The sequence below is a fragment of the Bifidobacterium sp. POST2/T3 (B1) genome, from assembly GCF_058197115.1.
In genome coordinates, this window is record NZ_JBVPQK010000001.1 from 1 (window position 1) to 52,693 (window position 52,693).

At 55.8% G+C, this 52,693-nt stretch carries 37 protein-coding genes and 1 other RNA gene; 15 read left to right on the forward strand and 23 right to left on the reverse strand.

Going from position 1 to position 52,693, the window contains the following annotated elements:
* Positions 1–225 precede the first annotated feature (225 nt).
* The 7 genes from AC0AP0_RS00005 (at position 226) to AC0AP0_RS00035 (ending at position 9,273) form a co-directional block, all read left to right on the forward strand.
* A complete protein-coding gene (locus AC0AP0_RS00005; protein WP_490428781.1) occupies positions 226–1,776 on the forward strand; it encodes an aminopeptidase P family protein in 1,551 nt (516 codons plus the stop codon).
* A gap of 3 nt (positions 1,777–1,779) precedes the next feature.
* Positions 1,780–2,322 (forward strand): NUDIX hydrolase, encoded by a 543-nt coding sequence (locus AC0AP0_RS00010; protein WP_490428755.1) that lies wholly within the window; start codon positions 1,780–1,782, stop codon positions 2,320–2,322.
* Between the two features lie 205 nt (positions 2,323–2,527).
* Positions 2,528–3,289 (forward strand): LytR/AlgR family response regulator transcription factor, encoded by a 762-nt coding sequence (locus AC0AP0_RS00015; protein WP_490428756.1) that lies wholly within the window; start codon positions 2,528–2,530, stop codon positions 3,287–3,289.
* Positions 3,290–3,294: 5 nt separating this feature from the next.
* Positions 3,295–4,551 (forward strand): ATP-binding protein, encoded by a 1,257-nt coding sequence (locus AC0AP0_RS00020; protein WP_490428757.1) that lies wholly within the window; start codon positions 3,295–3,297, stop codon positions 4,549–4,551.
* Between the two features lie 107 nt (positions 4,552–4,658).
* Positions 4,659–7,592: a glycoside hydrolase family 3 protein gene (locus AC0AP0_RS00025; protein ID WP_490428758.1), complete on the forward strand. Its 2,934-nt coding sequence runs from the start codon at positions 4,659–4,661 to the stop codon at positions 7,590–7,592.
* Between the two features lies 1 nt (position 7,593).
* A complete protein-coding gene (locus AC0AP0_RS00030) occupies positions 7,594–7,968 on the forward strand; it encodes a hypothetical protein (RefSeq protein WP_490428759.1) in 375 nt (124 codons plus the stop codon).
* Between the two features lie 279 nt (positions 7,969–8,247).
* Positions 8,248–9,273: an alpha/beta hydrolase gene (locus AC0AP0_RS00035; RefSeq protein ID WP_490428760.1), complete on the forward strand. Its 1,026-nt coding sequence runs from the start codon at positions 8,248–8,250 to the stop codon at positions 9,271–9,273.
* 29 nt (positions 9,274–9,302) lie between these two features.
* Here AC0AP0_RS00035 and AC0AP0_RS00040 read toward each other — a convergent pair whose 3' ends face one another.
* Positions 9,303–10,538 carry an ROK family protein gene (locus AC0AP0_RS00040; protein ID WP_490428761.1) on the reverse strand — a complete coding sequence of 412 codons (1,236 nt, stop codon included), beginning with the start codon at positions 10,536–10,538 and terminating at the stop codon, positions 9,303–9,305.
* A gap of 192 nt (positions 10,539–10,730) precedes the next feature.
* On the opposite strand from AC0AP0_RS00040, the gene AC0AP0_RS00045 reads away from it, so the two are divergent.
* Positions 10,731–12,272, forward strand: coding sequence for a xylulokinase (locus tag AC0AP0_RS00045; RefSeq protein WP_490428762.1), 1,542 nt, complete (start codon positions 10,731–10,733; stop codon positions 12,270–12,272).
* A gap of 19 nt (positions 12,273–12,291) precedes the next feature.
* On the opposite strand, the gene AC0AP0_RS00050 is transcribed toward AC0AP0_RS00045, so the two are convergent.
* The 20 genes from AC0AP0_RS00050 to AC0AP0_RS00145 form a co-directional block, all read right to left on the reverse strand.
* The gene (locus AC0AP0_RS00050) at positions 12,292–15,549 is read right to left on the reverse strand and encodes a glycoside hydrolase family 2 TIM barrel-domain containing protein (protein WP_490428782.1); all 3,258 of its coding nucleotides are present in this window, start codon (positions 15,547–15,549) and stop codon (positions 12,292–12,294) included.
* 121 nt (positions 15,550–15,670) lie between these two features.
* Positions 15,671–16,747, reverse strand: coding sequence for a LacI family DNA-binding transcriptional regulator (locus AC0AP0_RS00055; RefSeq protein ID WP_490428783.1), 1,077 nt, complete (start codon positions 16,745–16,747; stop codon positions 15,671–15,673).
* A gap of 369 nt (positions 16,748–17,116) precedes the next feature.
* Positions 17,117–18,409: a glycoside hydrolase 5 family protein gene (locus tag AC0AP0_RS00060; RefSeq protein WP_490428763.1), complete on the reverse strand. Its 1,293-nt coding sequence runs from the start codon at positions 18,407–18,409 to the stop codon at positions 17,117–17,119.
* Positions 18,410–18,416: 7 nt separating this feature from the next.
* On the reverse strand, positions 18,417–19,256 hold the full coding sequence (locus AC0AP0_RS00065; RefSeq protein ID WP_110412630.1) for a carbohydrate ABC transporter permease: 840 nt from the start codon (positions 19,254–19,256) through the stop codon (positions 18,417–18,419).
* A complete protein-coding gene (locus AC0AP0_RS00070; protein ID WP_110412629.1) occupies positions 19,253–20,224 on the reverse strand; it encodes a carbohydrate ABC transporter permease in 972 nt (323 codons plus the stop codon). Before AC0AP0_RS00070 ends, AC0AP0_RS00065 begins: the two co-directional genes overlap by 4 nt.
* A gap of 2 nt (positions 20,225–20,226) precedes the next feature.
* Positions 20,227–21,528, reverse strand: a complete 1,302-nt coding sequence (locus AC0AP0_RS00075) for an ABC transporter substrate-binding protein (RefSeq protein WP_254477013.1) — start codon at positions 21,526–21,528, stop codon at positions 20,227–20,229.
* 100 nt (positions 21,529–21,628) lie between these two features.
* The gene (locus AC0AP0_RS00080; protein WP_110412627.1) at positions 21,629–24,778 is read right to left on the reverse strand and encodes an alpha-mannosidase; all 3,150 of its coding nucleotides are present in this window, start codon (positions 24,776–24,778) and stop codon (positions 21,629–21,631) included.
* A 494-nt stretch (positions 24,779–25,272) separates the two neighbouring features.
* Positions 25,273–26,250, reverse strand: coding sequence for an EndoS/ChiA family endoglycosidase (locus AC0AP0_RS00085; protein ID WP_490428764.1), 978 nt, complete (start codon positions 26,248–26,250; stop codon positions 25,273–25,275).
* 88 nt (positions 26,251–26,338) lie between these two features.
* Positions 26,339–27,202, reverse strand: a complete 864-nt coding sequence (locus AC0AP0_RS00090; protein WP_490428766.1) for a carbohydrate ABC transporter permease — start codon at positions 27,200–27,202, stop codon at positions 26,339–26,341.
* The gene (locus AC0AP0_RS00095) at positions 27,189–28,010 is read right to left on the reverse strand and encodes a carbohydrate ABC transporter permease (protein WP_490428767.1); all 822 of its coding nucleotides are present in this window, start codon (positions 28,008–28,010) and stop codon (positions 27,189–27,191) included. Before AC0AP0_RS00095 ends, AC0AP0_RS00090 begins: the two co-directional genes overlap by 14 nt.
* A 113-nt stretch (positions 28,011–28,123) precedes the next feature.
* The gene (locus tag AC0AP0_RS00100; protein ID WP_254477008.1) at positions 28,124–29,332 is read right to left on the reverse strand and encodes an extracellular solute-binding protein; all 1,209 of its coding nucleotides are present in this window, start codon (positions 29,330–29,332) and stop codon (positions 28,124–28,126) included.
* Positions 29,333–29,474: 142 nt separating this feature from the next.
* Positions 29,475–30,401, reverse strand: a complete 927-nt coding sequence (locus AC0AP0_RS00105; protein ID WP_490428768.1) for an EndoS/ChiA family endoglycosidase — start codon at positions 30,399–30,401, stop codon at positions 29,475–29,477.
* A 335-nt stretch (positions 30,402–30,736) separates the two neighbouring features.
* Positions 30,737–32,080 (reverse strand): xylose isomerase, encoded by a 1,344-nt coding sequence (gene xylA, locus AC0AP0_RS00110; protein WP_490428769.1) that lies wholly within the window; start codon positions 32,078–32,080, stop codon positions 30,737–30,739.
* A gap of 127 nt (positions 32,081–32,207) precedes the next feature.
* Entirely contained in the window at positions 32,208–32,795 is a 588-nt protein-coding gene (locus AC0AP0_RS00115; RefSeq protein WP_490428770.1) for a hypothetical protein, read from the reverse strand.
* Positions 32,788–35,271: a glycoside hydrolase family 2 TIM barrel-domain containing protein gene (locus AC0AP0_RS00120; protein WP_490428771.1), complete on the reverse strand. Its 2,484-nt coding sequence runs from the start codon at positions 35,269–35,271 to the stop codon at positions 32,788–32,790. Before AC0AP0_RS00120 ends, AC0AP0_RS00115 begins: the two co-directional genes overlap by 8 nt.
* 135 nt (positions 35,272–35,406) lie before the next feature.
* A complete protein-coding gene (locus tag AC0AP0_RS00125) occupies positions 35,407–35,868 on the reverse strand; it encodes a hypothetical protein (RefSeq protein ID WP_445342476.1) in 462 nt (153 codons plus the stop codon).
* Positions 35,865–38,975, reverse strand: a complete 3,111-nt coding sequence (locus tag AC0AP0_RS00130; RefSeq protein WP_490428772.1) for a glycoside hydrolase family 3 C-terminal domain-containing protein — start codon at positions 38,973–38,975, stop codon at positions 35,865–35,867. The genes AC0AP0_RS00125 and AC0AP0_RS00130 overlap by 4 nt, the downstream gene beginning before the upstream one ends.
* A 180-nt stretch (positions 38,976–39,155) precedes the next feature.
* Entirely contained in the window at positions 39,156–40,454 is a 1,299-nt protein-coding gene (locus AC0AP0_RS00135) for an ATP-binding protein (RefSeq protein WP_490428773.1), read from the reverse strand.
* Entirely contained in the window at positions 40,451–41,191 is a 741-nt protein-coding gene (locus tag AC0AP0_RS00140; RefSeq protein WP_490428774.1) for a LytR/AlgR family response regulator transcription factor, read from the reverse strand. Before AC0AP0_RS00140 ends, AC0AP0_RS00135 begins: the two co-directional genes overlap by 4 nt.
* A gap of 72 nt (positions 41,192–41,263) precedes the next feature.
* Complete coding sequence (locus AC0AP0_RS00145) at positions 41,264–43,276, reverse strand: beta-N-acetylhexosaminidase (RefSeq protein ID WP_490428775.1); 2,013 nt, start codon at positions 43,274–43,276, stop codon at positions 41,264–41,266.
* Between the two features lie 381 nt (positions 43,277–43,657).
* Between AC0AP0_RS00145 and AC0AP0_RS00150 the strand changes: the two genes are divergently transcribed.
* Entirely contained in the window at positions 43,658–44,935 is a 1,278-nt protein-coding gene (locus AC0AP0_RS00150) for an ROK family transcriptional regulator (protein ID WP_445342473.1), read from the forward strand.
* Positions 44,925–45,824, forward strand: a complete 900-nt coding sequence (locus tag AC0AP0_RS00155; protein WP_445342472.1) for a carbohydrate kinase family protein — start codon at positions 44,925–44,927, stop codon at positions 45,822–45,824. Before AC0AP0_RS00150 ends, AC0AP0_RS00155 begins: the two co-directional genes overlap by 11 nt.
* A 106-nt stretch (positions 45,825–45,930) precedes the next feature.
* Here the strand turns inward: AC0AP0_RS00155 and AC0AP0_RS00160 are convergent, their stop codons facing one another.
* Positions 45,931–47,409, reverse strand: coding sequence for a DASS family sodium-coupled anion symporter (locus tag AC0AP0_RS00160; protein ID WP_490428776.1), 1,479 nt, complete (start codon positions 47,407–47,409; stop codon positions 45,931–45,933).
* Between the two features lie 298 nt (positions 47,410–47,707).
* Here AC0AP0_RS00160 and AC0AP0_RS00165 point away from each other — a divergent pair, with 298 nt between their 5' ends.
* From AC0AP0_RS00165 to AC0AP0_RS00185, 5 genes are all read left to right on the forward strand, one after another.
* Positions 47,708–49,330: an NAD-dependent malic enzyme gene (locus AC0AP0_RS00165; protein WP_490428777.1), complete on the forward strand. Its 1,623-nt coding sequence runs from the start codon at positions 47,708–47,710 to the stop codon at positions 49,328–49,330.
* Positions 49,331–49,572: 242 nt separating this feature from the next.
* Entirely contained in the window at positions 49,573–50,517 is a 945-nt protein-coding gene (locus AC0AP0_RS00170; RefSeq protein WP_490428778.1) for a LysR family transcriptional regulator, read from the forward strand.
* A 113-nt stretch (positions 50,518–50,630) separates the two neighbouring features.
* Positions 50,631–51,029: a transfer-messenger RNA gene (gene ssrA / locus AC0AP0_RS00175) on the forward strand.
* A 241-nt stretch (positions 51,030–51,270) separates the two neighbouring features.
* Positions 51,271–51,525: a type II toxin-antitoxin system RelB/DinJ family antitoxin gene (locus tag AC0AP0_RS00180; RefSeq protein WP_445342468.1), complete on the forward strand. Its 255-nt coding sequence runs from the start codon at positions 51,271–51,273 to the stop codon at positions 51,523–51,525.
* 10 nt (positions 51,526–51,535) lie between these two features.
* Positions 51,536–51,796, forward strand: a complete 261-nt coding sequence (locus tag AC0AP0_RS00185) for a type II toxin-antitoxin system RelE/ParE family toxin (RefSeq protein ID WP_445342467.1) — start codon at positions 51,536–51,538, stop codon at positions 51,794–51,796.
* A gap of 321 nt (positions 51,797–52,117) precedes the next feature.
* Here AC0AP0_RS00185 and AC0AP0_RS00190 read toward each other — a convergent pair.
* On the reverse strand, positions 52,118–52,693 hold a 576-nt coding region (locus tag AC0AP0_RS00190), incomplete at its 5' end, for an FtsX-like permease family protein (protein WP_490428779.1).

Genomic DNA, 52,693 nt, shown 5'->3' on the forward strand with positions numbered 1-52,693 from the left:
TGGGGTGTTCGAATGACATATTCTGCCTGCGCCTCCTGCTGGCTGTGGATGCTTCCCGCCTATTCTATGCGCGACCGGCCCCGATTGAAGGCCGAAACAGCCGACTGTCACATCGGCCGAACGCACTACCATGGAACCAACATAGTAAGAACCGGAATTTCAAGGAGGCTGGACGTGACCGCATCCGCTCAGGAGCATCTACAAGGAGACACCGATCCCAAGAACGTGGATCTGGATGAGCAGAACATGGAGGACCGGGTCAACAACCGCACCCTGCGCCCCAACTCCCCCGCCTTCCAGAAGTTCATGACCACCGGCTGGCAGGCCCAGGAGCCCCAGATCAAGCCTCTGGAGTCCAGCAAATACACCGAGCGCCGCCTGCGTGAGCTGGGCCGACGTTTCCCCGGTGAACGTCTGGTCATCCCCGCAGGATCCTACAAGACCCGAAACAACGACAACGACTACGCCTTCCGCCCAGACACCACCTTCGCCTACTACACGGGCCTGGGCGAGGACTACGAACCCGGAGCCATCCTGGTCCTGGACCCGGTGGATCCCGACAGTCCCGAGGCCGCCAAGGGCCTGACCCATACACCTGAGCTCTTCGTCCATCCCCGGGCCGATCAGTCCACCCGCGATTACTACCGCTCCGCCCAGTACGGGGAGTACTGGGTGGGTCCCCGGGCCGGCCTGCGGGAGCTGGCCATCATGACCGGCATCCCCACCAAGGACATCGCCTCCTTCCCTGATGCCATCGCCAAGGATCTGGGGCCGGACCAGGGGGCGGTCAAGATGCGGGTAATCCGCACCGCCGACCAGGAGGTCCTGAACCAGGTGGAGGCCGCCCGCAAGGCCAACGGCATCGGTGGCCCGGACCGCAACGAGGAAGCCGATGACAAGCTCGAAGAGTTCACCTCCGAGGCCCGCATGATCAAGGACGACTATGAGGTCAGCGAGATGCGCAAGGCCATCGACGCCACCAAGGCCGGGTTCGACCGTATCCTGACCCACCTGCCCCAGGTAGTGGGCAAGCCCCGTTCCGAGCGGATGCTGGAGGGCGTCTTCAACGCCAATGCCCGCGAGAAGGGCAACGACGTGGGTTACGGGTCCATCATCGCCTCGGGCAAGCACGCCCCCATCCTGCACTGGATGCGCAACGACGGGACCGTTCAGAAGGGTGACCTGCTCCTGATCGACGCCGGCGTGGAGGTCAACAGCCTCTACACGGCCGACATCACCCGCACCTTCCCCGTAAGCGGCACCTTCAGCCCCCTGCAGAAGCGAATCTACCAGACCGTGCTCAAGGCCCAGCAGGCCGGCTTCGAAGCCGCCAAGCCAGGCGCCACCTACTCGGACATCCATCATGCCGTCATGCGTGTGCTGGCTGAAACCCTGCACGAGTGGGGCATCCTCAAGGTCAGCGTGGAGGAGTCCCTCTCCCCCCAGGGCCAGCAACACCGCCGCTGGCACGCCTGCGGATGCGCCCACCACCTGGGTCTGGACGTGCACGACTGCGCGGAGGCCAGGTACGAGTCCTACCAGGGTGCCCCCATCACCCCTGGGATGATCTTCACCATCGAGCCCGGGCTCTACTTCAAGGAGAACGACCTGCTGGTGCCCCCGGAGTTCCGCGGCATCGGCGTCCGCGTGGAGGACGACGTGCTCATGACCGAGCAGGGGCCCCAGTGGCTGTCTGCAGGCATCCCCAAGACCGTGGAAGAGGTGGAGGCCTGGATGGCGCAGCGGGCTGCGCTGGCCGACCCGGACCGGGACTGACATATGCCCACTCCTGACTTCGTGCTCAGACTGCGCCGATCCATAGGCCATGACCTGCTCTGGCTGAACGGTGTGACGGCTTTCGTCACTGACGACCAGGGCCGAGTCCTGCTGGGCCGGCGCTCCGACACCGGCCAGTGGGCTCTGGTCTATGGGATCAACGAACCTGGCGAGGATCCGGCCGACACCGTGGTCCGCGAAGTTAAGGAGGAAACCGGGGTGGATGTGATCGTCACAGACCTGGCTGCGGTCACATCCTCCCAGGAGATAGTCACCTATGCCAACGGGGATAAGACCATGTACATGGATCATCTGTTCATCTGTTGGCCCGACCCCAGCGGTAATGCCGACCCCTATGTGGGTGACGAGGAGAGCCTGTCAGTCGGCTGGTTCGACCCCGGTCGACCCCCAGCCCCGCTGGCCCAAACCACTGTGGAACGCATGGCCCGAGCTCGAACCTATCTGAAACGCCTGCAAGGCGGAGATGCCCACGCCCTCTTCAAGGTCGGCGGCAGGGAGTTGCCTGCATTATCAGAAAAGCGCTAACCCACATTTAATGGCTGAGTGACCTTTCAGACAACTGCTGAACCGGCTCGTAGTTAGAAATTAGCAACCACTTTTTCCAATTGAGTGGCCCGCTCCTACTTTGCATTATTACCAGGGGTTGCCCCTTAGTCGTTAGAGAAGACTCTAATCACCTTTCCTGCATTGCATTCTGGCGAAAGCAACAGGGACAAAGCCTGCACTAAGCATGCCTTCTACACTCTTCACCAAACGTCCAGTGCCGCTAATCACGTATCATAAAAACATGTTTCGCGTCGCTGTAGTAGAAGATGACCAAAATTTTGCAACACGTATGAAAAACTATTTGCGTCGTTATGCTAGTACTCAGCATCTAGCCTTTTCGTACGACTTTTATTCTGATGGACTCAGCTTTCTCGATGAATTTGCTGGACAGTATCAGCTGGTTTTCATGGATATCGTCATGCCTGGAGCCAACGGTTTGGAGACGGCTGCGAAAATGCGTAGGAAAGATCAGGATCTCTGTCTTATCTTCATTACAACTCAGCCACAATTTGCCTTACACGGATACGAGGTTTCAGCCTTCGACTTCATTGTTAAGCCGTTGCATTACAACTTGTTTGAAATCAAGATGAACAAAGCCATGCGATCCATTCATCCGGATGAAAGCATCGTAATAAACCAGCCGGGGGATGATTTTCGACGACTTTCCATTCGAGATATTTTCTATGTCGAAAGTCAAAAGCATTACCTTATTTTTCATACTTCACAAGGTGAATACAGAATGCGCGGTCGCATGTCAGATGTGAATGAACGTTTGCTTGTCCAAGGATTCGTGAATATCAGAAAATCGATTCTGGTAAACATGGCTTACATCACCCGCGTTGATAATGACACTGTTGGTTTGGATGGGACTTGCCTGCCCGTTGCGCATTCCCATAAGCAAGAGTTTCGTCAGCAATTAGCTGTTTATTTGGCTGGAAAGGCGTAGAATACTTGAATTCTTATCTGGCCATCACCGTTGCTCACGGATATATTCCACAAATCCTCCTAGCTGAAACGCTCTTCACTTATCGCTTGAGCAAACGCACGCATTTTTACAGACGATTGATTATCGGGTTGATCGTCGTTCTTCCATTGATGGTCGTCGTCCCCAACTGGATAAACAACCACTGGTCAGGTCTTTTCTCGCTGACGGTATTTCTTTTGTCTCTAATTTTATGGTGGGCTTGTCTTCTCCAAAGCTTCAAGGATATTTTGTTCTGTTGTGTTAGTGCGCAACTGGTGCAAAATCTGTCGTATAACCTCGAACAAGCACTATATCAGCCTTTTGCCCAGCATTTCAACGCTGTTGGGAGCCTGGCTCTCTCAATCACTTGTACCTGTTTGACATACGGTCTGACCTATCTAGTCATAGCAAAACGCTCTGGGCCGCACCCTACAGCCGAAATTAACGATACATACGTCTATTCCTTCGCCTTGATCACAGCCGTGTTTGTGTATCTCATGCAATATCAATATCAAATCACTGGAATCGGAAACTATTGGGTATCTCATCTGCCCTTGATGCTGTGCTGCGTAGCAGGTCTCTGCGTGCAATACGGTTTTGTCGCCCTGAAAACTGCAAGCGGAGAGCGAATTGCACTGGAACGCCTTATGAGGCAGGAAGCCAAACAATATGAACTGACCAAGCAGAATATTGATCTAATCAATATGAAGGCACACGATCTCAAACATCAACTCTTGCGCATACAGGAAGGATTGGGAGAAGATAAGGATGACCTGTCTGAAATTAGTTCGATTCTTGACAGTTACGACAACAGTCCCCATACCGGCAACAAGGAATTGGACCTGATTCTGAGCCAAAAGGAAATGCTGTGCAGACAGGATGAAATTGTCTTTTCTATCATGGTTCAGCCTGATTCCCTTTCTCGGCTCGATCCTGGTGATATAGCGTCAATATTCGGCAACCTTCTTGATAATGCGATTGAATACGAACGTAAAGTAAGTGATCATACTCAAAGATACATAGGTCTTAAAATTCGCACCATCGATGGCTTAATAGGAGTTCGAGTGGAAAACTACTGTCGAAGCAAGCCAATCATGAGCAATGGCCTGCCTGTCAGCACAAAGGACGACAGGAAAAACCACGGATTTGGCCTGAGAAGCGTTGCATACACTACGAACAAATACAAGGGCACTTTGCATTTGGGCATGGAGGGCGATCTTTTCGTTGCCAGCCTCCTTCTATGATTCCTTGCCCGAAAGCGGCCGATATTTGCCAAATGATTTTCCTCAGATTATGTATGTCATAGTCTGGCCGTGGTTCAGCCTAGTGGAACCGTGAGGAGAATACCGAAATGAGCAAACACAGCGCCGAACGAGCTGTGCGTGTTGCCACGGCGGCAACGAGCATTGTACTTGCCCTTTCTTTAGGAGCAGTATCTGGTGCCAGGACATACAGCTCTTATGTGACCACCGTACTTGGTGGGAGCCCTTTCACAATAAAGGATACAGAAAAAGCCAATAAAATTTACGAAGCCAGAGGCAATGGAATGCCCCTCTCCAAATGGAAGACCAAAGCAGACTCGCTTGTACAGACGGTTGCCGGTGAAGGCATCGTGTTACTGAAAAATGATGCGAACACGCTACCACTGGCAAAGGGCTCGAAGGTTACTCTGTTTGGCAGATCATCCACCGATTTGGTCCTGGGTGGTACTGGAGCTGGAGGCATAGATCCCGACAGAGCCGTCGACCTCAACAAGGCTTTGACCGCAGAAGGGTTCAAAGTCAACAAAACCATGTGGAACTTTTATCAATCCTACAAGGGTAAGCCTGGTTATATTCGTTCCAATGGAACATACATGGGCACACTACCCAAGGATGTGCATATAGCCGAACCACCCGTCAGCGAATACACAGCAGCCGTTCACCAATCATACGATACCTTCGCAGACGCAGCCATCGTAGTGTTCTCACGCGTAGGCGGTGAAGGCTCTGACATGCCAACTGGTAAATTCGGCGACGGAAACCGATACCTTGCCCTTCAGGACAGTGAAAAGCAAGTGCTCAAGGAAATCCATGACAGCGGAAAATTCGGGAAAGTCATCGCGCTTATCAACACATCCAATGCCATGGAACTCAGTTGGATGGATCAAAACCAATACGGCATCAATGCATCCTTGTGGGCAGGCGGACTCGGACAAAGCGGAGCCAGAGCAATAGCCAGGATATTGGATGGCACAGTTAATCCTTCAGGCCGCCTGGTTGACACCTATGCGTCAAATTCGTTCTCGGCACCTGCCATGCAAAATTTCGGAGACTTCACCTTCACCAACGGCCAAGCTATCAACAAACGTATTGGTCCTGCCAACAAAGGCGAGAAATATCTGGTTTATCGCGAAGGAATTTATACAGGATATCGTTATTATGAAACTCGATATGCTGACAGTGTCCTCGACCCGGAAGGGACAAAGGCCAATTCGTCCTCTGGCGCCTTTGCAGACAAAACTTGGAATTACGATCGTGAAGTAGTGTTCCCGTTCGGATATGGTCTCAGTTATGGCAATAGTGAAGGTCATCCTTTCCAGCAACAACTTGTTTCCTCTTCTGCAGACGAGCGGGGAGCGACTTTCGAAGTCAAAGTGACCAACACAGGCAATGTTTCCGGCAAGGACGTCGTACAACTGTATGCACAGCAGCCGTATCAACGTGGGGGCATCGAAAAATCGGCAATTCAACTTGTTGGCTTTGACAAGACACCGGTTCTTCAACCTGGGCAAAGTACTTTGGTCACTATCAAAGTGAAAGCACGCGATTATTCCTCCTACGATGCGCATACTTTGAAAACATATGTTCTCGATCAAGGTGATTTCTACTTTGCTATTGGCAACAATGCGCACCAAGCACTGAACAACATCCTTGCTAGCCGTGGAGCGAATCCCGCAAGAATGGATGAGCATGGTGATCCAGGATGCGTACATCTGTGGCACAACGAAAAGCCTATCAAGCTGGACAAAGCCTACTCAGGCAAAGTCATCGGCAACATATTCCAATCAGCCGGGCTGGAGCATTATGGAAAGCGAACAGGGTATCTGACACGCAGCGATTGGACAACATTCCCGAAACCATACAACAAGCTCAAAGCCACCGATGCGATGATTCATGATATAGATGCCGCTGGCGGATATCAAGCCGGAGACAAGGATACATCATCGATCACCACTAAGGCCAAAAATGGCTTAACCTTCGCTCAAATGCATAAGGCTCGGTTCAATGATCCAAGATGGGAAAAACTACTTGATCAAATGAGCGTGGATGATTTGGTGACTTTGGTAACACGTTCTGGACAGATCGCAATTCCATCAATTTCATTCCCTGCTCAATTCATGAAAGACGGGCCTCAAGGCAACAACGTCAGACCATATGTAGAGGATGGAAGCAAGGCAACTGGATATTGTGGTGAGGTTACTGATGCTTCTACATTTAACCGTTCTCTGATACATCAGGAAAACGAAGCAAAGGCAGAGGATTGGATAAGAACAGACACAGCAGGTGCTTATGCTCCTGCGATGAATATCCATCGCACACCGTATTCTGGGCGCAACTTCGAGTATTACTCAGAGGATGGCTACTTGTCAGGCGAATTTGCCTATGAAGCAGTCACGGGATTGCAAAAACACGGTGTTGTGGCCTTTGCCAAGCACTTCGCCATGAATGATCAGGAAACCAACCGGCAAGGCGTATGCACATTTGCTGATGAGCAAACCATCAGAGAGATCTACCTCAAAGCTTTTGAACGACCATTCACTGATGGCCACGTTAAAGCCACAATGGGCTCGTTTAACCGCATTGGATGCATATGGACCGGAGCGCACCAAAAGCTGATCAAAAACCTGGTCAGGGGTGAATGGGGATCTATGGCGATTGTAGATACTGATATGGCTATTAACCCAATCCTGCAGAATGCCGGCGCCGGGTTGGAAGCAGGCAACACCATGTGGGCGACCTCAGCATCCACCTTCCACGACCAGATTGTCAAGCAAGCAGCACACGATAAGAAAATGCTGTCCAATTTGCGCCAGTCCGGACATATCATTCTTTACACCTTTGTCAACAGCAATGGCGTCAATGGTCTGTCCACAGCTTCAAGGGTGGTAAAAGTGACTCCGCCATGGCTGAAATTGGCTTATACGGTAGTTGGGTTGCTATGCGTGATCGATCTTGCACTCTTCATAACCCTGATTCGAAAGAGCAGAAATTCCGCTCATATCACTATTGAAAGCGACAATTGAAATGAATAAGGCGATAACCAATTTTGTTTGCATAGCAACAGCAGCAATCGCTCTTATCACATCACTGGTCTATATAACCTCCAAGGCCCAAGGCCACGTTATTGCGATAATGCTGTTCCTTGTACTCGGGGCACTGCTTGAAATACTCTTACTGTTCAACCCGGGCTGGAAGTTTGTGGAGTATATCCCCTTCTTAAGTCTACTTGTAGCCGGATTATTATTTACCAAGTCAGGAGCTGATGAACTTTATGCGATCTTCTCAAAGATGAACATGGAGGGACTCAGCACCTCCTGGATTGTATCAGCCGTGCTCATTGTGGTGACTCTGATCCTAGCTGGTGCTACCACGGTTATTTACCCATACAGAAACAAGTGAAACCTGGCTATGTTCGTTCATATCCGTTCCCTTTTGAATACTCCGGTAGACTGCATCAATGTCGTTGGGACAGGCGCAATTACAATAATCTCGGTACTCGATGTTCTGAGATATGCAACATACGGATCGTTATTGCCTGTATTGACAATCGCATTCGTCGACCTGTGCTCCATACTCCTATGCGTTCTGACCGTAATGACGCATTGTTCACCAATACTGATCCTAGTGGTTGGAATAAACCTTGCACTTGGAGATTTTATGAACAATCGGGGAACGGCTATGGACAACATAGCTTTCTTCGTTATCGCAGGTATTGCATTTCTAGCAGCTTGTATGGGCAGTTTAGCTATGGCAAAAGGCCATACCAAGATTGATTTGGTTGCCTGCCGGAAAATCCTGGCTGTATTGATTGTGCTTTGTGTAACAGCGGCCACCTTATGGCAGACATGCATGACCCTGGCCAGGGACAAAACTCAAGCCGGGCCAAGTATATGGTCGGTCCCAAGTGAGTTCGAATCAACGTCCAATCACCCTGGCACTGTCCGGCCCCTTGGGTATCGAACCCATGCCTACAGCAGCGACGGACGCGAAGTTCAGAAAACAGCCTACGTTTACCTTCCCTTCAAATACGATCGGCACAAGAGCTACGACATCCTTTATCTCATGCATGGAACAGGAGATAGCGCTAGTTACTGGCTTAAGAAGCATCCCGAAAATGTTCACATGGTTGATCAATTGATCGATCATCGAATCATCAAGCCAATGATTATCGTTACCCCTTCTTTTTATGTTCAAAATGATGCAAAAGACCATCTGGATACCTTGACGTATTCTTTCGCAAAAGAGCTCCGCAGAGATCTTATGCCTGCGGTCGAGTCCCGCTATTCCACTTATGCAAAAAAAATCGATGACCAAGGATTCCAAGCAAGCCGTAATCACCGAGCGTTCGCTGGCCTGTCGCGAGGAGCAGTCACCACCTACCATTCAGCAATAGAGCAAAATCTAGATTATTATTCCTGGTTCGGCACATTTAGCGGCAGCCGAACCAGTGCACATGAGTTCAAAACAACTGCCTGTGCTTACCCGTTTAGCACATATCCAATCCATTACCTATATGCATCAAGCGGTAGTTTTGATTTCGCTTTGGCAGGACAACTTAATGACTACCGTAACCTGCTCAAGGTTGACAACAGACTGGAGCCAGGCAAAAATACCCGATTCGATGTATTTCCTATGCGATACCATTCCTCTGGCAATTGGCATTTGGCCCTATACAACTTTTTGCAGTGTATTTTTCACAATTAAGCCGATTAAGAGAGATATATACAGATCGGTCATGCCGACAAAAAGTCCAATGGATTGTCAATGAACCTGCGCAAGCCCACCTGGGCCGCTCCCCTCAGAGCCGGATAATCAGCCACCAAGGGCATCAACACACGAATATTGACCGCATCCCGTCCAAGAGAAAGCTCATTCAAACGTTGTTCAAGACGATCAGACAATTCAGAGCCAAAATTAGACCAGAACCCTCCTAGAATCACGGTATCGACATCAACTATGTTAATTACAGTAACAATCACAGAGATCATGGCATCCAATCCACGATCTATGGCATCAACTGCGTTGGCATCGCCCTGCTGCCAACGCTTGTAAAGTTCATCCATCGATTCAGACTTCACGGCATCATCCCCGGAAGCTATGCAAGCTGCCTCAACGAGAGCTCGCCGCCCTGCATAGGTTTCCAGGCATCCTCTACGCCCACAACGACAAGTAGGACCATTTAAATCCACAGAAACATGGCCAAGCTCGCCGGCGAAACCGTGATCTCCCGTCTCTACAGAGCCACGACGGACCACCGCACCTCCAATGCCGATATCCGTGGATAAATAGATAAATGAATCTGTAGGGGCAAGTGTGCACTCATGCGAACTTGTCAATCTTTGCGTTGCCTGTCCTGGAATCTGCGATAATGCGGCAAGTCTTGCCTCGTTGCCCGCTCTTGGTTTTAATCGTCTGACCACAGAAAACTGAGTCAGATCCAAGCGTTCCCATCCGAGATTCCTCGCCATGAGCAAGGTATTATCATCGGTTACCAACCCTGGCAAAGCCAGACCAGAACCCACCAGGCGATAGTGCTTATGATTCAGAGTCTTCTCAATAGGTCTAGACAAATCATCGAGTTCATCGAAAATATCCTTAGGATTAGTTCTTCGCATATCGTTGTGAATCCATTTGGCATCGATAACCCTGCCATCCAGATCCAAAGCCATGCACCCGAAACCGTCAGTGTTGATCTGCAGACCTAAACCAGCCCATCTGCCATGAGCCACGGAAAGCGGTGTGCTTGGCCGTCCATGGGTCGTCTGAGAAATATCAGGTTCACCTTCACGAACAACATGATTATTGAGCAGTATGTTTGCCAGGAGCGACATGGTGGCCTTGGTCAGCCCGGTGGCCTTGGCCAGGTCCGCCCTGCTGAGCGAGGTAGGCGACCGCAGAATGGTGTCGATGATGACCGAGAGGTTGTGGTTCCTCAAATCATCCTGATTGATAGAGCGCAGGGCAGTCACGGTTCAACAACCTTTCATGAACGAACATAGGCCCGCTGAATCCTGGGCCTCTTCAACATCTTACGTTCGAATCGGACGGCAGGTCAGCGATTGGAGGGCCCGGACCAAGGTCATTTAGTTTATCGATTTAATAATTGAGATACTATGGTGAAGTACTCCAATGACCGGAGCCCAGAAAGCAAGGAGGCTGACATGAATGAGATCCTGGTGGCGGGAGTGGACACATCGACCCAGTCCTGCAAGGTAAGGGTCACCGAGGCCCGGACCGGTCGGCTGGTCCGTTTCGGCAAAGCTCCTCACCCGGCAGGCACCAGCGTTGATCCCATGGCCTGGTGGAAAGCCTTTCAAGAGGCTTCAGCACAGGCGGGAGGTCTGAACGACGTTTCAGCCATCAGCGTGGGTGGCCAGCAGCACGGCATGGTATTGCTAGACCGTCAAGGGCAAGTGATCAGAGATGCCCTGCTCTGGAACGACACCCGTTCGGCTCCTGATGCCGACGAGCTCATCATCCGGCTAGCCAAGTCAAAGACCGGAGAGGCTGGAAGCGCTCAGGCGGAAAACGACGGGGCAAGCAAGAACCCGGACTCGGACCGGAACCTGGCCATGCGCGGCAAACAAGCCTGGGTGCGGGCTGTAGGCTCCTCCCCAGTAGCCTCGTTGACCATAACCAAAGTGGCCTGGGTCAGCCGGGTTGAGCCGGATAATGCCAGGGCCATCGCGGCCATATGTCTCCCCCACGACTGGCTAAGCTGGGCCATCGCCGGTCATGGCCCAGCAGCCAACCCGGGGACCGAACCCGGGCTGGAGGATCTCTTCACCGATCGCTCAGATGCTTCCGGCACCGGCTACTACGACCCCGCCGCCGACCGCTACCGGCGTGACCTTCTGGACATGGCCCTGCCTGAAGACATGGCCGAGCGGGTGATCCTACCTAAGGTTCTTGGCCCCCACCAGGTCGGAGCCAAGGCCGACCCCCGCATCGCCGGCAGGGATGTACCCGGCGGCTGCATCATCGCACCGGGTGGCGGCGACAACGCTATGACGGCACTAGGACTGGCCATGCAGGTGGGCGACGTCTCCATCTCCCTGGGAACCTCTGGTGTCGCTGCAGCGGTCAGCCCGGTTCCAGCATATGATATGAGCGCCTCGGTGACAGGATTTGCGGATGCGACCGGCCACTGGCTGCCCCTGGCCTGCACCATCAACGCATCACGCATCCTGGACGCGGGTCTGGCCGCCCTGGGCACGGATTATGACGGTCTTGCTGAGCTGGCGGAGAAGTCCACGCCGGGTGCCGAAGGAATCACTCTGATTCCCTATTTCGACGGCGAGCGCACCCCCAACCGCCCTGATGCCCACGCCAGACTGGAGGGGCTGACCCTGGCCAACACCACGCGCCCCAACCTGGCCAGAGCATTCGTAGAAGGACTGCTCTGCTCCCAGCGCGACTGTCTGGAACTGCTGAAACGGCTTGGCACCACGGTCTCCAGAATTCTCCTGGTCGGCGGCGGCGCCAAGTCTCCAGCAGTCAGAGCCTATGCCCCAGGAATCCTAGGGATGGATGTCCAGCTGCCGCGGCCGGACGAGTATGTGGCCATCGGTGCGGCCCGCCAGGCAGCCTGGGCTCTGACTGGAGAAGAGGAGCCCCCCGTCTGGTCGGTGAACATCGACACCACGCTGACGGGAGACCCGTGCGAGCAGGTCTACCAGCAGTATCTGTGCTGGCGGGGATGAAAGGCCCCGCAAGCCTGGGTCACTTGGAACGGACTCGCAGGTGCAGTCCGAAGACCAGATCGGTTTCATTCAAGCGGTAAGCGGGATCCAGCTCAGGTCCGCAGCTGTTGGAGCCTACGCCGCTTGTGGCATAGTCCAGGCAGAGCACGGTCGAGCCGCACTCCTCCAGCTCGTGGTCGTGCCCTTTGGCGGTCAGCTCCTCCTGCGTGTAGGGGGAGCAGTTGAAGCTGATGGGTCCATCCCCCGCTGCCTGCAGCAGGGAGCAGTCATCCTCCACCAGGACGTAGTCGCAGCCATAATGGGAGCCGTTCTCCTGGGGACGCAGGTAGTGCTCGACCATGCCTGACGCAGTGTCACGGAAGACTCCGTAGTGGCTGGCACGGTGCATGTCCCGGTAGCTCTCGTAGGGCCCATAGCCGCAGTAGGTGACCCGATGCAGGCTCTTGGGCAGGAAGAGTCGCAGGCCGAACCTGGGCAAATAGGGGAACTCAGGATCCCGATGCAGCTCCATCTTCAGATCCAGCCCACCCTGGTCGCTCAGGGCCCATGTGGCAAGGATACTGCCCATGGGCTGGATGGAGGGTGCCACCAGAGACAGTGCAGCCTTGATGGTTGTCAATCCCCTGTCCTGATCGGTCTGCAGCTGACAGGACAGGGCCCTGGTACTAGCCCGGTCATACTCGGCTTTACGCCATTCCTCCTTAATGATGGCATCGTTGTCGATAGGCGCCCGCCAGAGGTTGACCTCCATAGGGGCAGTCAATAGGGAACGGTTGTCGATGCTCATGGATTCCACCATGCCGGTGCGGCGGTTGAAGACGTAACGCCAGTCGGACCCCTCCACATCGAAGCGGGTATCAGTCTGCCTAACCACCGGCCGGTGAGCGCCCCGGGCTCCACTACCAGGATCGGCACTGATGACCCTGGCCACGCCATTGGGGCGTTCAGGCATCCCCATATCCGCAGCTTCAAGCTGGTCAAAGCCCAGCGAATGCCCTTGTGGAAGCACGGGATCGGTCTTGGCCAGGATGTACTCCACCAGCAGGGTCAGACGGCCATGCTCGGGCGGATCCATGGGCGGCAGGCCTACGGTGCCCTCAGCATGGGGTGCGATGTGCAGGCCGGTTCCCCGATCCAGCTCTGGCGTCCCGGAAGCCACCGGCTCCCCATCACACAGGAGGGTCCACGTCAGACTCAGGTATTCATCCAGGAAGGTGAAGTCCAGGTAATTGTGCAGGGTGAGCAGCTTAGTCTGCGAATTGTATCCGACCAGACGGGCCGGGCGGAAGACATTTTTGAACTCCCTGAGGCCGGTGTGGGGCCGCCGGTCGGGATAGACCAGACCATCCATGCAGAAGTTGGCATCATGGGGGTACTCGCCGTGGTCTCCCCCGTAGGCGTAGATCCGATGGCCCTTGCGGTCTCTGCCCTGGTCGATGGCATGGTCTGCCCACTCCCAGATACAGCCGCCCAGAAGCCCGGGATGTGCCTGAATGACCCGGAAGTAGTCTTCCAGATCCCCTGGGCCCAGCCCCATGGCATGGCAGTACTCACAGAGGAAGTAAGGCTTCCGACCTCCATCTCCGTCATCCCCGTGGCTGCTGATGCCGTGAGGACCTTCCGGCGTGAAGTAATCCTCAATTTTCTTGATGCTGGGATACATTCGCGAGGTGATGTCCAGGTTACTGTAATCCAGATCCTTCCGGGGCGAGCCGTGGATGGCCGACTCGTAGTGGGTCAGACGGGATGGGTCCCGAGATTTGGTCCAAGCCAGGGCTGCTTCGATGCCGCAACCGTATCCGCTTTCGTTACCCATGGACCAGATCAGAATCGAAGGATGGTTCTTGTCCCGCTCCACGCTGCGCTGGACCCGGTCGACGATGGCCTTAGTGAACCGAGGCTCGTCGGTGATGCGACCATTCCAGTAATCGGGCTCCTTCCATTCCGGGCTGTGATAGAGGGTCTCGATGCCATGGGTTTCCAGGTCGGCCTCGGCGATCAGATAGAAGCCCAGCTGGTCGTAGAGGGCGTAATACTGAGGGCTGTTAGGGTAATGGGAGGTGCGGATGGCGTTAACGTTGTGCTCTTTCATCAGGGTCAGGTCGCGCATGATCTGCTTCTGATCGACGGCAAAGCCGGTGCGCGGATCTCCGTCATGCCGGTTGACCCCGTGGATCTTGATGGAGCTGCCATTGACCTTGACCACCTGGCCGTCCACGCTGATGGTACGCAGACCGATGTACTCGGTAATGACTTCGTCGGGGTGCTCCCCCGGAATGGGCTCATTTGAATCGCCGGCGTCAGATGTGCTGGCCCTGGTCGATAACGTCAGCCGGTAGAGTTCAGGGTCCTCGGCATTCCAGAGGTGAGGATGGTTGACTTTCAGGACAAATTGCGCATGCTCCTTGCAACCCGTCAGCTCGGCCCGGGCCACCTCAACCCCATCGGGATCATTCAACAGAGCCTGGATGTCCAGAGCGGCATCGTCATGACCAGATACGCCGGTCGGATCCAGATCCACGGTCACACAGGCATGATCCATCTTCTCATCGAGGTCGGTGTGGACGAACCAGTCGCGCAGACGTACCTTGGGCCGACGCAGGATGTAGACATCGCGGAAGATGCCGCTCATGCGGAACTTGTCCTGATCCTCCAGATAGCTGCCATCACACCACTTGAGCACAAGAACGGCCAGCTGATTACGGCCCTGCCGCAGATGGTCGGTCACATCGAACTCGCTGGTGGCGTGCGAGACCTGGCTATAACCAATCAGATCTCCATTGACCCAGAGGTAGAAGCAGGAGTCCACCCCCTCGAAATTAAGCAGGGCACGAGGAGCCGAGGGATCGGGCTCGTAGTCGAAGGCGCGCAGGTAGATGCCGCAGGGATTGTCGGCAGGCACCCTAGGCGGATCGAAGGGGAAGGGATAACGCACGTTGGTGTACTGGGGGTTGTCATAGCCCTGGGTCTGCCAGACTCCTGGCACATGGATGGGCTTGTAAACTCCTCGGCCCGCATCCCCAGAAGGGATGTAGTCGCCTTCGAAGAAGACCGGATCCTCAGCCTCGATGGCGGACTGGACTTCGGCATCCAGCTGGTCGATGCTGGCGTAATAGCGGAAGTCCCAGTCTCCATCCAGATCCAGGTACCGGTCGGAGCGCCTTCGCAGGTCGCCACGCAAGTCCATGGGTGCGCCGGCCGGCACATAGTAGGCACGGTTGGGTTCGGTCCCCACATGCAGTGTGGCTGGATCCTCGTAATAACGTGGTATGAACATGACGACTCCATCCTCCTCGGTGGCCTTGGCAGCAGACGTTTCACAGGTATGACTGTTTACGCTCACATGCGACCATGATACCGGTGCCATGGCACACAATTTCCTACGCCTGTCACAGGCGTCATTGAACCGGACGTGCCGTGCTCTCGCGAATGACCAGCTTGGGTGTCAGGATGCGACGGTTGCCCCCCACCTGCTCCCCTCGGAAGATCTTCAGCAGGAGGTTGGCCACCTTGGTCCCGTAAAGCCCGGCATCACGGTGGACCGAAGTGATGGAGGGATAGGTGCTCTGGCAGATGAAACTGTCCTCGAAGCTGACCATGGCAGGAAGACTCATATAGACCGAAACAGGGACCGCAATCTTATTGTCAGACTCCTGACCTGCCACAGACGCCATCCTGCTTTCCAGCATCGCTCGCAGACTTGCCGCAGCCATGATTTCGTTCTCGTAAATAAAAGCCGTATACGGATTCTTACCCGATGACAGAAGAAGAGTGAGGGCTGCAGCCTTGTCTGGTGTGAAGTCAGTGAACTCCACTTTCGGCTCCCCCAGGTTCCTTCGACGGACGAACTCTTTGAAGGAGGAGACACGGGCGCGGCTATAGTCAAGGTTTTCATCCCCCGACAAGTAGGCAATCCGCGCATGCCCACGCGAGCTCAAATGGTCCATGATCGTCGTCATGGTTCGTGAATCGTCGATCGACAGTGAGGGCAGGTAGTTGTTCGAGTCTGGCCCTCCGGCCAAGACTGCGGGCAGACCCAGATTGTGCAGGAGCAGGGGCCTGGGATCATCGGAGAGAAGATCCACCAGCACCACCCCATCGACGCGCTTGCGTCGGGCCCAGTCCCGATAGGTGTCCAGTTCCTCATCCAACGTGGCGCAAGGGCGAAAGAGCAGGCCGTAGCCCGACCGGCTCAAGGAGGCGTGGATACCGGCCATGAAGTGCAGCATGAATCCTTCAGTCTGGAAGGCATCCATGGACCTGGCGGGAGCGAAACCGACAGTCATGGTCCTTGAACTGCCCAAAGCCTGGGCAGCATATGCTGGCTTCCATCCCATCCTGGCAGCTGCTTCGCGAACCCTGCGCTTGGTCTGGACTGAGACTCCGGGCTTGTCATTGATGGCGAAGGAGACCGCGGTCTGGGATATCCCCAGCTCGTTGGCTATGTCCTTTAGGTTGACCCTGGCATCGTCCATTTCCCTATGAACAGACGAGCCCGTTCTGGCTTCTGTTTCTCTGCCATCGGACTCGCCGTCCATGCGCCACCTCATATCAACCATCCTCGTCGACACCCGTGATCCGGCTCGGCCGACTCAGCAGACCAGACTGCTTGCCACACGCTTTGGGCTTATATGAATATCGGCCTTTAACCCTAACTTAGACCCTCATACGCACAAAACCATGGTCAACAACTTCGCCTGAGGCCAAAGCATTTGTTATCGCTCACTTTGTAGCATCAGACAAGACCACGAGTCGAATCTGAAAGCCGCGGGTATGCCGCGGTCAAGATGCTTGGGTGGACCGCTTGGGCAGATAGACGGCAGCATGCCTTCGATCGGGCTTGATCAGGACTTTTTCCGTAGAAGGGAGGGATCGGATACAGCGCTGTAAGAGCTTCCGCCAACAGGTTTGATGGCGATGCACTCACTGATGCCCCTGTCCTGCAGCCAGCTGCTATCCGCCGCGTGCAGGGATGTGACCAGGGTCGGCCTTGCACCTTGACGGCTGAGTTCCATCCACTTGTTGAAGATGGACCCGCCAGGCGCACAGGCAGATCTCAGCAAAGGATCATCGTGCTCGTTCACATCCACGACCAGAGCGGTGGACCTGGAACGGGAGGCCTCCTTGCCGGAGTAGTCCTTCACCACCTGAGCGAAGGCCTGGCCTATGGGCTTGAGACACTTCTCTTGATCGAACAGACCCAGCTGATGCTCAAAGGGTGGAAAATCACCGAATTGTTGGTCGACGTCATGCGAGCACCACCAGGTGATGCCGAACATGTCGCTGCAATCGAGAGCATGTTCCACTGAAGACCTGCAAAAGTCAGCGGCCTGATCTGCGCCCATTACATTGAGCGGGGCACCGATCTCCTGCAGCCAAACCTGCCGATGGGGCTGATTGGCAAAGGCCTTCGACAGTTCCACCAAGTACTCGGCATGACGCGTGCTCTCCTCGGCCAAGGGACCGCACTCCTGCGCGGCGCCGTTGAAAACCCAGGAATGAATACAGGTCATGTCTCCGATGTTGGACGCATATCGAGGAAGAAAAGCGTGGCCATCCTGATACCAGGCTGCATCATTTTCGGAATGCAGAAGCACCCGGCCTTCCTGGGATGCCTTCTCCCTCAACGGGGTCAGCAACTCCAGCAGCCAGTCTTCAGCCTCCTTTGAGGTGGAAGGCATTCGACGCGGATGGACACGGTCAGTGAACTGGTTGCATTCATTTCCGATGGTCAGGCCACGGAAATGCGGCAGGTCCGCCAGGGCTTCATAGACTGATGCGACCAGCCGGGCCTGAGCCTGAACTGCATCCGGATCCGTGAACATATTGGTTTCATGCCATGAGACCAACCAGGAGGGCACGAAATCAAAACTGGACATGTGCCCTTGAATCACATCCGAATAGACATCCAACCCTCGTTCATCCGCCAGGGCGGCCATATGCCTCAGGTCGTCCAGAGCGGCACTGTTGATCCAGGTTCTGTTGGGCTGGAGCAGCGTCCACAGCGGGAAGATGCGGATATGATCCAGCCCAATGGAAGCAATGTCGTCGAGGTCTTTGGCGACGGCATCCCAATCCGGATGCAGCCAGAAATAGAACCAGTTATGGGAGGGGGTGTAATTGACTCCAAATTTCATGATGATGCTATTCCTTGATGCCACCCTGTTCCAGACCACGGAAGAAGTAGCGTTGGAAACAGGCGAAGAAGACCAGGATCGGTATCAGGGAGACCAAGGCACCCGCTGCTATCAATCTGGGATCCGAAATGAACATGCCCTTGAGTCGATTCATGCCCAGTGTGAGCGTGTAGTTTGACTCGTCGGAGATGACGATCAGGGGCCAGAGGAAATCATTCCAGGCGCCCACGAAGGCGAATATGCCGACGACAGTCATGGTACCTTTGACCTGAGGCACGCAGATCCGGTAGAACCGCTGCCAAAGATTGGCGCCGTCCACTTCTGCCGCCTCCTCCAGCTCGTCCGGAATGCCTTTGAAAGCATTGGTCATGAGCAGAATGTTGACAGCGCCCACCATGCCCGGCAGGGCGACAGCCAAAAGGGTGTTCTGCAGTCCGACGCTTCTGACAATCAGGAACTGAGAGATGACCACGCCCTCGACGGGGATGACCATGGTGCCCATGAAAATCGTAAAGAGCAGATTGCGCCCGCGCCACTTAAGCCGGCCCAGCGCATAGCCGGCCATGGTCGAGAAGATGACGTTGCCGCCTATGGAAAGGATGGCGACAATTACTGTGTTCAGCATATACCGGAAGACCGGGACCTGCCTGAAGACGGATATGTAATTGTCCCAGGTGGGCGTCTTCGGGATGATATAAGGCGGAACCGCATAGACGTTGTCGCCCTTGCCCTTGAAGGAAAGCGACAGCTCCCAGACGAAGGGCCCCACCAGCAGGATAAAGACCAGTATGAGCACAAGGTACTGAATGACCTTGCCAACAGTGACTTTGGAGTGACTGCTTTTCATGAGTCCTCCCCCCGCTTCTGGATGATCTGCTGAAGAATCAGCATGGCTCCAACCACAACCAAGACAATCAGCGACAGAGCGCTGGCATAGCCCGTTCTGGCCTGGATGCCCGTGCCCTCCTTCTGGATGAGCATGGACATGGTGATGTCCTCGCCGCCGGGACCAGCCGTGCCGTTGGTGAGCACGTAGATTTCGTTGAACACGCGGAAGGCCGCGATGGTCGACAGCATCATGATCAGCACGATGGTGGATCTCACTCCTGGGATGGTGACATACAGGAATTGTCTTACCGGTCCTGCCCCATCCAGCGAGGCGGCCTCGTAGAGTGAGGCGTCGATGTTGGCCAGGGCGGTCAGGTAGATGACCATGTAGTATCCCAGACCCAGCCATATGGTGACGAACATGGATGTGAACAGTATGAGCCAGCGATCACTGAGGAATGGGATAGGGCTGTGGATGATGTGCAAGGACTCTAGAACCGAGTTGACCAAGCCCTTGGGGTCGAGCAGGTTGGTCCAGATCATTCCCACCACTACGGCTGACATGACCACGGGAGTGTAGAAAGAGGTCCTGAAGAACCCCATGATCCTAGAGTTCCCCTTGACAAGGTTGGCCAAGATCAGTGGAAGAATGACCATAAAGGGGACCACGCAAACCACGTACAAGGTGGAGTTGAGCAGCGCGGTCCAAAAATAGTCGTCATGCACGATCTTTACGAAGTTCTCGATGCCTACGAACTTGCCCGGTCGCAACAGCGTGGAATCGGTAAAGGCCAGCCGACAGGTATTCAGCGCAGCGACGATGACGAAGATGAAGACGATGGCAAAGGCCGGGAAGACAAACAGGTAGGGGGCCAGGGTCGTGGTCCAATGGGTCCCCTTGCCGCCTTGGACCCCGGCTTGGGGCCCGCCATGCCGGCCGAGGGCAGAAGCCTTCGGCCGGATGGCGGAAGAGTCAGCGCGGCTCATAGTTACTGCAGCTTCTCGTTGGCGTACTTGACGGCCTTGTCCAAAGACTCCTTAGCGGTCTGCTTGCCCTGCAGGGCCAGAGCGGCCTGCTGTTGCAGATAGTCCTTGCCATTGGCATCGGTGAACTCGGCAGGACGGCTTGAGTACCCGTTCTTTACGGAGTTCAGAGTAATTTTCAGGGCCTTGCCCTGAACATCGCTGGTGTCGATGTTGGCGTAGTAGGGATCATCAAGACCGCCCTTGCTGGAGGGGAAGGTGTTGGACTTCTTGGCGAATGCTAGCTGGTTCTTGGCATTGGTTACATACTGGACGAAGTCCAGGGCGAGCGTCTTGTTCTTGGTCTGGGCGTTGACGGCCAGCATCTCATAGGCCAGGCTGGCAGACTTGCCCTGATCGCTGATCTTGGTGCCCACAGCCAGATGCTTGTACAAGTCAGGAGAGTTCTGCTTGAAGTCAGCCGCCGAGTAAGCGCTGCCGCCCATGGCCACGATGGAGCCCTTCTGGAAGAACTCGCCCTGCTGAGACCATTGTGCGCTCAGAGCCTCCGGCGGGATTCCCTTCTTGTTGTAGAGGTCGACGAAGCGCTGCAGATGCTTGACAGCCTCGGGGGAATTGAAGATGTACTTGGTGTGGTCCTTGTTCATGATGGGGATCCCGGCCGATGCATAGTCATCGACGGCGCCACCCAGCATGGTGGACATATAGGCCCCGCAACCGCTATTGACCATGGTGTCTGCCTGAGAGAAGTAGTCGTCCCAGGTCACAGGCAGCTTGTTGGGGTCCAGTCCGCACTTCTGCATGAGCTCGGTGTTGTAATAGGTCGGTCCATCGTTGACGTACCAGGGGAAGCCATAGGCTCCCTCCTCGATGTCCTTGCCCTTGAAGGTGACTGCATTCCAGGCATTCTTGTAATAGTTGTTTTGGGCCTTGGGAGCTTCTTTACTGATGTTCATCAGGGCCCCGGCCTTGGCCAGGCCGTACATCAGTGAGGGGCCGGCATCGATGATGTCGGGCAGGGAGTTGGCTGCTGCGTCGGCGGACAGCTTCTGCTCATAGTTGTCCGAGGGCTGATCGATCCACTTGATAGTGGTGCCGGGATGCGACTTCTCATAGGCCGCAATCAGGTTTTTGAAGTACGGAGTGTACTTGTCGTTCTTCAGGTTCCAGGTCTGGAAGGAGATCTCGCCTGACGGCTTGCCATCTTTCGACCCGCCTGAACTGCTGCTGCTTCCTCCGCACGCCGCCAACGAACCCGCCATGGCAGTCGCGCAGATCAATACTGCTACCTTCTTCAGTGCTCTCATCGGAGCTTCCTTTCTTTTTACTACTCACTTCTTTGTGGAGGCTTCCGACCGGTCCAAATCGACGAACGAACCGGCCGGACAGACACCCCCGGTCAGGCGATCAGCGCCTGGAGAGTCTCAAGGTGGTGAACTGGAAGGGAACGAGATCCAGCAGGGCCCCGTCAGCTTGCCCACCCTGTTCGGAGCACAGGCCAGGCCGCACGCCTTCGGGCACAAGTCCGTCCTCCAAGGAGTTGGTCTCTTTCACAGTCGCGCCCTGCAGGACGGACCCAGTGTGCAGCCTGGCCTTGGAGGGCGACGAATCCGGGTTGTAGACCCTGACAATCACATCGCCGCTGTCGTCATCAGCCGTCTTGATCCAGTCGATGACGGTAGTACCCTGGATATCCTCGACGCCAGCCAGGGGCTCAACGGCAGGCAGTCCATGATGGAAGACCGGAGTGTTGAGGGCATAGGCTGCTTGCAGGATGTCGGCCTGGGTGTCCCCAGGGACGATGGACCAGGCAAAGCTGTGCTTGCCCCTGTCGGTATGCGGATCGGGAAAGACTGGAGCGGACAGGAGGGTCAGTCTGACTAGGGTACCCGCCTCTTTGCCGACCTTCTCGTCATAGTGGATCGGCGTGGTATCGCCGCCGTATGTCGAGGCGTTGACCACGCCGACGGCAAGGTCGTCGTCGCTGATCCTGACGAATCGGTGCGTGCAGCTCTCGAACTGGGCCTCTTCAGCAGCGTTGTTCTTCTGAATGGGCCTGTCGATAAAGCCGTACTGGCACTCGAATTGCGCATATCTGGCCTGAACGGCGACGGGAATATCCACCTTGAGCAGCTGCTCATCCTGGTGCCAATCCACATCAGCCGTAAAGTCCAACTGCCTGCCGCCCGGGGTCAGCCCGATCGTGGTGACGATTGTGGTCTCGCCATGCCGGCGTGATACCTGAACACCTGAATCCAAAGCCTCCATGGTGACTGGATCATCGACCGGAGAAGCAGTTAGCAGAGCATCGCGCTCCAGATCCCAGGCATCCCACATGTAGGGCTCATCCTTGAAGAGCTCGTATCCACCCACCGAGGAGCCCTGCGGGACCAAGTCCCTGCCGGAGGTCCTGTCAAGAATGGAATGGACTTCGCCATCCGAAGCGACGACGGCACGAATAAGACCATTATCCATAACGAATCCGTCGCCCTCTTGGCTGACTTGGACAGGCCTGATGTCCTCAGACCCCTCCTGGGCCTGGACTGGCCCGACGGCCTCCCAAGCCGTCTGGCCCTTGCCGTCCATAGGTACCAGCTTGGCATCAGACACCATGGAAGCCTGCGGCTGGGCGGAAGCTATAGCGCGGGCAGCCTCATCGCCAATCTGCTCCAGGCGAGCGATGTCCCTGCGGTAGTCTTCCCTGGCCAGCCTGTGCACCCAGGAGATGGCGGAACCTGGAAGAATGTCATGGAACTGGTTGAGCAGAAGCGTGCGCCAGATTTTGTCCAGCTCCTGACGCGGGTAGGTGTACGAGTCATCGACCAAGCCGGCGTAGGTGCACAGGTATTCGACCGTGCGCAGCATGGCCTCCTCCTGCCGGCAGCCCCGCTTCATATCCTGCTGAGAAGTCAGGGTCTTGCGGTGCAGCTCCAGGTAGAGCTCGCCCTTCCAGACGGGCATCTCGGAACCGGCCTCCGCGCGGATCTCTTCCTCGGACTGGCGGAAGAAATCTGCTGGAGCCTGATATCGCACCTTGGCCGACCCCTCTACATCATGCAGGCGCTCATAGCGTCCAAGCATCTCCCTGGTGGTGCCGCCGCCGCCATCGCCATAGCCGAACAGAACCAGGGCCTTGGTTGAGATGTCCTTGTCCTGGTAGTTTTCCTGAGAATGGTTGAGTTCACGGGCCGTCATGCTGGAGGCATAGGTATCCATAGGAGGGAAATGCGTGAAGATGGCCGTGCCGTCGATACCCTGCCAATCAAAAGTATGATGCGGGAATTTGGTTGTATCATTCCAGGAGATCTTCTGCGAGAGGAAGGAAGTCATTCCCGCACGGCGGGCAATCTGTGGGAACTGGCCCGTATAACCGAAGCTGTCCGGCTCCCAGACCACGGTCGTGTCTACCCCCAGATGCTCCCGGTAGTACCGCTTGCCATAGGTGAACTGGCGGGTCAACGACTCCCCTGATGGCAGCATGCCGTCGGACTCCACCCACATCCCTCCGACGGGGATGAACCTGCCTTCTTGGATGCGTTGCTTGACACGAGCGAAGAGATCAGGATGATCCTCCTCCAGCCATGCATACTGCTGGGGCGAGCTCATGGCATAGATGAATTGAGGATCGCGCTCCATCAGCGCAAGCATGTTCGAAACAGTCCGCGCAACCTTGCGTCTGGTCTCTCTCTTGGGCCAGAGCCAGGCGGAGTCAATATGGGAATGGCCCACTGCCGCATGGTCCAGGGCACTGGGGGTCGCCGGCACTGCCAGTACACCAGCCAGGGCTTGCCGAGCCGGTGCGAGTGTGGCCAGGTCACGCTCATCATAGATATTCAGCGAGCGCTGCAGGGCCTTGCCCAGACGCCAATACCGAGGTTGGCTCTCGTTGCATTCGCGGATCAGCTGGGCCGTGACCTCGAGATCCATGTAGTAGTTCCATGCCTCATGGTCAAAATGGCAGACATCCATCTGCTTGAGGACATTGGGCTCATCGGCACGACCTGTGGTTCCCTCGCCCAGCTGAGTCTCCACGAATGCGGGGGTGCCAAGCAGGAGCGGATTGCAGGCCGCTTCCAGATAGATGGTAAAGGTTCCATCAGGGTTAATAACCGAAGCCTCGTCACGGGTCGGATTCCCGTCCAGGTCGGTCCCGTCGAGCGGAATCCAGCGGTTGCGAGGATTAACGGCCTTGATAATCGATCCATCGCTCCTATAGGCCTGGGCTTCAAAATGGCCGCCGGGCGCATCAGGATGCCAACCCAGGTCGACCACCAGCTCGATCGGGGCCCTTGTCGCCCAGTCGGCATCGACGCGGCCGGTCACCTCCATCCAGGTGGTCCCCCAGGTCGTGCCCCAGGTATCCCCCAGGGAGAGAGGCCGAAAGTCCACGCTCTTGCTCTGTACTTTCTCGAAGAACTCCGATGACGGTATCGGTTCCCCGGAAATGACGAAAGAGCGGACTTGGACCTTGCCCATGGGCCGCTCAATCTTCGGTAGCACGCGTTGACGCATGACACGGTCGCACTTGTCAAGCACGCGTTCTATCTTCAGCTGCATCCTCACAACCTCCTCGTAGGTCCGCTTCGCATCTCTACTAAAGCGGTTTAGTTTAATTGTACCTTATCAAGTCTCTAAACGATACCGTCTCGGAGAAAATGGCGTGTTAGCTGTTCACAAGTTCGAAATGTGACACAAGCCTGCCTTTCACAAGGATGCATTACTGGCAAAAGCGATATAAGAACATTTTCGAAACCTGCTCACGCTTCATGAAAACCCCAAACTTATGACAGTTTGCATTCTTCGACCACACTTTCAGCATTATGCTGCAGCTTCTCAAAATGGACTCTTGTTCACCGTTCGCGAATTGGCAACTTCCAGCGGTCAATGTCCGAGATTGTATCTTTACCGCCTATATGTTGAAGCGGCATTTTGCAATCAACGGTCCCCCTTAAAATCCGAAATGCAGCCTAAACAATCGGGACAGACTATCAACAATAAAAGAGGGTCCAGGTGCCGGAACGCAGAAGGACCCTCAATCTTTCAAATGGCCGTCACTCCTTGTTCATGGCAGCCGAGAGGGCCTTGGTCCATTCGAAGGTTGTAGGTTGAAGCTTGTCGTCGCCACGGCGCACTCCATCCCTATCGACGGCATACTCAAAAATGCCGCCTTTTTGTGCGCCATCAGCCCCGTTATCAGGCTCCCAAAGAGCGTACTGCATGGCCCTGCTGGTCGACATCGGCTCTTCGGTGTCATACCACCATCCGCCACGCTCCTCATAGAACGAGAAACCCGGAATGTACTGTCTGCTCTTAATCGTGCCCTTGTAGGTCTCCCAGTCCCGCTGGAGGGCCCCGACCGAACGCCCATAAGCGTCGGCGAATACGTAAGAGACCACGTCGGACACTCCTCTATAGAGGCTGTTGGTCCCAGGTTTGTTGGTGTTATAAGCAAAGATGGAACTCGGCTCAGGTGACTTGGGCCCGTAGTAGCTCGACATGGCCCTGAGAACCCCCGTGGCTCGTTGAACATCAGTGGAAGTCATGCTCGCCTCGGCATTGACGACAAAGCCGTCAAGTCCAGGGAAATAAAGATAGGACTTCTTGAGCTCGCTGGCGCGTTTGGCGTATCCCTCTGCATTGCTCTCCATGGGCGAGAGAGACTGATGGTCATGAGGATCGTTGAAATCATCCTTATAGAAAAGGCTGATATCCAGACTCCTGATCACTTTTGTACCCTGCTTGTGCAGGGACTCAATTTGCCCAGGAAAAGTGTCCCAGAAGGCCTGAGTGGTCTCCGGGTTGGGAAAGGCGATAGCTATGTCCACCTGCTTGGGCAGATCTGACATCGAGTTGAAATTGACAGTTGTATCCGAATGCGTATCCCTCCAGGCTCTAAAATAGGCAACCGTCATCTCGTGGGCCTTCCCCTGAACAGCGGGCTCGGCCCAAGCAGTAGCCGCTCCTACCGCGGACGTTCCGGCTAAGGCCAGAATGGCTATTGATGCCGTTATCAATCTCCGAATTTTCATGGTTGATCTCTTTTCAAACTTGCCTTTGCTTTGACAGAAGCAGATAAAATGTCGATTCCCTCCTCTCCATAGCATCGACGCTTCGCTTCTACTCCTTGACTGCACCTGCAAGCAGGGTTTGATTGCCAATGTATCTATTCGTAACTTCGTAAATAATCAGAATAGGTATCGAATACAGCAGCGAGAAAGCTGCCAGCTGGCCATAGGCAACCGTGCCATGCTGCCCGAAGAAGGTGTATATGCTGACGGCTGCCGGTTCCTTATCCGGAGACATCAGAAGCATGAAGGGAACAAAGAAGTTCCCCCAGTTTCCAGCGAATTCCGAAATAAAAATAACCAGAAGCGATGGAACCATCAGAGGCACGACCACATGGAACAGGGCCTGCATTCTCGTGGCTCCATCCACCCAAGCAGCTTCCTCCAAGGTAACCGGGACAGAATCCATGAAATTCTTCATCATGAAGATGCCCTGCGGCAATCCGCAGGCAGTCATGAAAAGGATGGTCCCGGTCAGTGAATCAATCAGGTGAAGCTGAACGAATATCCCGTAAACAGGGACCATCATGGCTGTAATCGGCAAACAACTGGCGAAGAGGATGGCGTTAACGGTCCGGTTGGTGGTCTTGGAACGGAATCTGGAGAGAGGATAGGCTGCCAAGACCGAAAAAGTCACCACCAGGACCGATGTACCAATACTGATAATCAGCGAGTTGACAATAGGCAACCCGAAGGTCTGCATGTTGAATACCTTCACGAAGTTCTGGAAGGAAAAACCCAAGTTGAACGAAGACAGGGTTGCATGCGTATTGAAGGAGGCCACCAGCAGCCAGAGCATAGGCGCAGCGAATAGAAACCCTATTAGGGCTGTCAGTACCGCAGCGACCAGCTTCATCCAGTCATGCCTGTGTGGCGCGTTCATCCGTGGATCAAGAGTGGCTTCAGTCTTCATCATTCGTCCTTAGCAGCTTGATATAGAGCACCGAGAAGAGGGCACCCACGACGACCAATATCACCGAGATGGCGGTTCCATATCCCAACTTCGAGAAGTTGAAAGCCTCCAGGTAGGCAAGAACGGGAAGGGTGCTCGAATTCGTGCCAGGTCCCCCGCCGGTCAGCACAATGATGATGCTGAAGACAGAGAGCGTCTGCAGGGTGATCAACATCAGATTGGTAAGAATCGAGTGCCGCATGATAGGCAGCTTGATTCTGAAGAAAGACTGCCAGGCGTTCGCGCCGTCTATCTCAGCGGCTTCGATAACATCCTTGGAGATGTCGTTCAGTGCAGCTTGATAGATGAGCATGGAAAAGGCAGTGCCGCGCCAGACGTTCACAATGATGACGATGGTCATTGGATGGTAGTAAAGAAGAGCCGACCAATCAGCTCCCACCACCTTGCCCAAAGCGTCAAGAGTGCCTCCGCCAGCAAAGAGCGCATAGGCGCAGTAGCACCCGACAATGTCCGGAATGACCCAAGCCAGAACCACTATTGAGTCCACGACCTTCGTCAGTCTTCTGGGCGCTTTTTGACTGAGCAGAGCCAATACCATGCCCAGAATGTTCTGCCCAATTAGTGCCGAGGCTAGGATCAGAAGAATGGTAAGCCAGAGGGACTTGGGAAAAACAGGATCCGTAAAGAGCGCTACATAGTTCTTCAGGCCGACAAAGTGTGGGTTGACAGCCGTTGAGCCAACCATTGAATAGTCGGTCAGCGACGCATATAAGGACCATATGATTGGGCCAAGCAGGAAAAACACCATCATCGCCGCTGCTGGCAGAATCGGGGTGTAGTGCTCAGCGTTTATCAATTTCTTTCTTGTGCTGCTATTCATTTTCTTCTCTCAGTCACGAAAGAAAACCAGCGAATGGAATTCGGTTACTTCGCGGCTTCTGTATGATCGGCACCTACAGTTTTGGTTATCGCAGAATCGTATTCGGCTGCTGCATCCTTGACTGACTTCTGGCCGGTCAATACGCTTTCCGTGGCTATAGCGACCTGGTCGGACACCTCTTTGTACTGGGAATTCGCCGGCCTGTACTGACTGTACTTGGCCAAATCCGTGAAGAACTTGATAGTGGGATTGGATCCCAGGTATTTCTTGTCTTGCTCTACATCCTTGCGTACTGCGATTGATCCGGAGATTGTGTCGTACGCTGCAGCGTGCTTCTCATTTTGGAAAACTTTAAGTGCTTTGAAAGCAAGATCAGGATTCTGCGTATGGCTGGACAGCGCCAGGCCCCAACCGCCAGACATGGAGATCAGACCAGGCTTCTGCCCGTTCTGAGTTGGGAATCCACACCAGCCAATATGCTTCTGCCAGTCAGCCCATTCGCTGTCGCCGCCAGGCATCCACGATGAAGCAAGCCAGTTGCCCTCGATCGACATCCCTAGTTTGGACTGAGGCATCCACTGTTGCCCGACCTTGTCACCAAGCTGAGGATCCAGAGCCTGCTGAGGCGTGGGTGCCAGACCCTTGCTGTAAATATCCTTGATGAACTGGAGGGAGTCTTTGAATTGCTTGGAACCAGTGACCCACTTCTGAGTCTTGGTGTTGTACAGTGTGCCGCCCTTGGTGCCATAAAGAAGCATATCGAAACCCTGCATGACGGAGACCTCACCCAAAGGACGGCCGGCATAGAGGTTCATCGGTATTACATCGGGCTGCGTTTTCTTGATCTTCGTCGCCGCATCGATTACCTCATCCCAGGATTTAGGCTGCCAGTTGTCACTCAGGCCGGCCTTCTTGAGAATGTCCTTGTTATACCAGATACCCCTGGTGTCAGTGCCCAGAGGGACTGCATAGATTTTTCCATCATCGGCTTTGCCGGCATTCTTCGAACTGTCAAAATACTGCGACCAGTCTTTCCACCCCTTCAGTTGATCATCAATGGGCTTCAGGTAACCAGCTGCGACATAGGGACGGATCATTTCCGTGTCAAGGATCATGAGGTCTGGAGCGGTTTTTTCGGATTTGCTCATCAAGGCCAGCTTGCTACCGTAGTCATCCCCGTTCGACTTGATAGGCTCCAGCTTCAGAGTAGCGCCTTTGTTCTCAGACTCAAACTGGGCTTTGACGTCTTTCATCCACTTGCTTATGGCACTGGTGTCTCCGGTGGCCTGGTAGGCAAACTTGACTGTTTTCTTATCAGATTCGGAAGAGCCGCACGACGATAAAATCCCGACGCTGGTAGCCGCAGCCAGCAACATGACTGATATTTTTCCTAGTTTATTCATGAGAGACTCCTTTGTTCTCCAATTGCTCTTTTACATAGTGCATAGTTTTAAAATCGGTTCGCCTCAACCGATCGTCACCTTGGGCAACCCCATCGCGATCTATTGCATAGGCGAACAGTCCTCCTGTGCGGTTCGAACCAGCCGGATGCCAGAATAGGAGGTCTTTGACCTTGCTTCCTTCGAACGGATATGTGACATCACCCCATCGAGGGCCTCCTTCTTCATAGAATGAAAAACCAGTGACGAATTTTGAAGCGGGGACAAAGTCACGAACCTGCTCGAAAAGTCCCTGAATACGGCGAACATCCATGCCATAGGTGTCAGCAAAGTAATAGGAGCAATCTTTATAGACCTGAGCAATCAGACTGGTCTGAGGCAGAAGAATATCCTGATCGAAAATCATGAGGCGCGAGGACGCTGAACCAGGTCCCCACTTTTTCGCCAAAGCATGAAACACCTCGGCTGTGGCAGCCATTTGCTCGGACTCAGGTTCATGATCGACATCGATCACCAGGCCGTCGTAGTCAAAGGGCTTCAGGTAATTGGCAATTATCTCGTCGGCACGGCGATCTGGTCCGCCGTTTTCTTCGCCAAGCCTGCTGAAAGTGTGGACTTTGCCGCAATCCTCGTAGGTATCCTGATAGAGGCAGTCCAAAAACAAGGTTCTGACTACCTTTGTGCCTTGCGAATGGAGTTTTTCGATGTAGGCCGGCAGAGCAACCCAAAAATCATCATCGACTTCTCCATTGGTGATGATTGACACAAGATCCAGATCTGCGGGCACATCGCCAAGCGAAATCGAATCCACTCTCGGCTTTCCGCAGTTATCGTGCCAGGCGCGGTAATAACCGGCCAAAATAGGTCCTGGTTCATCACTTTCGCGATTACTGTCTGGCCTGCCCTCAGCCTCATTCGACATCGACAACCTCCATGTTGTTCGCAGTAGTTCTTCAATGATTTACTAAAGCGATTTAGTTCCATTATAGCCCCCTACCACATAAGAACTACAACAATCCTCGGAAACACAGAAAAGTCGCTTAAAAGAACAGAAATGCGAATACTTCCGGAATGGCTATTCCTCAAGCCTTAGGCATTACTCAAATCAGAAAATCCCCGCTTTATTTTTCCGCAGACATATCCGAGTGTCTCCTCACCATGACACGCAGCAATCCCGGATAGTCCAAAGCGCATAAGAAACCCCTGCACGACGGGGCGAATTCCCTCGCACAGGGTTGAGCGATGCTTGGTTAGATCTCAGGCCTGAGCCAGAGCCTCGACGATATAGTTGTTGATGGTGGCCTTGACCACTTCAAGATGGTCGGATTTGTCGGCGGCGATCAGTTCAGCCTGCGGCTTATCAAGGCTGTACTCCTCCAAGGAGGCCAGTGTGGCTGTGCCATCCTTGACCGTCGAGCCGATACCGGACTCGAAGGAGGAATAGCGATCCTTCTGCAGCTTCTCTATATAGCCATCCTCATGCATCTTGGCCGCGACCAGAAGACCGGCGGCATACGTGTCCATACCCACGATGTGGGTCCTGAAGAGGTCCTCAGGCAGGAAGGAGGAACGGCGCGGCTTGGCGTCGAAGTTCAGGCCTCCGCGGGGCCCGATGCTGCCATTGGCCAGCACCTCCCACATGACGGCGGTGGCATCGTAGAGGTCCGAGGGGAACTCGTCCATGTCCCAGCCGATCAGCTTGTCGCCCTGGTTGGCATCCAGGGATCCCAGGAATCCGGCCTCGCGGGCCACGCGGACCTCATGCTGATAGGTATGCATGGCCAGGTTGGCGTGGTTGCCCTCGATGTTGAGCTTGAAGCTATCCTGCAGGTCGTAGGTGCGCAGAAAGTTGATGGTGGTGGCCGCGTCGTAATCGTACTGGTGGAGAGTGGGCTCCTTTGGCTTGGGCTCGATCAGGAACTGTGCGTCGAAGCCGATCTCCTTGGCGTAGTCCACGCACATGTGGAAGAGGGCAGCCATATGGTCCTGCTCCTCCTTCATGCGGGTGTTCCAAAGGGATTCGTAGCCCTCACGGCCGCCCCAGAAGACGTAGTTCTCAGCGCCAAGCCGCTTGCCGATCTCCAAGCTGTGCTTGAGCTGGCCTGCCGAGTATGCATAGATGTCAGCAAAGGGCGAGGTACCGGCGCCGGCCTCGAAGCGGGGGTTGGTGAAGAGCGACGAGGTGTTCCAGAGCAACTTGACGCCAGTGTCCTTCATGGCAGCTTCGATGCGGTCGATCACCTTGTCAAGATTGGCATCGGTCTCGCGCAGGGTGTCGCCCTCGGGAGCCAGATCGCGGTCGTGGAAGCAGAAGAACTCGACCCCAAGCTTGGTAAAGAGCTCGAAGGCGTAGTCCACCTTGGCCAGCGCCTGATCCATGGGATCGGTGTAGCGGTAGTAGGGCCTCTGCGCGGTGGGATCGCCAAAGGGATCCACCAGACCCTGGTTGAAGGTGTGCCACCAGGCTACGGCGAAGCGCAGCCAGTCCTTCATGGGCTTGCCGGCCACCACCTTATTCTTGTCGTAGTAACGAAAGCCCAGGCCCTCCTTCACGCCCTGGCGACCCACGTATTCGATCTTGTCGACGTCCCACAGACCCATACGAAATGCTCCTTTGCCTATTGCATTTGCTTTTACAGCGTTCACAGGGGAGGAAACCGGTTCCTTCCTCCTGATCAACAAGATTAGAAGGCTGGATCGATTTTGTCAATTCGTTGAATTATATCCTTCACTGGCCTTTCCCCGAGACTGTCTGCGGCTTGCCCTCAGGGAAGATGATGGCGTACACGGGAAAGTAAATGACCATTTGCACGCCACCATTGATCACGGTGATCAGCACGTTATAAACCGACGGCGGAAAGAAACGTTTGCAGACGGGCACGTATAGCCCCATCAGCACAGAGCAGACGACGGTGATGGCGACAAAGGCGATGATATACCAGAAAATCTGATACCAGACATTGCCGTGCGACTTGAAAGTGACATTGCGCTGCATAGGAAAATTGACGCATTGGGCAACAAAAAGGGTTAACGCAAAGGCAGCGAAATATCCCATGCCGCCAGTGGCATCGCCGGTCACCGGGTAATCGAACACATAGGTATTCACAACGCCAATATGAATATGCCCAAGCTGAGCAGGTATCGAACACCAATCCGTAAACCGATAGACGACCTCCGGCAAAAAAGTCAGCATCAAATATTGCAAAAGCGTCACCAACAGGGAGAAGGCATAAAAGGTGAGAAACTGCGCGATCCGCCGATGACGGGATGCAAATCGTCTCCAGCGCAGGACCACAACCGAACGGATGTCACGCATGGCTCTCCTCCGCTGTCAACTCCTCATCACGTATCGGAATGCAGATGGCGCTTTGATGACGGCCGTCGGAAATCTCAAAGTCAAGCTTTGACGGACTCTGAAGGCTAACTGACCGATCGGCCTGCACCACTGCCAATGCCTGGCCGTAATAGCTGCGCGTATGCCCCTTGAGAAATCCCTCAGGATTATATGGTGCCGCACATCCAAGGGCCAGCAGCCGGCCGCCCTGCACATGGCAGGCCAGCTCCCCATGGACCATCGGCTTATCGATTCCTTGATCATCCGTGTATCTCACCCGCAGGAAACACAGCCCGCCTGGACGTACATACTCTCGATCGGCATCCAAGGTAATTATCGTTTCTGTACCGGCAGAGCGTAGCTCCTGTCGGCCAATCAACTGACCGGACCGGTCGTATGCCAAAGCCTCCAGCATCCCGTGCTCATAAGGGCAGGAAAAGCGGAACCTAGTGCTTCCATGCGAACGCGAGCGCCCTACGCAACGTCCATTGAGCCTCAAGACAACCTCATATGCTCGGGCATATACCTCTACTTGTGCAGTCCGGCCCTCGCATCCATCCCAGCTCCACGAATCCAGGGCATCGGTCATCTTCCAAGCGCTGGGGGAATGCCGCTCCCCCGCATGGTTGACGGGTCGAACCGCAAGATAGGGACCAGTTTCAGCCCCTAATGCCACACGGGTATACAGGGCCTCGCCCAGGGGCCTGCCGGTCAGGTCCAGACGTCCGGAACCTGCAGTAAGCCAACCGAAGCCGCTGAACCGCGGCGCCTCCTGCCGATACTCCCAGGCTCCTACGCCGACTTCGCCCAGATAGTCCATTCCCGCCCAGACGAAGTCGCCGATCAGACGCGGATTCCGGTGGGCCAGACGCATGAATTCGTCAGCATCACTGCAGAAGGTCTCGGTGCCCAAAATAAGCCTATGAGGGTACCGGCGCAGATCATTTGCGTATCGTTTGATGCCATAGTTATATCCAGCAACGTCCATGCAGGCGAAGGCTCCGCGCGTCCGACGGTCGCAGGCTGGCAGGGTGGCCCCGGTCTTCATGAAATTAGCCCCCATGATTCCCGCCATGTCGTTGAAGAACTGGCTGCCTACCGCACCACGGTGCCGGCTCTGTGCGGAACCTGTATTTCGTTTAGCGCCTTGTGCAGCCTCCTTTTCGGCTTTTTTATCCGAATACACCCCTAGTCCGATGGAGCTCAGAAAGTTGAAAAAGATATTAACGCCGCATGTCACGGGGCGACCGGCATCCAGCCCGTGCAGAACCTCAACCATGCGTTTGGTCAGTTCAATCCCCTTCGGCTGTGCGGTTTCGCTGACCTCGTTGCCGATAGAGTACATGATGACCGATGGATGGTTGAAGTCCTTTGCCACCATGTCGGCCAGATCCCGACGCCACCATCGCGGAAAGTACTGCACATAGTCATGCACCGTCTTGTGTATGTACCAGTGGTCTATGTACTCGTCCAGGACCAGCATACCTAGACGGTCGCAGGCCTCCAGAAAGCTCTTGGAACAGGGGTTGTGGGCACTGCGGATGGCATTGTAGCCGTTGCGCTTGAGCAGCCTGACCTTCCGCTCCTCGGCCTCAGGCCAAGCACAGGCGCCAAGAATCCCGTTGTCATGGTGGACGCAGGCCCCTTTGAGGATTCTGCGGACACCATTGATGAGCAGGCCCTGATCTCCCCAGGCGACAGTCCGTATGCCGAACCTAGCCCGCGCGAGGTCCTGGCAGCCCGAGGAGGAGACGAAGAGGACCTGGCATTCATACAACGTCGGGCTCTCAGGACTCCACGGGCTCGCATCAGGAAGATCGATATCCGCCTGGGCCTTTCCTTCCGCATCCACAGGAACCTCGACATCAGCCAAGAATTCTCCCTGTTGCGCATCGGTGGGCAGAATGCGAATCTGCGCATTCCCTGCGGACGAGGTCTGCAAAGACACGTGAATAGCGCAGGGGTCGGTGCCCAGCGTGGAGACTTTGATGCCGCCGGGGCGGATGCATTGCGCCTCAGCGGTCCACAGCGTGACGGGGCGGTAGATGCCCGCCCCTGAGTACCAGCGGGAATTCGGCTGTTCAGCATTGCGCGCGACAACACGAATCGTCCCCTTGCCGCCTGGCTGCATTTTCCCGCTCAGATCGACGAAAAACCCCGTGTACCCATAAGGATGGAAGCTCAGTTTGCGATCGTCCAGCCAAACTTCGCTGTGTTGATATACCCCCTCGAACTCAAGAATCATCGTCTCATGCGGACCCAGTCCGTCCGTGCGGATTTCCTTGACGTATTCATAGTCACGCCCCACAAACCATCCGCTGTTGGCACCACTCGGGGCATCGGGTCTCCTGGGTTCCCCCAGCATGGCATCGTGGGGAAGCTCCACAGACGTCCAAGGCTCATCCCTCTCCTGCAAATGGCGGTATCGCCACCCCTGGTTCCACTCAGTTGCTTTCATGAAGTTCCTTCACTGTGTCGTAAGGTCTTGCCAACCGCCATCCTTTGAAGCCGGAGTGGCAGCCGACAAGACCAGTTCGAGAAAAGGCCGGCCGATGCCTAAAACTGGTGCCGACCCTTACTGCGTCCTTAAAAATCAGACCTTAGACCCAGAGCCTGCGGAAATGGCGAGCGGTCGGGGCTCACCGCAGAAGCGGACAATTACTGCCACGATGGCCACCGCATATCCCGCAACTCCGAGAATGGACCAATTGAGCGCCGTCTGCTCAGACGGGGGGTAATTGACCGGGATGAAATAGACATCCGCCGCCAATCTGACCCGCGACATGGCAAATACTGCGAAGGCAATCAACAGGAGCACCTCAGCCGCAAGAGACCTCATGGAAGCTACAACACTTTGCTCTCCATCAAGCCGGGCCAGCTCGACCGGTGCCAGGCACACCCATGCCAGCAGTGTGCAGACGATCACTACTGCGCTCAATCCTTTTCCAGCAAGATACCCCGTCATTGACGAGGCCAGGTAAATAGCCAAGCCCGCCACGGAACACACCAATGCCGTCCAGAGGCTGCCTTTACGTTCCATGTGCCAGCTGATCATCGAGCACCTCCTTCGTCAATATCTGCACCAGATGGAAGCGATTTACCTGACGAACGCCGCCAATCAAGTACGCAGCCAACCAATCCAAGCAAGGTGGCCAGAGCTGTAAGAGTGATGCCCGCAAGATACAATCCACGCCACCAGGTAAGCGTGTTCTGTGTATGTGTAGTCTCATTGACACCATTCATCGCATTGGAGTTGGCCAGTGCCCACAAGGCGTAGTGGATATCCTTCCGGATTGCCGACAGCATGGCTTTGTCGGAGCTTAGGGTTTCGGGATTCCAATATTCGACTCCCTGATTGCCGAATCCGCAAAAGGCCGTGGTTCCTGCCATCAGCGACTCCTTGGGAGACGCATGAGGCGAAACCGAGGTGAAGTCGGTTACCGAGTAGCCGGTGAATCCCCACTCATCCCGCATGATGTCGTTCATGACACCAGCATTGGCACTGGATGCCACGGCACCTATACGATTGTAGGAAGTCATTACACCCAAGGCTCCTTGGCGATAGTCGCCATGGGGGTGAGCACGGCCATTGAAGTCATCCGGTTTGCCCTTGGCCTCGAAAGCCTGTTGTATATTACGCAAATCCATCTCGCGAGCCTTCTGCTCGCTCATGAAGACCGCAATGCCAGAACGATTGATTTCCTGATCGTTGAAAGCGGCATGCTTTATATTGACCAGAGTGCCCTTGGATTGTGCCCCTTGGGTGACTGCACTTCCCATGTATCCCGAAAGGATAGGGTCCTCGGAATAATACTCGACAGCACGGGAATTGTAAGCATGCCGATGCAGATTCATGGCCGGGCCGATCATGATTGGAAGATTGAAGACCAGGCTGCTTTCGCCCAAAGTGATTTGACCGTGCCGATAGCCCAGAGCCTTGTTCCATGAATATGCCAGGTTGACGGGGGATGGAGCTACGCGAGAACCCTTGTCTGCATATTTTTCGGCATCGGCGTAGGGCTTTCCGCGATAAGTGCCCTCCTTGAGGTAATGCGAGTCCGAGCCGCCGGGACCGTCATCAGCCATCATCTCCTGAAGCCCGACAGAGGGCATGGCACCTATGGCATGGAAGGCTTTTTCAGCAAACGACATGAATTCTTTGACCGGAACCTTGTCTACGACTTCTTTCCACCGAGGATCATCGAACCGGGCGTTCTTCATCTCATTGATAGTCAGGGAACTCGATCCATTCCCCGTCTGAGCCTCCTTGGCATCAGCATCGTGCTTCAGAGGCACAAAATCGTTGTTGAGCAAAGTCGCCAATCGTCCATCGGCCTTGAACCCCTTGTAAGTTGATGGGAAGGTACCGGACCAGTCGGATCTGGTCAGATACTTGACGCTCCCTGGCTTAAATGCGTTGTAGTCCATAGCGTAATCGCCACGGGAAAGATGGTTGACGATCTTTTTGCCGGTCTTCGCTGTGGAGAAGGTCTTGTCATCTATTCCACCCTGCCAGGACCAACGGTAGGCCTTGGCAGCATCTGCATGTCCTCCAGGCACCGACGTTCCCTGGGCAGCAAGTACTGAATTCAAGGCCTGGTGTGCGTCATCGCCAATGGCAACGAAGTAGTCGCCAGGATCCAAAATGTAAGTGCCGGCGCCAGAGGTATCATAGCTGGCCAAGTTGGCCAAGTCGACTGTCATGGTCACAGTCTGGCTTTCTCCGGGTTTGAGCGTGTCGGTCTTTGCAAAGTCAAGCAGGGCTATGGCCGATTTCTCAACATGCTGCCGACGGTCATAGTCAGTGTAGGGCGCAGAGCCATAGACTTGGACCACTGATTTGCCTTTACGCCCGCCTGTGTTGGATACGGTTACGCGCACCTTTGCCGTTCGCTTGTCGCCAGCAATTTTTACAGAATCCAAATGCTGACGGAAGCTCGTATAGCTCAGGCCATATCCAAATGGATACACGACCTCATGGTCGTAGGACCACTCCCCATCAGCTGTGGCCGGAGCACCGTCACGGTCGGACCAGGTCCCCGCTTTGGCCTGTTTGCCGCCCTTGCCGCCAACTATGTCCGCATACCTGGTCTCGTAGTACCGATAACCGGTATAAATGCCCTCAGCCTCTATAAGATAGGAATTGACCGCAGCTTCCTTCGAGAAGTCGGCTGCATTGGCCCAGGGGATATTGCCGTAATTACCCATAGCCGGCGCCAAAGCGCTGTTGCGGGCCATGACATCACCCAATCGCGCCGAGGGCGACACCACTCCGGTAAGCACATCAGCCAGGGACTCGAAGCCATAAGCTCCAGGGAAGCCGATCCACATGATGGCGCTGATCCGCGGGTCATCCTTCAGATCGCCTATCTCCATGGGGTTGACCGAGTTGATGAGGACAACGACTTTCTTGAAGTGAGACTCTGCCTCGCCTATAATATCCTTCTCTTTTTGAGACAAGGCCAATATATTGCCGGTCGAAGTCGAGACACCGGGCGCAAGGCCGCGCTTGCCTGGATAATATCCGTCGCCGTTTTCTCCGCCAGGTCGGCCTACAACGACAATAGCCGCATCGCCAAACTGTGCATATTGCGATCTGAAGTCCGGATTGAGGCCTGTCAATTCATCAATCGATAATTCACATGGGTCGTTGTATTTGGTGATTTCCGCGTATTCAGGCAATATGCCACCGCCGAACTTGGGAACCGTCCACTTCTTGCCTTTGAAATACTGCTGATATGCCTGGAGCGTGGATGGATTCAGCCGCAGTCCCTTCTTGGTGAAAGCCTGGGTGATCTGCTCAGTGGAATGCCCGTCAGTGACGGAACCTCCCGAACTGCCATAGATTGGCGCGAATCCTCTGACGCCCAGCATGGTCACCTTCGCATGCTCGGCAAGCGGGAGAGCCTCATGGTCGTTCTTGAGCAGGGCGAAAGTTTCCGGCGCCTCCTGAAGAGCTTCTTTTCTGAAGCCCTGATATGCGCTTCTTGCACTTTTGAATTCGGAGGCATAGGTCCAGGCGTCCTTGCCGTGGGCGGATTGATCAGTGACGATTCTCTGGCTCCTTGTGCCGAAAAAGGCATCGATCGATGTTCTATAAGTCTCCAAGACGAGGCTCGCCATGATGACCAAAGCGAGCAACAGTGCTCCGACGGACGCCATCGCCCTCCATAGCCGCGATTTCTTCGACATGTATTCTCCTTTTCTCGCATTGGCCGCGAGTTATGGCCGTCGCCTTCATTGGCCAACGCATCATCCCGGCCGCTGCAGATTTCATTCTTCAACTGGTAGGTTCCACCGGCAAGACCAAGTGCCTGAATGGTCGAATTACAGCCTCGAACGTCAAAAAGCGCTCGGCAAGACAATGGTGAGAATGAACAAGTGATCCTCAGCCTTGATGAACAGCTTGCCATGGTATCGCTTAGCGATCATCGACATAGAACGTAGGCCAAAGCCGTGATCACGCTCATCGCCCTTGGTGGTCATAGGCAGCCCATTGAGGAACCTGATTTCGCCAGGAAAGGGATTCTCGACCCGGATAAGCACCATCCCCACGCGTTTTTTCACATCAAGGCTGATATATCGGCCATCTTTGGGCTCGAAACCAGCGAGCGCCTCCAACGCATTATCCATGGCGTTACCGAAGAGCGCATAAACATCAGTAGGATTCATGAACCCGAGCAGAGCCCCGTCTATCATCCTGTCGAACCTTATGCCACGACGTTCACAGACCAGAGCCTTCTGAGTCAACAGCACATCCAGAGCATCATTGCCAGTGTGCACCGAAGCATCATAGACATCTACCAGATTGGTAAGGCTGTTCATCTGATCGGAGGATAGCGCTTGGCCATACTGGGTGATCTGTTTTTTCAAATCATGCGCTTTTACATTGACCAGTTCAATGGTTTCCTTGGATGCCGACATCTGCCTGCGTTGCTGACGGAGGAGCTGACGAAGCAGCTCCCCCTCGTACCGCGCCTCCTGCTTGTCTTCCAGACCAATGCACAGCGAGAGCAGAAGAATGCAGGCCAGCATGTCGAAAGCGCTAAAAACACCTGTAACTCGAGGTCCAATGGGCGGCCTTATGGCATTGATTACATTAGTGAAGACGCTAACGCACAGAAACATACCTGCCAGCATTGCCAGCAACGATTGTCCTTGGATGCGGATTTCATGATGATTTTTGAGCTTTCTCGCCCAGAGCAGGTACGAGCACAGCAGCATAGGTATCAAGGCAAGACCATAGACCGATGGCCGAAAGGACGCGCTCACTCGGTCTGTCGATATCAGGGTCACCATCGTTGCACCGCGATAACAAAGATGCTGGGTTGTGCCTCCAAGCACGAAGTACAGGAGGTCCTGCCGCAAATCCACTCGCCAGATGGCCGCGATCCATAGAGCCAGCAGGAGGAAGACCACCAGGTTATCGACCATAGCCAACCAAGGGGAATCACGCGCGTATCTGTTCCATACGACGGATTGTGCGAGCATAACCACCAGCACCACACCGCCCCAAAAGACGCCCCGTCGGCGCCGTTCCAAGCGATAGGTGTAGATCAGTGTGGCAATCACGATCTCGAAGATGAAACCGTTCCGCTGCAGAAACAGAAGAACAAGATCCAGCACCCGTTGAACCGTCATGTCAAACCCATAGCGTTTGGGCGCACCATCTCATTTTCCCTGGCTAACTCTAGAGCCAGGGACTGCATGAACTGCCTGCGATGCGATCTGCCAATAGTCAGATGACAGTTTCCTGTAACAATCACCTGCGTACCTTTGACAGCCAGGATGTGACGCACATTGACCAAATAGGCCTTATTACATCGTAGGAATCCACGATCTGCCAGTTGACCCTGGACGGCTTTCAATGTACCGGTGGCCTCCACCGATTCACCGTCACCGTGATAGATCAGCCTGTGACCACAGACTTCAATATAAACTATGTCCGCTAGTCGCAATCGCCGTATACCGTCCCGCCTACTCACCGTGATAGTCGAGGCGCCCTGCTGAATAAGAGCGACAGCCCTATCCAATTTCCGGCAAAACTCGGTGTAGCTAACTGGTTTGACCATGTAGGCCAAGGCATCCACCTCGTAGCCAAGAACCGCATACTGGGCCATGTTCGTCACGAATATCAGCACCACGTATCGATCCAAATCCCGCAAGCGCCGGGCCGCTTCCATGCCATCCATGTTGGGCAGCTGGATATCCATGAGGACCAGATCCCAATTCGGACGGTATCCCTGGAGAAAAGCGGTGGGTTCAGAGAAAACCACAACCTTGATACCCAGACCGCACTCGTTTCCGTACCGCCGCAAGTACTCCGACAGGGTGCTGGCAGCAGACGGGTCATCTTCGACCAGAGCCACCCTGAGCATAGAACCTCCTGTCAACCCCGCCCTGGAATAGCACCATTGTATCGGACCAAGGGACCATCGCGGCCGATCTAGTCAGCAGTTTGTCCCCCGTCGCAACATATCGGCACAGCCCCAGACTATGGAGGCGATCCGCCCCAGCTCCGATTCACGGCTGACCTTACGCCAAAGCTTGGCGTAAGACTCGAACCAGATCTCCAGAGCATCCGCCAGATCCCGGTCGGCTCTGGCATCCGGAGCTCCAGGCAGAACATTATGGCGGACGGCCAGACTGCGACCCAGCGCGTTGAAGAGGCGTTGGCCATGGACAGCCATCAACTGGGCCTGCAGGGTTCTGCGCGCATCAGACCGGCATCCGGCGGCGGCCCTGCCCATGCGCACAGCCGCGTCAACCAGCAGAGCGTCACGCTGATCCACCTGCTCAAGACGAATGCGCAAAGCCATGAGCAGGCTCCGGCGAGCTTCGCATGCATCAGCAGACGAATCCAGCCCAGGCATGCCTGGCAATGTGGAGACAAGGAAGTGGGCCACATCCTGGTTGAGGCCCCCATGGCCGTCATCAAGCTCCCAGTAGCGCACCATGTCGTCCCAGCCGAAAACCGAACTGGAGCCTGCCTGGATCAGTGCCGGCAGATAGTCCCCTGTCGCATCCCCGTAGATCAGCAGGCCCAGATCCCTGTCCACTCGGTCCCGATTATCGTCGTTCGGGTTCCAGAAGCACTGGGCGGCGTAAGCCATGCCGGGCAGGCTCATGCGCGGATCGTTGATGTGCCCGTAATCGCCCCAGTCGGTGACCATGGCCCCGACGGCACCGTACTGGATCCCGTATCGACTCAGACGGCTGATATTATTCCATGCATCGTCGATTCGAGGAAGGAGAAGATTCCAAGCGTGAACGGCCGAGCAGACTATCTGCCGCGCCCCGGTAGAAGCCACAAGGGCAACCTTTTCCGGCCCTACCTGCGGGTCATAGAGCCAGTTGAGCAGCGTACAGTCCTTGGGTAGCCTGTCCAGGACTCTGGGCATGGACACAGCAACATCGCCCCAGAACATGGGATGACGGCCCTGCGCGTGCAGGTAATCACACAGGCTGATCATATAGTCGGCATACATGTCAGCAGGCTCCTTGCTGGAACCATCCTGCCGCGAACGCCCCTTGCCCAGATCGAAGGTCTCGTCCCCACCGATATTGAAGTTTCGCGTACGCATAAGCGGCGCATAGGCGTCAATCAGCTCAGTCGAGAAATCTAGGGCCTGCGGGTGGTTGACATTGATGGTGTGATGCTCCTGGCGCTCTATAAAAGAGTAGGGCCGGTCCGCCTGCTCAGGAAACTCGCCGAGATCTCTGAATCCGCGAGTACGAAGGTTGGTGTAATGGTGGCCGAAGGTGGAAATCGAAGGCACCAACTCGATGCCTAGGCGGGCGCAGTAGTCATCGAAGTCGGTGATCTGCCCGGGCTTCAGAGGGCTTGTGCCCCTCCAGGCTTCGCTCATACCCGGGAAAGCCATAGTGTGCTCAATGTAGAGCTGCAGCTGATTGAACTTATACAGAGCCAATATATCCGCACAGTGCCGCAGCCAGTCCATGGTGGGCACCCGACCCCGGGTCACATCCAGACTGTAGATGCGTGTTGGGTAGGCGGGGCGATCCTGGATGTGCAGAGCCGGAAGCACCGGACCGCATTGCATGACGATCTGGCGAAGGGTCTGCACCCCCCACCGCAGTCCCTGACCGTCTCCGCCGCGGATATCCACAATCGGGCGACGATCCCTCTGATCAGCGATGCGCAGAAGATACTCTTGGGGACCAAGTTTCTGGTCCAGATCCAACCCAATCGCGCCATTCCACGCCTGCCCCCGCGAATGATCCCAGACCATCCCAGTAGCCTGCTGAATGGTATCTATCAACTGGTCACTCAGAACAGAACCCAGCTCCTTGTCAACTGCTGCACCGCAGACAATTCGGCCCACCACCGGCAACAGCAGCTGGCCTCGATCCCTTTGCATGTGGATCGGCCGGGGAATCAGAGCTAATAGCCGCTCTCTCGGCGGATCGGCGACGGCGTCGATGCCATTATCAAGACTCATTCTCCATACCTTTCCCGCAGCAGATTGATGCCGATGACAACCGTATCGTCGGCATGTTCCAGCCATGACCATCGATGGTCACCCATCAATCTACCCATTTACCTGGGACGAGAAGAGACCCCGGCATCCATGGTGAACGTGCACTGGCAGAGTCGAATATTCAACGCATAAGCAGCTCACACATGGCGGTGAGCCTGCAAGAACCTACGATCCATCACACTGGTAAAGGAGACGTGGCCAACGATGGAATTCCCTTTGTTGAGAAACCCTAAACAGCTTTGAAAGGGTTTGCGGAAGAATAATAAACAGTGTTAATATATAAACGTTGTTCATAAAGTACGCGAAGTTCACGTGACTGCACCACTCAAGGAGGAGGTTGACATGCATGGCAGTCCATACGCCAGCACGCCGAAGGCCCTCTCCGAGCTCAACCAGTCACGCATCGTGCAGTATCTGCACCAGCACGGCACCAGTTCGCGAGCCCAGATCGCCCGGGACCTCAATTTGACACCAGCTGCGGTGGGCAAGCTGGTGGGCCGTCTGATCGGGTTGGGTCTGATCAGCGAGACCGGCAGCATGGACTCAGGGGGCGGCCGTCGATCTATAGGCCTGGCCCTGAACGCCCACCGCTACCAGGTCATCGGAGTCAAGTTCGCCCGCAGCCTGGTCACCATCGGACTGTTCGACATCAGCGGCCGCCTGCTGGACTCGGAAGGGCTGCCCCCCGTCGACCCAGATGACATTCCCGCCGCCGTGGCAGAGGTCAGAACCCGCGTGGAGGGACGACTGGAGACGAACCCTGCCATCGTGGCCGTGGGCATGGCCGTGCCGGGGCCTTATCTGCGCGAGACCGGCCGTATCGCCCTGGTCACCAGCATGCCCGGCTGGCGTGGTGTGGACTTTATCCACGAATTCGGCCAGGCCTTCCGTGTTCCCACGTTCATTGAGCAGGATGCCCGAGCCGGCGCACTGGCACATAGCCTGTTCGATCCCCGCGTCAGCGCATCCAGCATGGCATACTTCCTGGTGGGCGAAGGCGTTGGGCTGGGAGTCATCGACAGGGGCGCCCTGGTGGACGGAAGCCAGGGAGCGGCTACCGAAATCGGCCACGTCAGCATCGATCTGAACGGCCTGCACTGCGAGTGCGGCAACCGCGGCTGCCTGGAATGCTACTGCTCGGCGGTAGCCATCCATCGCCGCATGTGCCAGCCGGATATGCGGGATCACTTCCCTGGAGTCGAGGCCATGACCCACGCTGAGGCCTGCGCAAGTCTGTTCGACCTGGCCCGCACGGGTCAGCAGGTCGCCCAGAACTTGGCGGATCAGATCGCTGACTACGTGGGCTACGGCTGCGTGACCATCGTCAACGCTTACAATCCTGCCCAGATCGTCATCGGAGACATGGTGGGCGCCGCCGGTACCCGCCTGCTGGAACGTGTTCGAACCATTGTGTCCCAGCGTGCCCTGCCTGGGCTGCGTGAGCACACGCAGATTCTGCTCTCCAACCTACCTGCCGATGCGACGCTGACCGGGGCCGCCGCGGTAGCTGCCAGCCAATTTTTAGAACATCCGGCCAGCATCGGTCGCACAGCTGTGAAATCAACAAGCACAAGGCGGGCGCATCGCCCGTCATCAGGAAAGGAACACCATGACCAGTAAACCCGTGGTCCTCAGCATCGGCGAGATCCTCTGGGACGTCCTGCCAACAGGCAAGCGGGCCGGTGGCGCACCGGTCAACTTCAGCTATCACGCCGCAAAGAACGGGGCGGAAGGCTACGCCATCAGCGCCGTGGGACGCGACGACCTGGGCCGAGAGCTTGAGGAGGCGGTCCAGAAGGCCGGCGTCGATGCCGTCCTACAGCACAACGACCACCCCACCAGCACCGTCGAGGTCCAGCTGACCGACGGCATTCCCCAGTACGTCTTCAAGCCCGATGTGGCCTGGGATCATCTGGAATATACGGATGACCTGGCCGGGCTGGCCAGCAAGGCCGACGCCGTCTGCTACGGCACGTTGAGCATGCGCAGCAGCGGGTCCCGCGAGACCTGCCTGCAGGTCCTGCGCCACACCAAGAGCCATGCTATGCGCTTCTTCGACATCAACCTGCGCGGCACCTTCTACAGCAAGGATCTGATCCAGGAGCTGCTGGACATGGCTACGGTCTTCAAGCTCAACGACGAGGAGCTGGTCACCCTGCGCGACATGTTCCACGTCCCCGGAGCCACCGACGACGAGCTCTGCAGCTGGTTCATGGACCAGTGGCACCTGGACACCATCGTGCTGACCGCCGGCAACGACTACAGCACAATCTATCTGGCGGACGGCCAGTCCTCCCACCTGCCCACGCCTGAAATCACTGTGGCCGACACTGTCGGTGCCGGCGATGCCTTCTCCGGCACCTTCGCCATCAACCGCCTGCTGGGAGCCTCCCTGACCCAGTCCCACCGGGCTGCCGTCAACACCGCAGCCTTCGTCTGCACCCAGCCGGGCGCCTGGCCCGAATATCCCGAGCATATCCCCGACTACCTGGGCCAGCAGGGTCAATGATCCCCCACCTCTCCCTCTGAACATGATTTGGTCCCGCCCGTCGAACTGTCGACAGGACGGGACCAAACTTATATCTACACCAAACCTATATCTACGGTATCGGGATTTACCAGATGCCGATGAGCCGCCACCAGCCCAGACCCACGGTCAGGAAGATGGCCACGGTCACCAGTCCGCAGATCAGACCAATACGCAGGAACTCGGAGGTCTTGACGTATCCGGCACCGTAAATCAAGGCCGCCGGTCCGGAAGCGTAATGGGTCATGGCGCCGATCAGTCCGCTGGCGCATCCCAGCATCAGCGCTGCGGGCATGGCCGGGACCCCGGCAGCCACGGCCACGCTGACGAAGAGCGTGTAGATGGCCGCCACCTGGGCCAACTCGGAAGCGAACATGTAGTGGATGAAGAAGTAGAAGATCGTCAGAATCATCAGGACCAACACCCAAGGCATACCCTTGACCAGGCCCGCGATGATCTCCCCCGCCCAAGTTGTGACGCCCAGGGTATTGAGCGGTTCAGCCATGCCTACCAGAACGCCAAAGAAGATCAGCGTGGACCAGGCCGACTTGTTGGCAACCATGTCCTGCCAGGTGATGATCTTGGTGCACAGCAGCACGGCCACGCCCAGGAAGGCCACGGTGGTGGAATTGACATGAATCACCGAGCCGGTCGCCCAAAGGACCAGCATGACCAGGAAGGTCACGGCCATGATCCACTCGTGCATGCTCAGCGGGCCAAGCCCCTTGAGCTCATCCTTGGCATCCTCCTGAGCCTGAGGAACGTTCCTCAGGGTGGGCGGGAAGATGCGGTAGATCAGGGCGGGGATGAGGATCAGGCAGAGCAGGCCAGGCACTATGCCGGCCAGGGCCCAGGTGCCCCACCCGATGTCCACATGGAATTTCTGGGCCAGCTGTCCTACGACCGGGCCCGCCGCCATAGCCGTCAGGAACATGGCCGATGTAATGGCGTTGACGTTGTTGGCCGTGATCGCCAGGTAGGCGCCGATGCGTCGCCGGGATTCATCAGTGTCCGGCTTTGAATCCTGCACATCACTGATTGATGTAATGATCGGGAAAAGGATGCCGCCCAGGCGAGCCGTGTTTGACGGTGTGGCCGGAGCCAGGACCAGGTCGGCGGCCGAGAGCCCGTATGCTATGCCCAGGCTGGACTTGCCCAATCGGGAAAGAAAGACCAGGGCGATCCTGCGGCCCAATCCGGTGGAGACAAAGCCCTGAGCGATGAAGAAGGCCGCTACAATCAGCCAGATGGAGGCACTGCCCAGCCCGTTGAAGGCCGCCTTCTTGGGGTCCAATGCCCCGGTCAGCATCCCCACGGTCATGCCGATGATGGCCACCGCCGATGTGGGCAGAGGCTGCAGAATCAGCCCGAGGATGGTGCCCACGAAGACTCCCAGCATGTGCATACCCTGGGCGGTCAGCCCCTTGGGAGGCGGAATCAGGAAGATGACCAGCCCTACGGCTACGCAGATCAGAGCCTTGACCAGTTGGCCCGTATTGAACGGCTGCCTGGCTCCCGTCTTGGGGTCTCCCCCGCCCCCGCCTGTTCGTACTGTTTCACCCATCATTGCTCCTTCGCTCATGGTCCGGCGTATGACCGCCTGGAAACCGCCGACCTCTTCGTCGGCTTGCTCATGTGGACTTATGCTATGCGGCAGACGACAGGGGCGACAAATAAGCGCTGCCTATATGGGGAAGGCCATGACCGGCAGCCGTTGATGACATAAAAGACCCGTCGAAGAGCGGCGACAGGCGCTTGAGAACATATAGACAATGCTTATTTGCCGGGCCGCCAAGGGCTTTTCTAGGCTGATTGCAGAGGTCCGGCAACGCGGCCGGCCCCAATCGTGAAGGACAAGTGAGACCATGACAGGATTCGATACCATCAACGATTCCTATGCCAACCGGGGACTGGGATTCGACTATGAACAACGGCGCGAACTCAAGCTTGATGGGCTACTGCCTGCTGCCGTACAGGATGATGAACAGCGCGAGCGCATCGTATACCGCCGCTTCCTGGCCCAGCCCACCGATCTGGACAAGCGGCTCTACCTGATGAGCATCTGCCGCACCGACCGTCGGCTCTTCTACAGGAGCATGGACAAGCATCTGACCGAGTACATGCCCATCGTCTACGCCCCCACCGTGGCCCAATCCATCCAGCGCTACGACGAGTTCTATTCAGGCAGCGACGTGGCGTACATCTCCATCGATCACCCCGAGGGGATCGGCGACGCCCTGGACCAGTACGCCGGCGATCGACCCATTGACCTGGTGGTCTGCACCGACGCGGAAGGCATTCTCGGCATCGGCGACTGGGGCGCCCAGGGGGCTGAGATCCTGACGGGCAAGCTGGCGGTCTACACCGCTGCTGCCGGAATCGATCCCTCTCGCGTTCTGCCGGTGATGGTGGACGTCGGTACCAACCGCCAGGCCCTGCTGGACAATCCGGACTATGTGGGCAACCACTTCGCCAGGGTCAGAGGCCAGCGTTACGACGACTTCATCGATGACTTCGTCCAACAGGTCCTGCAGCGCTATCCGGAGGCCCTGATCCACTGGGAGGACTTCGGCAGGCCCGAGGCGGCGCCTGTCCTCAAGCGCTACCAGGACCGGATCCTGACCTTGAACGACGACATCCAGGGCACCGGCGTGACCGTACTGGCCGCTCTGATCGCCGCCAGAAAAATTGCCGGAGCCGACCCCAAGGACACCAGGATCATGGTCTTCGGTGCAGGGACCGCCGGCGTGGGCATCGCCGATCAGATTGTGGACGACCTGATCATCCGCCAAGGCATGGATTCAGAGACTGCGCGCGGCAGGGTTCTGCTCTTCGATCGTCAGGGTCTGATCGAGCAGGGTCTGGACGATCTGACCGAGGGCCAAACACGATATGCCCGCAAGCCGGATGAATTCGCCTCAGTCACCGACAAGACCTCGCTGGCACAGGTCGTCGACGCCTTCCAACCCACGGTGCTCATCGGCACCTCGACCAGGGCAGGAGCCTTCAACCAGGACGTTGTCGAGGCCATGGCCAAGCATGTGGAGCGGCCGCTGATCTGCCCCATCTCCAACCCTACGGAACTGGCCGAGGCCAAGGCTGCCGACGTAATCGCCTGGACCCACGGCCGCGGCTTCGTCATCACCGGCACCCCCTCAAAGCCTGTTGACTACCAGGGGGTCACCTATTCCATCGGACAGGGCAACAACGCCCTCATGTATCCCGGCATCTGCTTCGGGGCCATCGTCGCCAAGGCACGGCTGGTCACCAAGGGGATGCTGTTGGCCGCAGCCTACGCCATCTCCGACATGATCGACGTGGACAAGCCCGGAACCGCCGTATTGCCGCCGGTGGCCGATCTCAAGGAGATTTCACGTCGGGTCGCCACTGCTGTAGCTGCACAGGCGGTCCAGGAAGGCCTGAACCGTGAGCCGATTGAGGACGTGGATGCCGCCGTTGCCAAGGCACAGTGGCACTACGACGCCTGAGCGAAACCTGCACCTTCGCTTCTTGCGACATTGAAATTGGGGTCCGGCCGGCACGATTGATAATCGATAATCGTGGCGACTGGACCCCAATCATGGGTCAGGAACTGTAAATATTTTCAAGGGTCAATCTTCTCAAGTCCAGATGATAATGATATGGTTCCTATAAGTAGTCTTTCGCCAAAGTTGACGGATAAGCAATAAAGACAAGCAATAATCTGAGCACCAATCAAGGGAAGCGGCTCATGACCTATATGGATAATGTCCGCGACCTCGAGCTGCTTACCATGCTGGCCCGGTACGGCAGTTTCACCGACGTCGCGTTGGAGGCAGGCATCTCCCAGCCTGCCGTCTCACAGGCCATCAGAAGACTGGAAAAACGTCTGGGAACCAGGCTGGTCCAAAGGCAGCGCTTCGGCGCAGGTGACGGCACACAGCTCACCCAATCCGGAAGAACAGTGGTGGACCACGTCGGCCAGGCATTGGACCTTATTAACTCCCTGCCTGAGGCCTTGGCTGCGAGGACCGGGATTCGACGGCGCACAATCGGCCTGCCACCCATCATCTCTTCGCTGCTGAGCTCCGGGCAGGGGCGGCAAGGGCAGTGCGAACCAGACAAGAACACGACCGTAGAAACCATAGGGTCCCAAAAGCTGCTGAGCCAGATAGAGGCCCACCGTGTGGACTACGGGGCGGTGGCCAGCGTTAACGAGTCGCTGAGCGTGGATGGCGTGGAGACGACCAAACTGGCCTCATTTCCCTTCGGCATGGTATGTACCCAGTCCATGGTCGAACGATTGGGCACGGCGGGAATGACCAGCCTGCACCCCGAGGATCTGTCCATGCTTCCCGGGGATGTCCCCTTGGCCACCCTCAACCGAGATTTCGTCCATGCCCAGGCCGCCCAACGGCTGATTCACCTGTCTGAACCGGTCAGTCACCTGATTGAAGTCTCCGACGTGGAAACACTGAAAATGGTGACCACATCCGGCCTGGTCTGCAGCCTGATCACCTCGGCCGGCGTGCATCCTGGCGACGGCCTGCGCTTCATCCCCTTTGCCGGTGATGACATGCCTCGCTTCAACATCTTCCTCTTCAACGACACCAAGCGCGAGGCCTTCCACGAGGACGTGGAGGAGGTGCATGCCTTCAGCGACTATGCCACCAACCGACTGGGCTCTGTGGCTTGACCAAAATTGGAGTCAATGCCGAGGGAGAAGCGGGAATATCCGCAGCGTCCATCTGTTGTATACTGACGAGGCTGGCCCGAATTGGCGCCAGCGGAGCTTGATAATTCAAGATTGGGGCTGATCGGTTTCGACGGTGACCTGTTCGTCGCAGGGAAGCGTGCCGAGAACGCGGGGGTCCGCTCGTTAATGTCCTCCCGCAAACAACAAGTGCTAAATCTAACCGCACTGAGTTCGCTCTCGCTGCCTGAGCTTCGCGCCAGGATTAACCAGTGAGCAGCTGCTCCGTTCACTCCCCTTCGCCTTCGGGGGGATGCTGAGCGTCATTAAGAAGACTTGCCTGAACTGCCGCGCCACAGGGCGGTTCGGGGACTTTTACTGCGGCTATGCCCGCCACCGGTTGTCTGCGACACAGGTGGGGGCAGACAGATAGCCACAAAGGCCAGCAGACTACGCACGTAGAAGACTGAGGGTGCGGTCACCGGACCGGGGTTCAATTCCCCGCAGCTCCACAAGACAAGGGCCAGCCGGGGTAACTTGGCTGGCCCTTTTCATACCGCTTTACGGTTCAAGATTCCATTTCTCCGCATTTTTTAGTGCATCACAGTGTCAACAACCTTATTCATGAATCTCAGGTCAACCTCGTTTCTTTATTCGTAGAGTTAAAATGACTCCAGAATAACTCCACTTGGAGCACTAATGGTGTAATTTTGGAGCTAAAGAAGACTAATAGAGCAATTGGAGCAGGTGAAAGTAATGAAAGAGACAGTGAGAATTCAAATTCGTACCAGCGAGGATATGAAGCGTCGAGCCTCACAGCTTTTCGAAGATTTAGGCCTTGATCTCGGCACGGCTATTAACATGTTTCTCTCTCAGTCCCTGCGCGAAGGAGGACTTCCATTTCGCTCCCAACTTTCCAAATTTGACAGGGAAATGGAGGAAGCCGAGGCTTCACCGGTCATTCACACGGGTGGCGTAGAGAATATGAAAGATATCATCCATCACGTATGAGTTTGCATATATGCAAAAATTCCTGCGTGATGTCAAGAAAATCAAGAAGAAGCATTTCGACTTAAGCAGACTCGATCAGGTACTCCACGACTTGGCTGACTACAATTCAGCACTGCTTAAGCGCAAATACCGAAATCATTGGTGGAAAGGACGCTGGTCTAAATACGAGGAGTTGCATGTCGACGCGGACAGGCTCCTTGTGTACAAGCGCGACAAGAACCGAACGATTCTTACCTTGATGACCACCGGCAGTCATGGCCAAACATTGTGACATTACTGAAAGCCTCGGCAATCGAGCCTTGTTCCGAATGACACGAATCACTGTAATCGTGGCCCAAATTTGACTGTACATTTGTATCTACTTCAAAGTTAAAAGTTAATCGTCCGCTGAACCCCGAGAGATTGATTTATCATAACGGGGACCGGTATTTTCGAGCATTCAGCATGCATTTAGTGCATTGCCTAGGGCTGGCCTATCCCACGGAGAACTGCCCGTTGATGAATATGTTACACTCAGCCATGGCCGAAATCAATGCTTGGCAAGACCGCTCAACTACACATCGCGGACCCAACAATTAAAGCTCGCTGCCGATCATTCGCCTATAGCGCCTTGCAAAATGGCCATGGGCGAGCGCTTCAAAGCAGGCCGCGCCGTCAGCATAGTCGCCAGTGACCCGACGACGATGATCGGCAACCCGCATATAAGGAAGAACTGCCAAGGAAAGACTATGAACAAACTGTGGACAAGAGGCCAGTAGACCATAGCTGTGCTCAGTCCGACCAGTCCGGTGCCGCCTGCTGCGATGATAATGCCTGTAGTCATCACGATGGTGCCGTCCAATGTGGATATAGCAGTAAGCTGCTGCGGGTTTGCCCCAGCGATTGACAGGAGCGCCAAATCAAGGTCACGATCCCGAGCGGCGATGGCGAACCCCGCGATCACGCCGACCAGGGCGACCAGCAGCGCTGCCCAGAAACCATAGAGCAACTCCAAAGTCCCGCCCGCTGTGGCACTCGGTATTCCCGGCACCTTGTTTATGGCGACGGTACTGGTGCCTCCGGCAGTCAGCAGACCGCCGACCAAAAACATGCAGGCGGTCAACGCTATGACCGTTGAGCCGAATGTCGTGTCTTTGCTTCTGACCACAGCCTGTGAACGCGCTACCCG

What these genes read in the sequence shown, in the direction of transcription:
- AC0AP0_RS00010 (WP_490428755.1), top strand. Translation starts at nt 1,780, where the DNA reads ATGCCCACTCCTGACTTCGTGCTCAGACTGCGCCGATCCATAGGCCAT.
- AC0AP0_RS00015 (WP_490428756.1), top strand. Translation starts at nt 2,528, where the DNA reads ATGCCTTCTACACTCTTCACCAAACGTCCAGTGCCGCTAATCACGTAT.
- AC0AP0_RS00025 (WP_490428758.1), top strand. Translation starts at nt 4,659, where the DNA reads ATGAGCAAACACAGCGCCGAACGAGCTGTGCGTGTTGCCACGGCGGCA.
- AC0AP0_RS00030 (WP_490428759.1), top strand. Translation starts at nt 7,594, where the DNA reads ATGAATAAGGCGATAACCAATTTTGTTTGCATAGCAACAGCAGCAATC.
- AC0AP0_RS00035 (WP_490428760.1), top strand. Translation starts at nt 8,248, where the DNA reads ATGGACAACATAGCTTTCTTCGTTATCGCAGGTATTGCATTTCTAGCA.
- AC0AP0_RS00045 (WP_490428762.1), top strand. Translation starts at nt 10,731, where the DNA reads ATGAATGAGATCCTGGTGGCGGGAGTGGACACATCGACCCAGTCCTGC.
- AC0AP0_RS00050 (WP_490428782.1), bottom strand. Translation starts at nt 15,549, where the DNA reads ATGTTCATACCACGTTATTACGAGGATCCAGCCACACTGCATGTGGGG.
- AC0AP0_RS00055 (WP_490428783.1), bottom strand. Translation starts at nt 16,747, where the DNA reads ATGGACGATGCCAGGGTCAACCTAAAGGACATAGCCAACGAGCTGGGG.
- AC0AP0_RS00060 (WP_490428763.1), bottom strand. Translation starts at nt 18,409, where the DNA reads ATGAAATTTGGAGTCAATTACACCCCCTCCCATAACTGGTTCTATTTC.
- AC0AP0_RS00065 (WP_110412630.1), bottom strand. Translation starts at nt 19,256, where the DNA reads ATGAAAAGCAGTCACTCCAAAGTCACTGTTGGCAAGGTCATTCAGTAC.
- AC0AP0_RS00070 (WP_110412629.1), bottom strand. Translation starts at nt 20,224, where the DNA reads ATGAGCCGCGCTGACTCTTCCGCCATCCGGCCGAAGGCTTCTGCCCTC.
- AC0AP0_RS00075 (WP_254477013.1), bottom strand. Translation starts at nt 21,528, where the DNA reads ATGAGAGCACTGAAGAAGGTAGCAGTATTGATCTGCGCGACTGCCATG.
- AC0AP0_RS00080 (WP_110412627.1), bottom strand. Translation starts at nt 24,778, where the DNA reads ATGCAGCTGAAGATAGAACGCGTGCTTGACAAGTGCGACCGTGTCATG.
- AC0AP0_RS00085 (WP_490428764.1), bottom strand. Translation starts at nt 26,250, where the DNA reads ATGAAAATTCGGAGATTGATAACGGCATCAATAGCCATTCTGGCCTTA.
- AC0AP0_RS00090 (WP_490428766.1), bottom strand. Translation starts at nt 27,202, where the DNA reads ATGATGAAGACTGAAGCCACTCTTGATCCACGGATGAACGCGCCACAC.
- AC0AP0_RS00095 (WP_490428767.1), bottom strand. Translation starts at nt 28,010, where the DNA reads ATGATGGTGTTTTTCCTGCTTGGCCCAATCATATGGTCCTTATATGCG.
- AC0AP0_RS00100 (WP_254477008.1), bottom strand. Translation starts at nt 29,332, where the DNA reads ATGAAAGACGTCAAAGCCCAGTTTGAGTCTGAGAACAAAGGCGCTACT.
- AC0AP0_RS00105 (WP_490428768.1), bottom strand. Translation starts at nt 30,401, where the DNA reads ATGTCGAATGAGGCTGAGGGCAGGCCAGACAGTAATCGCGAAAGTGAT.
- xylA (WP_490428769.1), bottom strand. Translation starts at nt 32,080, where the DNA reads ATGGGTCTGTGGGACGTCGACAAGATCGAATACGTGGGTCGCCAGGGC.
- AC0AP0_RS00115 (WP_490428770.1), bottom strand. Translation starts at nt 32,795, where the DNA reads ATGCGTGACATCCGTTCGGTTGTGGTCCTGCGCTGGAGACGATTTGCA.
- AC0AP0_RS00120 (WP_490428771.1), bottom strand. Translation starts at nt 35,271, where the DNA reads ATGAAAGCAACTGAGTGGAACCAGGGGTGGCGATACCGCCATTTGCAG.
- AC0AP0_RS00125 (WP_445342476.1), bottom strand. Translation starts at nt 35,868, where the DNA reads ATGATCAGCTGGCACATGGAACGTAAAGGCAGCCTCTGGACGGCATTG.
- AC0AP0_RS00130 (WP_490428772.1), bottom strand. Translation starts at nt 38,975, where the DNA reads ATGGCGTCCGTCGGAGCACTGTTGCTCGCTTTGGTCATCATGGCGAGC.
- AC0AP0_RS00135 (WP_490428773.1), bottom strand. Translation starts at nt 40,454, where the DNA reads ATGACGGTTCAACGGGTGCTGGATCTTGTTCTTCTGTTTCTGCAGCGG.
- AC0AP0_RS00140 (WP_490428774.1), bottom strand. Translation starts at nt 41,191, where the DNA reads ATGCTCAGGGTGGCTCTGGTCGAAGATGACCCGTCTGCTGCCAGCACC.
- AC0AP0_RS00145 (WP_490428775.1), bottom strand. Translation starts at nt 43,276, where the DNA reads ATGAGTCTTGATAATGGCATCGACGCCGTCGCCGATCCGCCGAGAGAG.
- AC0AP0_RS00150 (WP_445342473.1), top strand. Translation starts at nt 43,658, where the DNA reads ATGCATGGCAGTCCATACGCCAGCACGCCGAAGGCCCTCTCCGAGCTC.
- AC0AP0_RS00155 (WP_445342472.1), top strand. Translation starts at nt 44,925, where the DNA reads ATGACCAGTAAACCCGTGGTCCTCAGCATCGGCGAGATCCTCTGGGAC.
- AC0AP0_RS00160 (WP_490428776.1), bottom strand. Translation starts at nt 47,409, where the DNA reads ATGATGGGTGAAACAGTACGAACAGGCGGGGGCGGGGGAGACCCCAAG.
- AC0AP0_RS00165 (WP_490428777.1), top strand. Translation starts at nt 47,708, where the DNA reads ATGACAGGATTCGATACCATCAACGATTCCTATGCCAACCGGGGACTG.
- AC0AP0_RS00170 (WP_490428778.1), top strand. Translation starts at nt 49,573, where the DNA reads ATGACCTATATGGATAATGTCCGCGACCTCGAGCTGCTTACCATGCTG.
- AC0AP0_RS00180 (WP_445342468.1), top strand. Translation starts at nt 51,271, where the DNA reads ATGAAAGAGACAGTGAGAATTCAAATTCGTACCAGCGAGGATATGAAG.
- AC0AP0_RS00185 (WP_445342467.1), top strand. Translation starts at nt 51,536, where the DNA reads ATGCAAAAATTCCTGCGTGATGTCAAGAAAATCAAGAAGAAGCATTTC.